Source organism: Burkholderia sp. BC1, assembly GCF_052683555.1.
The window spans coordinates 1-41,975 of the sequence record NZ_JBQYLP010000052.1; the positions used below are offsets into that span (position 1 = coordinate 1).

Annotated in this window: 35 protein-coding genes; 17 read left to right on the top strand and 18 right to left on the bottom strand. The window is 68.5% G+C overall.

What is annotated here, in order from left to right; all coding sequences use genetic code 11:
- Window positions 1–38: 38 nt before the first annotated feature.
- Both ACSHSS_RS22210 and ACSHSS_RS22215 read left to right on the top strand, forming a co-directional pair.
- Complete coding sequence (locus tag ACSHSS_RS22210) at window positions 39–2,615, top strand: [protein-PII] uridylyltransferase (RefSeq protein ID WP_445545550.1); 2,577 nt, start codon at window positions 39–41, stop codon at window positions 2,613–2,615.
- Window positions 2,616–2,631: 16 nt separating this feature from the next.
- Window positions 2,632–4,461, top strand: coding sequence for a pseudouridine synthase (locus ACSHSS_RS22215; RefSeq protein ID WP_445545551.1), 1,830 nt, complete (start codon window positions 2,632–2,634; stop codon window positions 4,459–4,461).
- 132 nt (window positions 4,462–4,593) lie between these two features.
- On the opposite strand, the gene def is transcribed toward ACSHSS_RS22215, so the two are convergent.
- From def to ACSHSS_RS22240, 5 genes are all read right to left on the bottom strand, one after another.
- Complete coding sequence (gene def / locus ACSHSS_RS22220) at window positions 4,594–5,127, bottom strand: peptide deformylase (RefSeq protein ID WP_006402641.1); 534 nt, start codon at window positions 5,125–5,127, stop codon at window positions 4,594–4,596.
- Entirely contained in the window at window positions 5,124–7,199 is a 2,076-nt protein-coding gene (gene ligA / locus ACSHSS_RS22225; protein WP_053297129.1) for an NAD-dependent DNA ligase LigA, read from the bottom strand. Before ligA ends, def begins: the two co-directional genes overlap by 4 nt.
- A gap of 164 nt (window positions 7,200–7,363) precedes the next feature.
- Entirely contained in the window at window positions 7,364–8,671 is a 1,308-nt protein-coding gene (locus ACSHSS_RS22230; protein ID WP_048806005.1) for a cell division protein ZipA C-terminal FtsZ-binding domain-containing protein, read from the bottom strand.
- Window positions 8,672–8,755: 84 nt separating this feature from the next.
- A complete protein-coding gene (gene smc / locus ACSHSS_RS22235; protein ID WP_012467647.1) occupies window positions 8,756–12,268 on the bottom strand; it encodes a chromosome segregation protein SMC in 3,513 nt (1,170 codons plus the stop codon).
- 138 nt (window positions 12,269–12,406) lie between these two features.
- A complete protein-coding gene (locus ACSHSS_RS22240; RefSeq protein WP_006402637.1) occupies window positions 12,407–13,348 on the bottom strand; it encodes a DMT family transporter in 942 nt (313 codons plus the stop codon).
- A 153-nt stretch (window positions 13,349–13,501) separates the two neighbouring features.
- Here ACSHSS_RS22240 and dapC point away from each other — a divergent pair, with 153 nt between their 5' ends.
- The 6 genes from dapC to cls all read left to right on the top strand — a co-directional run bounded on the left by dapC (window position 13,502) and on the right by cls (window position 19,656).
- Entirely contained in the window at window positions 13,502–14,734 is a 1,233-nt protein-coding gene (gene dapC, locus ACSHSS_RS22245; RefSeq protein WP_059783375.1) for a succinyldiaminopimelate transaminase, read from the top strand.
- A gap of 45 nt (window positions 14,735–14,779) precedes the next feature.
- Complete coding sequence (gene dapD, locus ACSHSS_RS22250) at window positions 14,780–15,607, top strand: 2,3,4,5-tetrahydropyridine-2,6-dicarboxylate N-succinyltransferase (RefSeq protein WP_006402635.1); 828 nt, start codon at window positions 14,780–14,782, stop codon at window positions 15,605–15,607.
- Window positions 15,607–15,975: an ArsC family reductase gene (locus ACSHSS_RS22255; RefSeq protein WP_006402634.1), complete on the top strand. Its 369-nt coding sequence runs from the start codon at window positions 15,607–15,609 to the stop codon at window positions 15,973–15,975. The genes dapD and ACSHSS_RS22255 overlap by 1 nt, the downstream gene beginning before the upstream one ends.
- A gap of 77 nt (window positions 15,976–16,052) precedes the next feature.
- A complete protein-coding gene (gene dapE / locus ACSHSS_RS22260) occupies window positions 16,053–17,192 on the top strand; it encodes a succinyl-diaminopimelate desuccinylase (RefSeq protein WP_006412849.1) in 1,140 nt (379 codons plus the stop codon).
- Window positions 17,193–17,203: 11 nt separating this feature from the next.
- Window positions 17,204–18,112, top strand: coding sequence for a 50S ribosomal protein L3 N(5)-glutamine methyltransferase (gene prmB / locus ACSHSS_RS22265; RefSeq protein ID WP_217261754.1), 909 nt, complete (start codon window positions 17,204–17,206; stop codon window positions 18,110–18,112).
- A 104-nt stretch (window positions 18,113–18,216) separates the two neighbouring features.
- Window positions 18,217–19,656 carry a cardiolipin synthase gene (cls, locus tag ACSHSS_RS22270; RefSeq protein WP_445545552.1) on the top strand — a complete coding sequence of 480 codons (1,440 nt, stop codon included), beginning with the start codon at window positions 18,217–18,219 and terminating at the stop codon, window positions 19,654–19,656.
- Window positions 19,657–19,695: 39 nt separating this feature from the next.
- Here the strand turns inward: cls and ACSHSS_RS22275 are convergent, their stop codons facing one another.
- A complete protein-coding gene (locus ACSHSS_RS22275) occupies window positions 19,696–20,175 on the bottom strand; it encodes a glutathione peroxidase (protein WP_006402630.1) in 480 nt (159 codons plus the stop codon).
- A 135-nt stretch (window positions 20,176–20,310) separates the two neighbouring features.
- Here ACSHSS_RS22275 and ACSHSS_RS22280 point away from each other — a divergent pair, with 135 nt between their 5' ends.
- Window positions 20,311–22,242: an ATP-binding cassette domain-containing protein gene (locus ACSHSS_RS22280; RefSeq protein ID WP_217104805.1), complete on the top strand. Its 1,932-nt coding sequence runs from the start codon at window positions 20,311–20,313 to the stop codon at window positions 22,240–22,242.
- 47 nt (window positions 22,243–22,289) lie between these two features.
- On the opposite strand, the gene ACSHSS_RS22285 is transcribed toward ACSHSS_RS22280, so the two are convergent.
- From ACSHSS_RS22285 to alr, 3 genes are all read right to left on the bottom strand, one after another.
- On the bottom strand, window positions 22,290–22,556 hold the full coding sequence (locus ACSHSS_RS22285) for a DUF2866 domain-containing protein (RefSeq protein WP_006402628.1): 267 nt from the start codon (window positions 22,554–22,556) through the stop codon (window positions 22,290–22,292).
- Between the two features lie 137 nt (window positions 22,557–22,693).
- Window positions 22,694–24,070, bottom strand: coding sequence for a DNA repair protein RadA (radA, locus tag ACSHSS_RS22290; protein ID WP_006402627.1), 1,377 nt, complete (start codon window positions 24,068–24,070; stop codon window positions 22,694–22,696).
- 10 nt (window positions 24,071–24,080) lie between these two features.
- Window positions 24,081–25,151 carry an alanine racemase gene (alr, locus tag ACSHSS_RS22295; protein WP_006402626.1) on the bottom strand — a complete coding sequence of 357 codons (1,071 nt, stop codon included), beginning with the start codon at window positions 25,149–25,151 and terminating at the stop codon, window positions 24,081–24,083.
- Between the two features lie 218 nt (window positions 25,152–25,369).
- Here alr and lplT point away from each other — a divergent pair, with 218 nt between their 5' ends.
- Both lplT and thiD read left to right on the top strand, forming a co-directional pair.
- The gene (gene lplT / locus ACSHSS_RS22300; protein WP_445545553.1) at window positions 25,370–26,677 is read left to right on the top strand and encodes a lysophospholipid transporter LplT; all 1,308 of its coding nucleotides are present in this window, start codon (window positions 25,370–25,372) and stop codon (window positions 26,675–26,677) included.
- 58 nt (window positions 26,678–26,735) lie between these two features.
- Entirely contained in the window at window positions 26,736–27,545 is an 810-nt protein-coding gene (gene thiD / locus ACSHSS_RS22305) for a bifunctional hydroxymethylpyrimidine kinase/phosphomethylpyrimidine kinase (protein ID WP_054317089.1), read from the top strand.
- Between the two features lie 18 nt (window positions 27,546–27,563).
- Here the strand turns inward: thiD and ACSHSS_RS22310 are convergent, their stop codons facing one another.
- From ACSHSS_RS22310 to tsaB, 4 genes are read right to left on the bottom strand one after another with little or no spacing between them, the layout of a single operon-like run.
- Complete coding sequence (locus ACSHSS_RS22310) at window positions 27,564–28,547, bottom strand: DUF1853 family protein (RefSeq protein WP_445545554.1); 984 nt, start codon at window positions 28,545–28,547, stop codon at window positions 27,564–27,566.
- On the bottom strand, window positions 28,544–29,620 hold the full coding sequence (locus ACSHSS_RS22315) for a uracil-DNA glycosylase (protein WP_445545555.1): 1,077 nt from the start codon (window positions 29,618–29,620) through the stop codon (window positions 28,544–28,546). Before ACSHSS_RS22315 ends, ACSHSS_RS22310 begins: the two co-directional genes overlap by 4 nt.
- Complete coding sequence (gene rimI, locus ACSHSS_RS22320) at window positions 29,607–30,104, bottom strand: ribosomal protein S18-alanine N-acetyltransferase (RefSeq protein WP_006402620.1); 498 nt, start codon at window positions 30,102–30,104, stop codon at window positions 29,607–29,609. The genes ACSHSS_RS22315 and rimI overlap by 14 nt, the downstream gene beginning before the upstream one ends.
- On the bottom strand, window positions 30,101–30,868 hold the full coding sequence (tsaB, locus tag ACSHSS_RS22325) for a tRNA (adenosine(37)-N6)-threonylcarbamoyltransferase complex dimerization subunit type 1 TsaB (RefSeq protein WP_012213124.1): 768 nt from the start codon (window positions 30,866–30,868) through the stop codon (window positions 30,101–30,103). Before tsaB ends, rimI begins: the two co-directional genes overlap by 4 nt.
- Window positions 30,869–31,015: 147 nt before the next feature.
- On the opposite strand from tsaB, the gene ACSHSS_RS22330 reads away from it, so the two are divergent.
- From ACSHSS_RS22330 to aceA, 3 genes are all read left to right on the top strand, one after another.
- Complete coding sequence (locus tag ACSHSS_RS22330; RefSeq protein WP_006402618.1) at window positions 31,016–31,285, top strand: acyl-CoA-binding protein; 270 nt, start codon at window positions 31,016–31,018, stop codon at window positions 31,283–31,285.
- A gap of 350 nt (window positions 31,286–31,635) precedes the next feature.
- Complete coding sequence (locus ACSHSS_RS22335; RefSeq protein WP_445545556.1) at window positions 31,636–33,153, top strand: DEAD/DEAH box helicase; 1,518 nt, start codon at window positions 31,636–31,638, stop codon at window positions 33,151–33,153.
- A 380-nt stretch (window positions 33,154–33,533) separates the two neighbouring features.
- Window positions 33,534–34,841: an isocitrate lyase gene (gene aceA / locus ACSHSS_RS22340; RefSeq protein WP_006402616.1), complete on the top strand. Its 1,308-nt coding sequence runs from the start codon at window positions 33,534–33,536 to the stop codon at window positions 34,839–34,841.
- A gap of 211 nt (window positions 34,842–35,052) precedes the next feature.
- Here the strand turns inward: aceA and ACSHSS_RS22345 are convergent, their stop codons facing one another.
- Both ACSHSS_RS22345 and ACSHSS_RS22350 read right to left on the bottom strand, forming a co-directional pair.
- A complete protein-coding gene (locus ACSHSS_RS22345; protein ID WP_006402615.1) occupies window positions 35,053–35,487 on the bottom strand; it encodes a universal stress protein in 435 nt (144 codons plus the stop codon).
- A 141-nt stretch (window positions 35,488–35,628) separates the two neighbouring features.
- Entirely contained in the window at window positions 35,629–36,534 is a 906-nt protein-coding gene (locus tag ACSHSS_RS22350; RefSeq protein ID WP_445545557.1) for a LysR family transcriptional regulator, read from the bottom strand.
- A 156-nt stretch (window positions 36,535–36,690) separates the two neighbouring features.
- Here ACSHSS_RS22350 and ACSHSS_RS22355 point away from each other — a divergent pair, with 156 nt between their 5' ends.
- Window positions 36,691–37,452, top strand: coding sequence for a haloacid dehalogenase type II (locus tag ACSHSS_RS22355; protein ID WP_445545558.1), 762 nt, complete (start codon window positions 36,691–36,693; stop codon window positions 37,450–37,452).
- A gap of 67 nt (window positions 37,453–37,519) precedes the next feature.
- Window positions 37,520–39,112 carry a malate synthase A gene (gene aceB, locus ACSHSS_RS22360; protein ID WP_006402612.1) on the top strand — a complete coding sequence of 531 codons (1,593 nt, stop codon included), beginning with the start codon at window positions 37,520–37,522 and terminating at the stop codon, window positions 39,110–39,112.
- Between the two features lie 131 nt (window positions 39,113–39,243).
- Here aceB and ACSHSS_RS22365 read toward each other — a convergent pair whose 3' ends face one another.
- Both ACSHSS_RS22365 and rraA read right to left on the bottom strand, forming a co-directional pair.
- On the bottom strand, window positions 39,244–39,657 hold the full coding sequence (locus ACSHSS_RS22365) for a gamma-glutamylcyclotransferase family protein (protein ID WP_006402611.1): 414 nt from the start codon (window positions 39,655–39,657) through the stop codon (window positions 39,244–39,246).
- 41 nt (window positions 39,658–39,698) lie between these two features.
- Window positions 39,699–40,193 carry a ribonuclease E activity regulator RraA gene (gene rraA / locus ACSHSS_RS22370; protein WP_006402610.1) on the bottom strand — a complete coding sequence of 165 codons (495 nt, stop codon included), beginning with the start codon at window positions 40,191–40,193 and terminating at the stop codon, window positions 39,699–39,701.
- Between the two features lie 172 nt (window positions 40,194–40,365).
- Between rraA and ACSHSS_RS22375 the strand changes: the two genes are divergently transcribed.
- Entirely contained in the window at window positions 40,366–41,244 is an 879-nt protein-coding gene (locus ACSHSS_RS22375; RefSeq protein ID WP_006402609.1) for an AraC family transcriptional regulator, read from the top strand.
- A 9-nt stretch (window positions 41,245–41,253) separates the two neighbouring features.
- Here ACSHSS_RS22375 and ACSHSS_RS22380 read toward each other — a convergent pair whose 3' ends face one another.
- Window positions 41,254–41,718: a GNAT family N-acetyltransferase gene (locus tag ACSHSS_RS22380; RefSeq protein ID WP_006402608.1), complete on the bottom strand. Its 465-nt coding sequence runs from the start codon at window positions 41,716–41,718 to the stop codon at window positions 41,254–41,256.
- Window positions 41,719–41,975 lie beyond the last annotated feature (257 nt).

Below are 41,975 nucleotides of genomic sequence, written 5' to 3' on the forward strand. Positions count from 1 at the left end.
AGATGTGTATAAGAGACAGCTCGTCCGAACGGCCGCTCATGAGCGCTCACGCCGCCCCCGCCCCCAAAGCGCTGTCGCAGCGCGCCGCATTCAAGGCCGCCAAGGCCGAGCTGCTCGAGCGCTTTCGCGGCGCGACCAACGTCGCGTCGCTGATGCACGCGCTGTCGAAGCTCACCGACGACGCGCTCAAGCGCGTCTGGGACGACTGCGGGCTGCCCGCGACGCTCGCGCTCGTGGCCGTCGGCGGCTACGGCCGCGGCGAGCTCGCACCGCATTCGGACGTCGACATCCTCGTGCTGCTGCCCGATACGCACGACGAAGCGCTCGACGCGCGCATCGAGCGCTTCATCGGCATGGCATGGGATCTCGGGCTCGAGATCGGCAGCAGCGTGCGTACGGTCGCGCAGTGCATCGAGGAAGCGTCGCAGGACGTGACCGTGCAGACGTCGCTGCTCGAGGCGCGCCGTATCGTCGGCAGCACCGCGCTGTTCGAGCGCTTCACGGTCCGCTATCACGAGGCGCTCGACGCACGCGCGTTCTTCACCGCGAAGGTGCTCGAAATGCGGCAGCGCCACGCGAAATTCCAGGACACGCCGTACAGCCTCGAGCCGAACGTGAAGGAAAGCCCCGGCGGGCTGCGCGACCTGCAGACGATCCTGTGGATCGCGCGCGCGGCCGGCTTCGGCAGCAGCTGGCGCGAACTCGACACGCGCGGGCTCATCACCGATCGCGAGGCGCGCGAGCTGCGGCGCAACGAAGCGTTCCTGAAGACGCTGCGCGCGCGGCTGCACGTGATCGCCGGCCGCCGCCAGGACATGCTCGTGTTCGACCTGCAGACGCAGGCGGCCGAAAGCTTCGGCTATCGGCCGACGCCCGCCAAGCGCGCGAGCGAGCAGCTGATGCGCCGCTACTACTGGGCCGCGAAAGCGGTCACGCAGCTCGCGACGATCCTGATCCAGAACATCGAGGCGCAGCTGTTCCCCGCGACGAGCGGCATCACGCGCGTGCTGTCGCCCGATCGTTTCGTCGAGAAACAGGGGATGCTCGAAATCGTCGACGACGGCGTGTTCGAGCGCCATCCCGACGCGATCCTCGAAGCGTTCCTGCTGTACGAGACGACGCGCGGCGTGAAGGGGCTGTCCGCACGCACGCTGCGCGCGCTGTACAACTCGCGCGAGATCATGAACAACGCGTGGCGGCGCGACCCGCAGAACCGCCGCACGTTCCTGCAGATCCTGCAGCAGCCCGAAGGCATCACGCACGCGTTCCGGCTGATGAACCAGACGAGCGTGCTCGGCCGCTATCTGCTGAATTTTCGCCGCATCGTCGGCCAGATGCAGCACGACCTCTACCATGTGTACACGGTCGACCAGCACATCCTGATGGTGCTGCGCAACATCCGCCGCTTCGCGGTGGCCGAGCATGCGCACGAATATCCGTTCTGCAGCCAGCTGATCGGCAATTTCGAGCGTCCGTGGGTGCTGTACGTCGCCGCGCTGTTTCACGACATCGCGAAAGGCCGCGGCGGCGACCATTCGACGCTCGGCATGGCCGATGCGCGGCGCTTTTGCCGCGAGCACGGCATCGCCGGCGACGATGCGGCGCTGATCGTCTGGCTCGTCCAGCACCATCTGACGATGAGCCAGGTCGCGCAGAAGCAGGACACGAGCGATCCCGACGTGATCCGGCGCTTCGCCGAACTGGTCGGCAACGAGCGCCGGCTCACGGCGCTGTATCTGCTGACCGTCGCCGACATCCGCGGCACGAGCCCGAAAGTGTGGAATGCGTGGAAGGGCAAGCTGCTCGAGGATCTGTACCGGATCACGCTCGCGGTGCTCGGCGGCGCGAAGCCCGACGCGCACTCGGAACTGAAGTCGCGCCAGGAAGAGGCGCTTGCGCTGCTGCGCCTCGAGACCGTGCCCGACGACGCGCACCGCGCGCTGTGGGATCAGCTCGACGTCGGCTTCTTCCTGCGCCACGACGCCGCCGACATCGCGTGGCAGACGCGCGTGCTGTACCGCCACGTGAACGCCGAGACGGCGATCGTCCGCGCGCGGCCGTCGCCCGTCGGCGATGCGCTGCAGGTGCTCGTCTACGTGAAGGACCGCCCCGACCTGTTCGCCGGCATCTGCGCGTATTTCGACCGCAATGGACTGTCGGTGCTCGACGCGCGCGTCAGCACGACGCGGCACGGCTACGCGCTCGACAACTTCATCGTCACGCGGCCCGAAGGCGACGTCCGCTATCGCGACATCGCGAATCTCGTCGAGCAGCAGCTCGCGTCGCGGCTGACCGAGGCCATGCCGCTGCCCGAACCGTCGAAGGGCCGGCTGTCGCGGCTCTCGCGCACGTTCCCGATCACGCCGCGCGTCGACCTGCGGGCCGACGAGCGCGGCCAGTACTACATCCTGTCCGTGTCCGCCAACGACCGGCCGGGCCTTCTCTATTCGATCGCGCGCGTGCTGGCCGAGCACCGGGTCGGCGTCCATGCGGCGCGGATCAATACGCTCGGCGAACGCGTCGAGGACGTCTTCCTGCTCGACGGTGCCGGCCTGTCCGACAACCGGCTGCAGATCCAGGTGGAAACCGAATTGCTGCGCGCGATCGCAGTCTGAACCAACTCCAGCGTTTATGCGCACCAAATTGACCGTCAAGAATCCGCGGCCGGCATCGCCGAGCCGCGCACCTGTCCGTTCGGGCAGCCTCGTCGCCCGCAAGCCGGTGCGCGCCGCAGCGCCCGCCGCGGCAGCCAAGCCGGCGCGACCGAAACCGGCCGCCGGCACGCCGGCCGCAGGCCCGCGCCCGGCCAAGCCGCGCGCAGCGGCGAGCGCGAATGCGCCGCGGCCCGATCGCGACACGGCTGGCGAAGGCGCGAAGCGCAGCAGCTTCGGCGAGCGTCGTGCGTCGTCGGAACGCCCGGTGCGTCGTAATGACGACGATGCGCGTCCGCGTCGCACGGGCGCTACTGAAGGCGGCAAGCGTGCACCGTATCGCGACACCACCGCCAGTGGCGAAGGCGCGAAGCGTGGCAGTTTCGGCGAGCGTCGTGCGTCGTCCGAGCGTCCGGCGCGTCGTAGTGACGACGAGGCACGTCCGCGTCGTACGGGCGCCGCTGAAGGCGGCAAGCGCGCACCGTATCGCGACGGCGCGGCCGGCGAAGGCGCGAAGCGTGGCAGTTTCGGCGAGCGTCGTGCGTCGTCCGACCGTCCGGCGCGTCGTAATGACGACGATGCGCGTCCGCGTCGCGCGGGCGCTACTGAAGGCGGCAAGCGTGCACCGTATCGCGACGCCGCGGCCGGCGAAGGCGCGAAGCGTGGCAGTTTCGGCGAGCGTCGCACGTCTTCCGACCGCCCGGCGCGCCGCAACGACGACGATGCACGTCCGCGTCGCGCGAGCGCCGCTGAAGGCGGCAAGCGCGCACCGTATCGCGACGCCGCGACCGCCGGCGAAGGCGCGAAGCGCGGCAGTTTCGGCGAGCGTCGTGCGTCGTCCGAGCGTCCGACGCGCCGCAACGACGACGATGCACGTCCGCGTCGCGCGAGCGCTGCGGAAGGCGGCAAGCGCGCACCGTATCGCGACGCCGCTGCCGGCGAAGGCCCGAAGCGCGGCAGCACCGCCGAGCGCCGCCCGTCCGGCAACGCGCGACTGAAAACCGCCGAACCGGTGAAGCGCCGCGCCGCGGACGTCGATCGCGGCGACGAAGCCGGCCTGATGCGCCTGTCGAAGCGGATGTCGGAGCTCGGTCTCTGCTCGCGCCGCGAAGCCGATGAATGGATCGAGAAAGGCTGGGTGCTCGTCGACGGCGAGCGCATCGACACGCTCGGCACGAAGGTTCGCGCCGATCAGCGCATCGAGATCGACGAGCGCGCGCAGGCCGCGCAGGCCGCCCAAGTGACGATCCTGCTGCACAAGCCGGTCGGTTACGTGTCCGGCCAGGCCGAAGACGGCTACGAGCCGGCCAGCGTCCTGATCACGCGTGAAAACCACTGGAGCGGCGACCGTTCGCCGCTGCGCTTCTCGCCGCAGCATCTGCGCGCGCTCGCGCCGGCCGGCCGGCTCGACATCGACTCGACGGGCCTGCTCGTGCTGACGCAGAACGGCCGGATCGCCAAACAGCTGATCGGCGAACAGTCGGACGTCGACAAGGAATACCTGGTGCGCGTGCGCTTCGGCGACCGTCTGACCGACATCGACCAGCACTTCCCGGCCGAACGGCTCGCGCAGCTGCGGCACGGCCTCGAGCTCGACGGCGTCGCACTGAAGCCCGCGATGGTGAGCTGGCAAAACGGCGAGCAGCTGCGCTTCGTGCTGCGCGAAGGGCGCAAGCGTCAGATCCGCCGGATGTGCGAACTCGTCGGTCTCGAGGTGATCGGACTGAAGCGCGTGCGGATGGGCCGCGTGACGCTCGGCGCGCTGCCGCAAGGCCAATGGCGCTACCTCTCCGCCGACGAGCAGTTCTGACCGGCACGCCGCGGCCCGCACCGCGCGTGCACCGCATCAACGAAAAAGCCCGCCATCGACGGCGGGCTTTTTCTTTCTCCGTTCATCACGACGCGCGCGGCGGCATGGTCGCCACGCCTGCGGCATCGGCCGTCAATCGTCCGCGGCCGGATCGAGTCCCGGAAACAGCACTTCGGTGAAGCCGAATCGCGTGAAGTCGGTGATCCGCATCGGATACAGCTTGCCGATCAGGTGGTCGTATTCGTGCTGGACCACGCGCGCATGGAAGCCTTCGGCGACGCGATCGATCTTCGCGCCGAACTGGTCGAAGCCGCTGTAGCGCACCTTCGCATAGCGGCTCACGACACCGCGCATCCCCGGCACCGACAGACAGCCTTCCCAGCCCTCTTCCATGTCCGGCGGCATGTATTCGAGCTTCGGATTGATCAGCACCGTCTCGGGAACGGGCGGCGCGTCCGGATAGCGGTTGTTGCTGCCGAAGCCGAAGATGATGATCTGCAGCCCGATGCCGATCTGCGGCGCCGCGAGCCCGGCGCCGTTCGCGTGATGCATCGTCTCGAACATGTCCGCGACGATCTCGTGCAATTCCGGCGTGTCGAACCGGTCGACCGGCCGCGCGACCTCGAGCAGGCGCGGATCGCCCATCTTCAGGATTTCGCGAATCATCGCGTGTTGCCCTCCAGGAGTTGATGCAGCCCGTCTTCGTCGAGCACCGGAATGCCGAGCGCTTCGGCCTTCGCGAGCTTGCTGCCGGCTTCGGCGCCCGCGATCACGTAATCGGTCTTCTTCGACACCGAGCCGGCCACCTTCGCGCCCGCCGCCTCGAGCATCTCCTTCGCGTCGTCGCGCGTGAGGTTCGGCAGCGTGCCGGTCAGCACGACCGTCTTGCCGGCGAGCACGCCCTGCGGCGCCTTCGGCGCGGGCGGCCCTTCCGGCCAGGTGACCTTGCCCGGCGCGCGCAGCTGCTCGATCACGGTCCGGTTGTGCTCTTCCGCGAAGAACTGGTGGATCGATTCGGCGACGATCGGCCCGACGTCGTTCACTTCGAGCAGCTCGTCGATCGTCGCGTTCATGATCGGGTCGAGCGAGCCGAAATGCTTGGCGAGATCCTTCGCGGTCGATTCGCCGACATGGCGGATGCCGAGCGCGTAAATGAAACGCGCGAGCGTCGTGTGCTTTGCCTTCTCGAGCGAATCGAGCAGATTCTGCGCCGATTTCTCCGCGAAGCGGTCGAGCTCCGCGAGCGTCGCGAAGCCGAGGTTGAACAGGTCGGCCGGCGTGCGTACGAGGTTCAGCTCGACGAGCTGGTCGATGATCTTCTCGCCGAGCCCGTCGATGTCGAGCGCGCGCCGCTGCGCGAAATGCCACAGCGCCTGCTTGCGCTGCGCGGGGCAGAACAGCCCGCCCGTGCAGCGCGCGATCGCCTCGTCGGGCAGCCGCTCGATCTTCGAGCCGCATACCGGGCATTCGGTCGGCATCACGAATTCGGCCGCATCGGCCGGACGCCGGTCGAGCACGGCGCCCACCACCTCCGGAATCACGTCGCCGGCGCGCCGCACGATCACCGTATCGCCGATCCGGATGTCCTTGCGGCGCACCTCGTCCTCGTTGTGCAGCGTCGCGTTCGTGACGGTCGCACCGCCGACGAACACGGGCTCGAGCCGCGCGACCGGCGTGATCGCGCCGGTGCGGCCGACCTGCACGCCGATGGCGACCAGCTTCGTCAGCGCCTCCTGCGCGGGGAATTTGTGCGCGAGCGCGAAGCGCGGCGCACGCGACACGAAACCGAGGCGATCCTGCTCGTCGCGGCGGTTCACCTTGTACACGACGCCGTCGATGTCGTACGGCAGCGACTCGCGCTTCTCGCCGACCTTGCGGAAGAAGTCGAGCAGCCCCTGCGCGCCGTACACGACCGCGCGCTCGCGGTTCACCGGCAGCCCGAGCGCCTCGTACCAGTCGAGCAGCGCGCTGTGCGTATCGGGCATCGGCATCCCGTCGAGCACGCCGATGCCGTACGCGAAGAACGAGAGCGGACGCTGCGCGGTGATCTTCGGATCGAGCTGGCGCAGGCTGCCGGCCGCCGCGTTGCGCGGGTTCGCGAACTCGCGCTGCTCGGCCGCGCGCTGGCGTTCGTTCAGACGCGCAAAATCGCGCTTGAACATCAGCACCTCGCCGCGCACGTCGAGCACGGCCGGCACGCGGTCGCCCTTCAGCTTCAGCGGAATCGAGCGGATCGTGCGGACGTTTTCGGTCACGTCCTCGCCGGTCGTGCCGTCGCCGCGCGTCGACGCCTGCACGAACACGCCGTGCTCGTAGCGCAGCGAGATCGCGAGCCCGTCGAACTTCAGCTCGCACGCGTATTCGACGGGATCCGTCACCGAGCCGGCGAGATCGGTCGTCTTGCCCAGCGCGTCGGCGACGCGCTTGTCGAACGCGACGATGTCGTCATCGGCGAACCCGTTGTTCAGCGACAGCATCGGCGCATCGTGAACGACCGGCGTGAAGCCGCTCGCGACGGCGCCGCCGACGCGCTGCGTCGGCGAATCGGGTGTGACGAGATCGGGATGATCGGATTCGAGCTGCTGCAGCTCGCGGAACAGCCGATCGTATTCCGCATCGGGCAGATCGGGCTGGTCGAGCACGTAGTACGCGTGGTTCGCGCGTTCGAGCTGGTCGCGCAGCCAGGCGGCGCGCGCATCGGGTTGACTGGCTGGCGGTTCGGCTTGGGTTCGGGCCATGCTGGCGGCAGATTCTTGCGAAAAAAATCGAATGCCGAATTATCTCAGTTTGGCGCCGTGCCGGGGGCGCGGCCTGCGTGCAGGCGCGATGCTGCGTCGCCGCATCGCGATCGCGCGCGGCGACCGGCCGGCATACGCCGCGCGCGGTCGCCCGAATGCCTGCGTTACTGGCTGAACAGGCGTCGCGTGACCGGCGAGCCGGCCGGAATGCCCGCTTCCTCGAGCTTCGCGTAGAGCTTCATCAGCTGCTGCTCGATCGCGAGCAGCGTCGATTCCGGCAACGGCCGGCGCGAGTCGTCGACGACGCGCGCGCCGATCCGCTCGGACAGCGACTTCGCGTAATCGCACATCAGCCGGAACGGCAGGATGTCTTCCTCGGCGACCGGCACGTCGAGCACGAGCGTGATCATGTCGCCGCCCTTGTAGGTGAGGTCGTCGCGCAGGAAGTTGGTGTCGCCGAACTGCAGCATGAATACCGGATTCTGCTTCGCGTCGAGCTTCACGAAGCGCGTGCCGTCGCGCGACAGCAGCAGCCCGTCCTGCGACGCGACAGCCTGCACGTAGTTCGCCGACCACGGCGCCCCGTCGGACAGCACGTTGATCGACAGCTGCGCGTCGCACTGCGCGGCAAAGCCGTCGAGCTCGCGCGCCATCGCGACGGTTTCCATCATGTCCGGGAATTCGGGTGCGCCGTCGATCGCGTCCGCGAACTGCTGGACGCCCGTCACGAACTCGGAGAACTCGAGCTCGTTGAGCGCGCCGCTGCGGTTCGCGAGCTGCGCGGCCGCACGCAGTTCCTCGTAGCGCACGCCGTTTTGCAGCAGCTCCCAGTGGCCGCCTTCCGGCTTGCCCTCGATATGCACGGGCTTGCTGCCCGCGCGGCGCAGCCGCTGCGCGGCCGGCAGGATCTTGTCGCCCGGCAGCGGCGCGCCGAGCCGGATCGGCACGATGCAGTCGATGCGGCGATCGACGACGGCCGGCGGCGCGGACGAAATGGTCGTCGCGGCCGGCAGCACCGGTTCCGCGCGCTCGGCGGACTCTGCCGTCGCGGCAGGCGCCTCATGCGCATCGGCGCTCGCGTCGGCCGGCTCGCTCGCTTCGTCGCGCGCAGCGGTATCGACGCGCGTCTCGGCACCGGTCGCTTCGGCCTGCAGATCGGCCGGCGTGTCCGCGGGCGCCGCGCCGGCCGATACGCCGCCGAACGTCGGCTCGACGCGCGCGGCTTCGGCCGACGCGCCGCCGGCGGCGACCGGTGCGGCCGCGGCCGGCTCGCGCCGCACGGGCTGCCGGACCGGCTCGATGAACGGCAACTCGTCGTCGCGCTCGGGGCGGCTGATCGCCTCGGCCGTCTCTTCAGGCATCGGACGCGGCATCCTGCGCCGCACCTTTGCCCCCTGCCACGCGTTGTAGACCACGACGCCGCCCACCACGACGGCGCCCGCGCCGATCAAACCGAGTGTCAACTCGTCCATGCACGCTCCATCAGCAATTCTTTTACGTCGAACCGCGAGCGGGCGCCCATGCGCCGCGCGCCCGCGGTCCGGTTTGGTCAAACGTCAATTCTGGGCAAAACCGGCGGCGGTTTCCATGTCCACCGCGACGATCCGCGACACGCCCTGCTCCTGCATCGTCACGCCGATCAGCTGCTGCGCCATTTCCATCGCGATCTTGTTGTGCGAGATGAACAGGAACTGCGTCTTGTCCGACATCGCGCGCACCAGATTCGCGAAACGCTCGGTGTTCGCGTCGTCGAGCGGCGCGTCGACCTCGTCGAGCAGACAGAACGGCGCCGGATTCAGCTGGAACATCGCGAACACGAGCGCGGTGGCCGTCAGCGCCTTCTCGCCGCCCGACAGCAGGTGAATCGTCGCGTTCTTCTTGCCGGGCGGCTGCGCCATCACCTGCACGCCCGCATCGAGAATCTCGTCGCCCGTCATGATCAGCTTCGCCTGGCCGCCGCCGAACAGGCGCGGGAACAGATCGCTGAAGTGACGGTTGACCTCGTCGAAGGTTCCCTGCAGCAAGGTGCGCGTTTCCTGGTCGATCTTGTGGATCGCGTCCTCGAGCGTCGTGATCGCGTCGGTCAGGTCCGCCGATTGCGCATCGAGGAACACCTTGCGCTCGCTCGCCGCCTTCAGCTCGTCGAGCGCCGCCATGTTGACGGGGCCGAGCGCATTGATCGCGTTGTTCAGCCGCGTGACTTCGCCCTGCAGATACGACGGCTTCAGATCCGGCGTCAGCTTGTCGCGCAGCGCTTCCTCGTCGACCTCGGCCGCCGCCAGCTGCTCCGCGAACTGCTCGACGGACAGGCGCGCGGCCTGCTCCTTCAGCTGCAGCTCGGTGATGCGGTCGCGCAGCGGCTGCAGCGAACGCTCGGCGACGAGACGCTGCTCGTCCATCGCGCGCAGCTTCGCGGTCAGATCGTCGAGCTCGATGCGCGCCGCCTGCAGCGCGGCTTCCTTCACCGCACGGATTTCGAGCGCGTCCTGCAGCCCGGTGTGCGCGGTCTGTTCGTTGATCGTCTCGAGTTCGGCGCGCGCGTCCTCCAGCGAGGCGGCGACGCGCTCGCTCTGTTCGTGCGCGACCTGGATGCTGCGCTTGAGCTCGTCGATCCGCGTCACCGCGTTGCGCGCCGCGAAGCGCGCGTCGTTCGCGCCGCGCTCGAGATCGCGCGCTTCCTGACGCGCGTGCGTCAGCGATTCGTCGAGCGCCTCGAACGCGAGCTGGTTGTCCTCGAAGCGCGCCTGCAGCTCCGCGAGCTCGCCATCGAAGCGCTCGAAATTCGCTTCCGACTCCGCGCGCAACGCGCGCTGCTCGTCGATCTGGGCGCCGATCTCCTCGAGTTCCTCGCGGATCTGCGTGCTGCGTTGCGTATAACGCTCGTGCGCCTGCGCGAGCTTCAGCACGTCCAGTTGCAGCGCATGCACGCGCTGCGTCGCGCGCTCGGCCTGCGCGCGCACGTCGCCGAGCGCCTGCGTCGCCTGCGTATGCGCGGCTTCCGCACGCACGGCCGCGGTGCGCGCCTCGTCGGCGAGCAGCGCCTGTGCGCGCACCTGGCGCGTCAGATTCTCGATTTCCTGCTGGCGCGCGAGCATCCCGGCCTGCTCGGAGTCGGCCGCATACAACTGCACGCCGACGCGCGTGACGATGTGCCCGGCCTTCACGACGAACGCGCCGCCGGCAGGCAGCTGCGCTCGCGCCGCGAGCGCCTGGGCGACGTCGTCGGCGACGTACACGTTGCCGAGCCAGTCGTTGAGCACCGCGCGGATGCCGGCGTCGTCGATGCGCACGAGCGACAGCACGGGCTTCAGCCCCGCTGCCGGCGCCGGCGGCTCGCCGGCGGGCGGCGGCGCGTAGAACGCGAGCTTGGCGGGCGGCGCGTCGGTCGCGAACGCCTTCACCCAGTCGAGATTCGACACTTCGAGTGCCGCGAGCCGCTCGCGCAGCACCGCTTCGAGCGCAGCTTCCCAGCCGGGTTCGACATGCAGCTTTTTCCAGAGCCGCGGCAGCGCGCCGAGCTCGTGCTTGTCGAGCCACGGCTGCACCTTGCCTTCGGTCTGCACGTTTTCCTGCAGCTGCTTCAGCGCGGCAAGCCGCGCCTCGAGCTGGTGGATCTGCGCGCTTTCGGCCTGTACGCGCTCCTGCGCGGCGCGGCGCTCGGCGTCCAGACGCGGCACCGTTTCCTGCGCATCGGCAAGCCGCGCCTGCGCTTCGGCCAGAATTTCCTCCTGCTCGGCGAGCTGCATGCGCAGTTCCTCGAGCTGCGCCTCGTCAGGCGCATCGAGCCCGCTAGCCTCGGCCTTCAGCCGCTCGTGGCGCTGCTGCAGCTGCTGCAGCTGCTGATCGGCGTTGCGCTGGTGCGCGGCTTCGAGTTTCAGCGACTGTTCGGTCTGGGCGATCCGCGCGCGCTCGTCGTTGAGCTGCGCCTGCGCGTCGCGCCACTTCGCTTCGAGCGCCGGCAGCGCATCGTGCTTCGCGGCGGCTTCGTCCTCGGCGAGCGCGGCCTTCTCGTCGGCGATCGCGCGCGCTTCTTCGGCTTCCTCGAGCTCGTCCTGCGCCTTCTCGGCCTGCGCGCGCCATTGCTCGCGCTGCGCGTTCAGCGCGGCGATCTGCGCCTGCACGCGGTTGCGCGATTCGACGATGAACTTGATCTCGGCCTCGAGGCGGCTCACTTCGGCGTTTGCCTCGTAGAGCGCGCCCTGCGCGCCCTGCATCGCGTCGCTCGCGGCATAGTGCGCGACGCGCAGCGTCTCGAGCTGCGATTCGACTTCGCGCAGCTTGGCGGTCTGCGCTTCGAGGTCGATCTGCGCCTGCTCGATCGCGCGCTGCTGCTTCTGCTGCTCGGCCGCGGCCTCGTTCTTGCGCAGCAGCCACAGCAGGCGCTGCTTCTCCTCGCCTTCGGCGACGAGCTCCTTGTACTTCGTCGCGACGACGGCCTGCGCCTCGAGCTTCTCGAGGTTCGCCGCGAGTTCGCGGATGATGTCCTCGACGCGCGTCAGGTTCTCGCGCGTGTCGTGCAGCCGGTTCTCGGTCTCGCGGCGGCGCTCCTTGTACTTCGACACGCCCGCGGCTTCCTCGAGGAACACGCGCAGCTCTTCGGGCTTCGCCTCGATGATCCGCGCGATCATCCCCTGCCCGATGATCGCGTACGCGCGCGGGCCGAGGCCGGTGCCGAGGAAGATGTCCTGGATGTCGCGGCGGCGCGCGGGCAGGTTGTTGATGTAGTAGCTCGACGTGCCGTCGCGCGTGAGCACGCGCTTCACGGCGATCTCGCCGTACTGGCCCCACTGGCCGGCCGCGCGGCCGTCGGAGTTGTCGAAGATCAGCTCGACGCTCGCCCGGCTGCCGGGCTTGCGGGTCGTCGAGCCGTTGAAGATCACGTCCTGCATCGACTCGCCGCGCAGCTCGGAGGCGCGCGACTCGCCGAGCACCCAGCGCACGGCGTCGATGATGTTGGATTTGCCGCATCCGTTCGGGCCCACCACGCCGACGAGCTGGCCCGGAACCTGAAAATGCGTGGGATCGACGAAGGATTTGAAGCCAGCGAGTTTGATCGAGCTCAGACGCACGGCGGTATCGGATGTGAAGAAGAGGTGAAACGAACAGCGGCGCGCGGCGCGGGGGCTGTCAGCCCTGGCGCGCACGCACCCCCGGAATTCAAAAACGGGGCCGCGCACTCAAGCGCCAGGCCCCGCAAACGGCTTCAATCATACCATCGCGCGTGCGCCGTTCTGCCCGTCGCCGGGTTTGTCCTGCGCGGGTGCCGCGCGGTGGACGCGGCTCGACAGCAGCGTCGCGAGCACGATGCACGCGCCGCCGGCCCACTCGCGCGCGGTCGGCAGCTCGTTCGCGAACACCCATGCGGACAGCGCGGTGATCACGATCTCGAACAGCATGATGATCGATGCGCGGTTGGCCGGCACGCGCGCGAGGCCGTACTGCACGAGCAGATTGTTCGCGGCCATCGTCACGCCGATCGCGACGACGATCAGCGCCGCGACGCCGAGCGCGCCGCTCGCCGGCACCGGCGGCAGCCCCTCGATCAGCGACGCGATCGCGCCGAACGCGGCCGCGCCGCCGAACAGCGTCGCGGTACGCATCTCCGCGCGCATCGACGGCAGCTCGCGGCTCGCCTTGATGACGAGCACGTTGCTCATCGCGAAGCTCAGGCCGGCCGCGAGGCCCGCCCATTCGGCCGGATTGGACGGCAGCGGCAGGCCGAGCCGCGGCGACCACAGCATCAGCATCGCGCCGCCGATCGACAGCGCGGCAAGCCCCGCGCCGGCCCAGGTCAGCCGTTCGCGCAGCAGGAAGTGCGCGTAGATCGCGGTCCAGGCGGGCGTCAGGTAGAACAGCAGCATCACGCGCAGCACCTCGCCGTGGATCGTGCCCCACACGAAGCCGAGATTGGTCACGCCGGCCGTCAGCGCGATGCCGGGCAGCACCCAGTGCCAGCGCAGCGTCGCGATCGCGCTGCGCCGCGCGACGATCACGAACAGGAACGCGACGACGCTCGTCAGCGCGCTCGCGAGCGTGCCCGTCACGCCGAGCGACGCGAGGATGCGCAGCGGATACCAGATCACGCCCCACACCGATGCGCCGATCAGGATCGCGAGTGTCGGCAGGCTGCCGCGTACCGCGTTGTTCATTGTTTCGATACCCTTCGTTCGTACCGCCGGGCCGCCCCGCGGGCCGCCCGTGACCGGATTTCGTCACGCTATAATCGTCCGTTGCGACGCGCGCCGCCGGCGCCCGTTCGCCGCCGCGGCGCGCCGCCGCTCCTTTCGCTCCAACCGGCCGCGATGGCCGCTTCGCCCGTGAACCCTCGACTCGACTCGCTCCAGCCCTATCCCTTCGAAAAGCTGCGCGCCCTGTTCAAGGACGTGACGCCCCCTGCCGGCCTCAAACCGATCAGCTTCGGCATCGGCGAGCCCAAGCACCCGACGCCCGCGCTGATCCGCGACGCGGCCGTGGCCGCGCTCGACGGCCTCGCCGCCTATCCGGCGACGGCCGGCTCGGACGCGCTGCGCACGTCGATCGCGCGCTGGCTCGAGCGCCGCTACGGGCTGCCGGCCGTCGACGCGGCGACGCAGGTGCTGCCGGTCTCGGGCTCGCGCGAGGCGCTGTTCTCGCTCGCGCAGACGGTGATCGACAGCCGCCCGGCCGAAAGCGGGCAGAAAGCGATCGTACTCTGTCCGAATCCGTTCTATCAAATTTACGAAGGTGCGGCGCTGCTGGCCGGCGCCGAGCCCTATTTCGCGAACAGCGATCCGGCACGCAACTTCGCCTGCGACTACGCGGCCGTGCCGGACGACGTCTGGGCGCGCACGCAGCTGCTCTACGTCTGCTCGCCGGGCAACCCGACCGGCGCCGTGCTGACGCTCGACGACTGGCGCGAGCTGTTCGCGCTGTCCGATCGCCACGGCTTCGTGATCGCGTCCGACGAGTGCTATTCGGAAATCTATTTCGACGAAGCGACGCCGCCGCTCGGCGGCCTCGAGGCCGCGCACCGCCTCGGCCGCGGCTTCGAGCGGCTCGTGATGCTGTCGAGCCTGTCGAAGCGCTCGAACGTGCCCGGCATGCGCTCGGGCTTCGTCGCGGGCGATGCCGCGCTGCTGAAGAAATTCCTGCTGTACCGCACGTACCACGGCGCCGCGCTGTCGCCCGTGTGGCAGCACGCGAGCATCGCCGCGTGGAACGACGAGGCGCACGTGCGCGAGAACCGCGCGCTGTACCTGCAGAAGTTCAGCACCGTGACGCCGATGCTCGCCGACGTGCTCGACGTGAAGCTGCCGGACGCCGCGTTCTATCTGTGGGCGAACGTCGCGCGCACCGGCCTGTCGGACACCGAGTTCGCCCGCCGCCTGTACGCCGACTATAATGTGACGGTTCTGCCCGGCTCGTACCTCGCGCGCGACGCGCACGGCACGAACCCGGGCCGCGATTTCATCCGGATCGCGCTCGTCGCGGGCACCCCCGAATGCGTCGAGGGCGCGCAACGCATCGTCGATTTCTGCCGCGGCATCGCGCAGTAAGACGTCCATCCCGATCAATTCCATCCATCTCCTGCGAAAACGAACATGTCGCAACAACTTCAGCAAATCATCGATAACGCCTGGGAAAACCGTGCGGAGCTGTCGCCGAAGGCCGCGCCCGCCGAAGTCCGCGAGGCCGTCGCTCATGCGATCGAGCAACTCGACAAAGGTGCGCTGCGCGTCGCCGAGAAAATCGACGGCAACTGGACCGTGCACCAGTGGCTGAAGAAAGCCGTGCTGCTGTCGTTCCGCCTGGAGGACAACGCGCCGATGCCGGCCGGCGGCTATTCGCAGTTCTACGACAAGGTGCCGTCGAAGTTCGCGAACTACACGGCCGAGGATTTCGCCGCGGGCGGCTTCCGCGTCGTACCGCCGGCCATCGCGCGCCGCGGCTCGTTCATCGCGAAGAACGTCGTGCTGATGCCGTCGTACACGAACATCGGCGCATACGTCGACGAAGGCACGATGGTCGATACGTGGGCGACCGTCGGCTCGTGCGCGCAGATCGGCAAGAACGTGCACCTGTCGGGCGGCGTCGGCATCGGGGGCGTGCTCGAGCCGCTGCAGGCGAACCCGGTCATCATCGAGGACAACTGTTTCATCGGCGCACGCTCGGAAGTCGTCGAAGGCGTGATCGTCGAGGAGAACTCGGTGATCTCGATGGGCGTGTATCTCGGCCAGAGCACGAAGATCTACGATCGCGAGACGGGCGAAATCAGCTACGGCCGCATTCCGGCCGGCTCGGTCGTCGTCGCGGGCAACCTGCCGTCGAAGGACGGCTCGCACAGCCTCTACTGCGCCGTGATCGTGAAGAAGGTCGACGCGAAGACGCGCGCGAAGGTCGGCCTGAACGAGCTGCTGCGAGGCGACTGATGGCCAGGCCGCGCACCGTGGTCGTCTACGGCATTCCGAACTGCGACACCGTGAAGAAAGCCCGCGTGTGGCTCGACGAACACGGCGTCGCGTTCGAATTCCACGACTTCAAGAAAGCCGGCGTCAGCGCGCCGCTGATCGAGGACTGGCTGAAGGACGTGCCGCTCGACACGCTCGTCAACAAGCGCGGCACGACCTGGCGCGCGCTCGACGACGCCATGAAGGCCGCCGCCGACACGCAGGCCGGCGCCGTCGCGCTGATGATCCACAAGCCGTCGGTCATCAAGCGGCCGGTGCTGGTCGTCGACGGCCGCGTGAAATCGGTCGGCTTCGCGGCCGACCAATACGCGGCGCTGTTCGCCGCCTAGCGCCGCCGGCGCAGCGCGCGACGTCTCATCGCTGCCGGCCACCGCGCCGGCATTTTTTATCGAAAGTGGTCCGAACCATGTCCGCCACCCTAGCCCTTACCGAACAACTGATCGCGCGCGCCTCCGTCACGCCCGACGACCAGCATTGCCAGCAGATCATGACCGAGCGCCTCGCCGCGCTCGGTTTCGATTGCGAGACCGTCGCGTCGCACGGCGTGACCAACCTGTGGGCCGTCAAGCGCGGCACCGACGGCCGCGACGGCAAGCTGCTCGCGTTCGCGGGCCACACCGACGTCGTGCCGACCGGTCCGCTCGAGCAATGGACGTCGCCGCCGTTCGTCCCCGCCCATCGCGACGGCAAGCTGTACGGCCGCGGCGCCGCCGACATGAAGACCTCGCTCGCGGCGTTCGTCGTCGCCGCCGAGGAATTCGTCGCCGCGCACCCCGACCACCGCGGCGCGATCGCGTTCCTGATCACGAGCGACGAAGAAGGCCCGGCCACCGACGGCACCGTGAAGGTCGTCGAACTGCTCGAATCGCGCGGCGAGCGTCTCGACTACTGCATCGTCGGCGAGCCGACGTCGACCGCCGAGCTCGGCGACGTCGTGAAGAACGGGCGCCGCGGCTCGATGTCCGGCGAGCTGATCGTCAAGGGCGTGCAAGGCCACATCGCGTATCCGCATCTCGCGAAGAACCCGATCCACCTGCTCGCGCCGGCGCTCGCCGAACTCGCCGCCGAGCAGTGGGACGAAGGCAACGAGTACTTCCCGCCGACCACCTGGCAGGTGTCGAACCTGCGTGCCGGCACAGGCGCGACGAACGTGATCCCCGGCCACGCGGATCTGCTGTTCAACTTCCGCTTCTCGACCGCGAGCACCGTCGAAGGCCTGCAGGCACGCGTGCACGCGATCCTCGACAAGCACCAGCTCGACTACACGCTGAAGTGGACGGTGAGCGGCCTGCCGTTTCTCACGCCGCGCGGCGAGCTGTCGAATGCGCTCGAGCACGCGATCCGCGCGGAGACGGGCCTCACGACCGAGCTGTCGACGACGGGCGGCACGTCCGACGGCCGCTTCATCGCGCGCATCTGCCCGCAGGTGATCGAGTTCGGTCCGCCGAACGGCAGCATCCACAAGATCGACGAGCATATCGAGGTGCGCTTCGTCGAGCCGCTGAAGAACGTGTACCGCCGCGTGCTTGAACAACTGATCGCCTGACGGAGCCTCGCATGACGACCCCTTTTGCCACCGTTCGCGACCTGCTGCGCTACGCCGTGACGCGCTTCTCGAAGGCGAAGCTCGCATTCGGTCACGGCTCGGACAACGCCTATGACGAAGCCGCGTATCTCGTGCTGCATACGCTCGACCTGCCGCTCGACACGCTCGAACCGTTCCTCGACGCGCGGCTGCTGCCCGACGAAATCGCGGCCGTGCTCGCGGTGATCGAGCGACGCGCGGCCGAGCGCGTGCCGGCCGCCTATTTGACGCGCGAAGCGTGGATGCACGGCCACCGCTTCTACGTCGACGAGCGCGTGATCGTGCCGCGTTCGTTCATCGGCGAGCTGCTCGACGACGGGCTGCAGCCATACGTCGCCGATCCCGAGCAGGTCGGCGCGGTGCTCGAGCTCTGCACGGGCTCGGGCTGCCTCGCGATCCTCGCGGCGAGCGCGTTCCCGAACGCCGAAATCGACGCGGTCGATCTGTCGGCCGATGCGCTCGAAGTCGCGCAGATCAACGTGCGCGACTACGGCCTCGAAGACCGGATCACGCTGCACCGTGGCGATCTGTATGCGCCGCTGCCGGCATTCCGCGCGCAGCCCGACGCGCGCTACGACGTGATCCTGACGAACCCGCCGTATGTCAACGCGGCCTCGATGGCGAAGCTGCCGCCCGAATACCGCCATGAGCCCGAGATGGCGCTCGCGGGCGGCGACGACGGCATGGACATCGTGCGGCGTATCGTCGCCGAGGCGCACAACTGGCTGCACGACGACGGCGTGCTGGTCGTCGAGATCGGCAACGAACGCGAGCATGTCGAAGCGGCGTTCGGCGGGCTAGAGCTCACGTGGCTGCCGACCAGCGCGGGCGACGACAACGTGTTCCTGATCCAGGCGGCGGACCTCCCCCGCAAGGGCTGAACCGGCGATGCAGGCGGCGCGGCAACCCGCTGCGCCGCCCCCTTGGGTAAGATGCGCGTACGCGGCCGCCGCGCCGCACGACTTCAGGAGTCCGTCACGCGCCCATGACCCTCGACTGGCTACACCTCGGCACACTGATCCTGGCCATCCACGTGCTCGGGATCGTCGCGGCCTTCCACGCGATCCTGAACACGCGGACGTCACAAGGCGCCATCGCATGGGCGGTCTCGCTCGCCGCGATGCCGTACCTCACGCTGATCCCCTATCTGTTTCTCGGCCGCAGCAAGTTCTCCGGCTACGTCGACGCGCGCCGCCACGAAACCGAAGCGTTGCGCACGCACACACCGCGCGCGCCGTGGCTCGACGCGAACGCGGGCGACCGGCCGGCGGCCGATGCGCTCGGCCAGGCCGCAGTGCTCGCGCTCAGGCGGCTCGGCGGCATGCCGTTCGTCGGCGGCAATTCGGTGCGCACGCTCGTGAACGGCGACGCAACCTTCGCGGCGATTCTCTCGGCGATCGACGCCGCGCGCGATTACGTGATCGTCCAGTTCTTCATCGTGCGCGACGATGCGCTCGGCCAGATGCTGCGCGACGCCCTGCTCGCGCGCGCGGCGGCCGGCGTGCGCTGCTATCTGCTGTACGACAGCATCGGCAGCTTCGACCTGCCGCGCAGCTACGTCGACGCGCTGCGGCGCGGCGGCGTCGAAGTCCATCCGTTTGCGACACATCGCAAGTTCGTCAACCGCTTCCAGCTCAACTTCCGCAATCACCGCAAGATCGTCGTCGTCGACGGCACTCGCGCGTTCGTCGGCGGACACAACGTCGGCGTCGAATATCTCGGCGGCAACCCGCGCCTGTCGCCGTGGCGCGACACGCACATCGAGATACGCGGGCCGGCCGTCGCGAGCATCCAGTACGTGTTCGCCGAAGACTGGCACTGGGCGACACAGACGCTGCCGTCGCTCGCCGCGCCGCCGGCCGCGATGCCGGACGACGACATGCACTGTCTCGCGGTGCCGATGGGGCCGGCCGACAAGCAGGAAACCGGCTCGCTGTTCTTCGTCGAGGCGATCAACGCGGCGCGCGAGCGCGTCTGGATCACCACGCCGTACCTCGTACCCGACGAGGCCGTCGTCGCGGCGCTGAAGCTCGCGGTGATGCGCGGCGTCGACGTGCGCATCCTGATCCCCAGCCGCCGCGATCACTACGTCGTGTTCGAGGCGTCGAAGCTGTACGCGCGCGACCTCGTCGATGCAGGCGTCAAGGTGTTCCGCTACCGGCCGGGATTCCTGCATCAGAAGGTCGTGCTGATCGACCGCGTCGCCGCGGCGATCGGCAGCGCGAATCTCGACAACCGCTCGTTCCGGCTGAACTTCGAGATCATGGTGCTGACGATCGATCGCGCGTTCGCCGATGAAGTGGCCGCGATGCTCGCCGCGGACTTCGCGCAGTCCTACGAGGTCGATACGAACGAGTACCGGCAGTCGCCCGCATGGCGGCGCATCGCGATGCACGTCGCGCGGCTGTTCGCGCCGATCCTGTAGCCGCCGGCCCGCGTGCCCGATGCGGGCCCGCGCCGCGCGTCAGAGCAGCTTTTCGATATCCGCGGCGATGTCCTCGGGCTTCGTCGACGGCGCGTAGCGCTTCACGATGCGCCCGTCGCGGTCGATCAGGAATTTCGTGAAGTTCCACTTGATCGCCTTCAGGCCGAAGATGCCGGGCGACTCGTCGGTCAGGTAGCGATACAGCGGATGCGCGTTCGGACCCTTCACGTCGATCTTCGCGAATATCGGAAACGTGACGCCGTAATTGCGCTCGCAGAAGGCGCCGATCTGCTCGGCGTCGCCCGGCTCCTGCTTGCCGAACTGGTTGCATGGAAAGCCGAGCACGAAAAAGCCGCGCGCCGCGTAGCGTTCGTACAGCTTCTGCAGCCCCGCGTACTGCGGCGTGAAACCGCACTCGCTCGCGGTATTGACGATCAGGAGCACCTTGCCGCGATAGACATCGAGCGTGCTCGGCACGCCGGCCAGCGTGTCGGCGCTGAATGTATACAGGGAAGACATCGGGCACTCCTTTGACGAAACCGGATCGACGTGAATGCTACGGCAAATCGGGCCGTCGCGACATTGGCCGGACGGCCGATGCGTGCGCGAACGGTGCGCAGTCTAGAATAGCGGTTTTGGCCAGTCATTTCCGCCGTGATCCGTTTCAATCAGTTCAGCCTTGCGCGCGGCACCAAGCCGCTGTTCGACTCGGCCTCGTTCGTGCTCAATCCCGGCGAGAAAGCCGGCCTGATCGGCGCGAACGGCGCCGGCAAGTCGACGCTGTTCGCGGTCCTGCGCGGCGAGCTGCACGCCGACGCCGGCGATTTCTCGATGCCGCCGTCGTGGCGGATCGCGCACGTGTCGCAGGAAACGCCCGCCGTCGATCGCTCCGCGCTCGACTACACGCTCGACGGCGACGCCGCGCTGCGCGAGATCGAGGCGCGCATCGCCGCTGCCTCGGCCGCCCATGACGGCGCGGCCGAAGCCGAAGCGCACGCCGCGTTCGCGGACGCCGACGGCTACACCGCGCCCGCGCGCGCGGAAGCGCTGCTGCTCGGCCTCGGCTTCACGCTCGCGCAAACGCGCGAGCCGGTCGCGAGCTTCTCGGGCGGCTGGCGGATGCGGCTGAATCTCGCGCAGGCGCTGATGTGCCGGTCCGATCTGCTGCTGCTCGACGAGCCGACCAACCACCTCGATCTCGACGCGATCGTCTGGCTCGAAGACTGGCTGCACCGCTACCCCGGCACGCTGATCGTGATCTCGCACGATCGCGAATTCCTCGACTCGATCTGCAACGTCACGCTGCATCTCGAGAACCGGCAGATCAAGCGCTACGGCGGCAACTACTCGCAATTCGAAGTGTTGCGCGCTCAGCAGCTCGCGCTGCAGCAGAGCGCGTACGAGAAGCAGCAGAAGACGGTCGCGCACCTGCAGAGCTTCATCGACCGCTTCAAGGCGAAGGCGACCAAGGCGCGCCAGGCGCAAAGCCGGATGAAGGCGCTCGAGAAGATGGAGCTGATCGCGCCCGCGCACGTCGCGTCGCCGTTCGCGTTCGAGTTCCGCACGCCGGATGCGGCGCCGAACCCGATGATGGTGATGGAAGACGTGCGCTGCGGCTACCGTGCGGACGACGGCACCGAGACTCCGATCGTCGAGCGCGTGACGCTGTCGATCCAGAACGGGCAGCGCATCGGCCTGCTCGGCGCGAACGGCCAGGGCAAGTCGACGCTGATCAAGACGCTGGCCGGCACGCTCGCGCCGCTGTCCGGGCACGTGCGCGAAGGCAAGGGGCTGACGATCGGCTATTTCGCGCAGCACCAGCTCGAGACGCTGCGCGAGGACGATTCGCCGCTCGCGCATCTGGCGCGGCTCGCGCCCGACACGCGCGAGCAGGAACTGCGCGACTTCCTCGGCGGCTTCAACTTCTCGGGCGACATGGCGACGAGCGCGGTCGGCCCGTTCTCGGGCGGCGAGAAGGCGCGTCTCGCGCTCGCGCTGATCATCTGGCAGAAGCCGAACCTGCTGCTGCTCGACGAACCGACGAACCACCTCGATCTCGAGACGCGTCATGCGCTGACGATGGCGCTCGCGCAGTTCGAAGGCACGCTGATTCTCGTCTCGCACGATCGGCACCTGCTGCGCGCGACGACCGACCAGTTCATGCTCGTCGCGAAGCACCGGCTGCAGCCGTTCGACGGCGATCTCGACGATTACCGCGACTGGCTGCTCCAGCATGCGGCCGAGCAGCGCGCGGCCGCGAAGGCGGAAGGTGCCGCCGCATCGGGCGCGGCGCCGGCCGTGAACCGCAAGGACCAGAAGCGCCAGGCGGCCGAGGAGCGGCAGCGTCTGTCGCAACTGAAGAAGCCGCTGCAGACGCGCATCACGAAGCTCGAGAAGGAAATGGAGACGCTGCACGCGGAGAAGGCGCGCCTCGATGCGTTCGTCGCCGATCCGGCGAGCTACGAGGCCGCGCGCAAGGCCGAACTGACCGATGCGATCCGCAAGCTCGGCGACGTCAACGCGCGGCTCGAAGCGATCGAGGCGGACTGGCTCGCCGCGCAGGAAGAACTCGAGCAGATCGGCTGAGGGCGGCACGCCGGCCGGCGGCCACGCAGCGCCGATTCAGCGCCGGTTCAGCGCCGCGGCAGCGTATCGCGCGGCAGCTGCTCGTCGTCGTCCATCAGATGCCGGCGCCCTTCGGTCGGCCGGCGGATCGCCGCGACGACCTCCGCTTCGGTCACATCCTCCGACACGACGCGGCGCGCGAGACGCCCTTCGTCGTCGATCCATTCGACGATCCGGCATCCGCCGCCCCAGGGCTGGCGAATCGGTTCGGATACGCGGCAGCCGCGCAGGTTGTAAAGACGTCCGCCGGGCGCATCCCCATACCGTTTCAACATAGGTTCCCTTCGCATTGCACGGTTCGACAATCCGGCAAAGGATAGGAAAAAGTCGTGTCCGGCAGGTTACCGCGGCCTACATATTCTTTACAGTGAATTACGCGACAGATCGCGCGCCCTGCCGCTCGGCTGCGCGCTCATTCGAGGCCGCGCACGCGGTCGATCGCCTGCTCGAGCCGCTCGACCGCCATCACGTTCAGCCCTTCGATCGCCTGCTTGGGCGCATTCGCCTTCGGAATCAGCGCGGTCGTGAAGCCGAGCTTCGCGGCCTCGCGCAAGCGCTCCTGCCCGCGCGGCGACGGGCGGATCTCACCGGCCAGGCCGACTTCGCCGAAGACGATCAGCCCCTTCGGCAACGCCTTGTTGCGCATCGACGAGTGAATCGCGAGCAGCACCGCGAGATCGGCCGCGGGCTCGGCGATCTTCACGCCGCCCACCGCGTTCAGGAACACGTCCTGATCGAAACACGCGATGCCCGCATGCCGGTGCAGCACGGCGAGCAGCATCGCGAGCCGGTTCTGCTCGAGGCCGACCGCGAGCCGGCGCGGATTCGGCACGTGCGCGGTATCGACGAGCGCCTGGATTTCGACGAGCAGCGGGCGCGTGCCCTCCTGCGTGACGAGCACGCACGAGCCGGGCACGACTTGCTCGTGCTGCGACAGGAACAGCGCGGACGGGTTCGCGACGCCGCGCAGCCCGCGCTCGGTCATCGCGAACACGCCGAGTTCGTTGACGGCGCCGAAGCGGTTCTTGAATGCGCGCACGAGCCGGAACGACGAGTGCGTATCGCCTTCGAAGTACAGCACCGTGTCGACGATGTGCTCGAGCACGCGCGGGCCCGCGAGGTTGCCCTCCTTCGTCACGTGGCCGACCATGATGATCGCGGTGCCCGACTGTTTCGCGATGCGCGTGAGCTGCGCCGCGCACTCGCGCACCTGCGCGACCGAGCCCGGCGCGGAGGTCAGCGCCTCCGAGTAGACGGTCTGGATCGAGTCGATCACCGCGACGTCGGGCCGCTCCGCGTCGATCGCGGCCTGGATCTTCTCGAGCTGGATCTCGGCCAGCAGCTTCAGCTCGGCGGCCGGCGCGGCGCCCTCGAGCAGCGCGAGCCGTTGCGCGCGCAACGCGATCTGCGCGGCCGATTCCTCGCCGCTGATATAGAGCGCGCGCCGCTCGCTCGCGATGTCCGCGAGCGACTGCAGCAGCAGCGTCGACTTGCCGATGCCCGGATCGCCGCCGATCAGCACGACGCCGCCCGCGACGAGGCCGCCGCCGAGCACGCGATCGAATTCGCCGATCCCGGTCGAGAAGCGCGGCACGTCGGCCGCCTCGATGTCGACGAGGCGCTGGACGGGCGCGCGTTTCGCGAGCGACTGGAAGCGATGGGCGGTCGGCGATTCGGCGACCGATTCGACGAGCGTATTCCAGGCCTGGCACGACGGGCACTGCCCCTGCCACTTCGGGGTTTGTCCGCCGCACTCGCTGCAGACATAGACGGTTTTCTGTTTTGCCACGCGCGCGCCCTTATTCCGCCCGCACCGGCACGCGGGCCGCGACCGCGCACATGAGCTCGTAGCCGATCGTCCCGCAATGGCGCGCGACGTCGTCGATCGACAGCGCATTGCCCCACAGCTCGACGCGCGCGCCGACGCCGGCCTGCGGACACGGGGTCAGGTCGACCGTGATCATGTCCATCGAAACGCGCCCGACAATGCGCGTGCGGATGCCGTCGACGATCACCGGCGTGCCTTCGGGCGCGACGCGCGGATAGCCGTCCGCGTACCCGCATGCGACGACGCCGATCCGCATCGGCGCCGGCGCGGAGAACGTCGAGCCGTAGCCGATCGCCTGCCCCTTGCCGATCGACTGCACCGCGATCAGCTCGGACGACAGCGTCATCGCCGGCTTCAGCCCGGTGTCCGCGATATCGGACGACAGCCCCGACGGCGACGCGCCATACAGCACGATCCCGGGCCGCACCCAGTCGAAATGCGTATCCGGATGCCATAGCACGGCCGCGGAATTCGCGAGGCAGCGGGCACCGGCGATGTTCGCCGCGCCGCGCTCGAAAGTCGCGAGCTGCTCGGCGACGCCCCGCTCGTTGTCGGCATCCGAAAAATGGGTCATCAACGTGATCTGCCCGATGCTCGGACACGCGCGGGCGCGCTCCCATGCGGCGCGGTATTTCTCCGGCGCGTAGCCGAGCCGGTTCATGCCGCTGTTCATCTTCAGCTGCACGTTGACGGGCTTCGACAGCCGCGCGGTTTCCAGCATCCGCATCTGCTCGTCGTTGTGCACGGTGGTCGTCAGGCTATAGCGGTCGATGACGTCGATGTCGGTCGAGCGGAAGAAGCCCTCGAGCAGCAGGATCGGGCCCGCCCAGCCGAGCTCACGCAGCTTCACGGCTTCGTCGAGATCGAGCAGGCCGAAGCCGTCGGTGCCGCGCAGGCCCGGGAACACGCGCGCGAGCCCGTGGCCGTACGCATTGGCCTTGACGACCGCCCAGACTTTGGACGGGCCGGCATAGCGGCGGACGACGGAGAGATTGTTCGCGAGAGCGGCGGTGTGGATGGTGGCGGAGATCGGGCGCGGCATGGGAAATTTACGTAAAGACGCTTGCGAATCATCAGCTTACCGCGCCTTTTGAGCACCGAAGCCGACAATTTGCGGAACGATCGGGGAATCTTGCTAGTCCGAACTGCCGTATTTTCGTGTTATAAAGCCGTGCGCACAACCCATTTCGAACGGAATAAGCCGATCGCATACCTGGCGGCCTACGCGGCCAAGCCGCAGCGACGAAAGCATCGCATCAGATGAAAAAAGGTTTTTACACCATCATGGCCGCGCAGTTTTTCTCGTCGTTGGCCGACAATGCGCTTCTCATCGCCGCCATCGCCCTGCTGAAAGACCTCCACGCCCCGAACTGGATGACACCGCTGCTCAAGCTGTTCTTCGTGTTGTCCTATGTGGTGCTCGCGGCGTACGTCGGCGCGTTCGCCGATTCCCGTCCGAAGGGCCGCGTGATGTTCATCACCAATTCGATCAAGGTGGTCGGCTGCCTCATCATGCTGTTCGGCGCGCATCCGCTGCTCGCGTACGGCATCGTCGGCTTCGGCGCGGCCGCCTACTCGCCCGCCAAATACGGCATTCTGACCGAGCTGCTGCCGGCCGACCGGCTCGTCGCCGCGAACGGCTGGATCGAAGGCACGACGGTCAGCTCGATCATTCTCGGTACCGTGCTCGGCGGCGCGCTGATCAGCCCGCATATCGCATCGCACGTGATCGCGCACACGCCGTCGTGGATCGGTACGCCGGCCGAAGCGGCGATGGCCATCATCATGGCGCTGTACGTGATCGCCGCGCTGTTCAACCTGCGCATTCCCGATACCGGCGCGCGCTATCCGAAACAGGAGCGCGGGCCCGTCAAGCTCGTCACCGATTTCGCCGACTGCTTCATGGTGCTCTGGCGCGACAAGCTCGGCCAGATCTCGCTCGCGGTCACGACACTGTTCTGGGGCGCCGGCGCGACGCTGCAGTTCATCGTGCTGAAATGGGCCGAGGTCTCGCTCGGCATGACGCTGTCCGAAGGCGCGATCCTGCAGGCCGTGGTCGCGGTCGGCGTCGCGGGCGGCGCGATCGCCGCCGCGGGGCGGATTCCGCTAAAGAAGTCGCTGACGGTGCTGCCCGTCGGCATCATGATGGGCATCGCGGTGATGCTGATGGCGTTCTACACGCGCGACCTGTTTCCGTCGCACTGGGCGCTGCACATCGGCCGTCTGCGCCTGCCCGTGTATCTGATCGTCGCCTACGTCTTCCTGATCGGCGTCGGCGCGCTGTCGGGCTACTTCGTCGTTCCGATGAATGCGCTGCTGCAGCATCGCGGCCACGTGCTGCTGTCGGCCGGCCATTCGATCGCGGTGCAGAACTTCAACGAGAACCTGTCGGTGCTCGTGATGCTCTGCCTCTATGCGGTGCTCGTCTGGCTCGACGTGCCGGTCGGCGTCGTAATCGTGCTGTTCGGCACGTTCGTGTGCCTGACGATGTGGCTCGTGATGCGCCGCCATCAGGCGAACCAGCGCCAGTTCGATTCGGTCGCGCTGATCGGCGAATCGCGGCACTGACGCTACACTTCCCGTTTCCGTCCGTTCGCGCCGGCCGTCGAGCCGGCGCGTTGCCATCATGACGCATCCGATACCCAACGTGCTGACGATCGCCGGCTCCGACTCCGGCGGCGGCGCCGGCATCCAGGCCGACCTGAAGACGTTCTCCGCACTCGGCGCATACGGCGCGAGCGCGATCACCGCGCTGACCGCGCAGAACACGCGCGGCGTCACGGGCGTGCACGCGCCCGATCCCGCGTTCGTGACCGCGCAGCTCGACGCGGTGTTCGGCGACATCCGCATCGACGCCGTGAAGATCGGCATGCTCGCGAACGCGCCGATCGTGCACGCCGTCGCCGACGCGCTGCGGCGTTACGCGCCGCGCTTCGTCGTGCTCGACACGGTGATGATCTCGAAGAGCGCGCATGCGCTGCTCGCGCCCGACGCGGTCGACGCACTGCGCGACGCGCTGCTGCCGCTTGCGACGGTCGTCACGCCGAACCTACCGGAAGCGGCCGCGCTGCTCGGCGACGCGCCCGCGACGACCGAAGACGACATGGTGCGCCAAGGCCGCGCGCTGCTGCAAACCGGCGCACGCGCGGTGCTGATGAAAGGCGGCCACCTGCCCGATGCGGCCGCGAGCCCCGACTGGCTCGTCGCGCAGGCGGGCGCCGTGCGGCTCGACGGTGCGCGCGTGCCGGTCAGCAATACGCACGGTACGGGCTGCACGCTGTCGTCCGCGATCGCCGCACTGCTGCCGCAGCAGCCCGACCTCGAAAGCGCGGTGCGCGAAGCGAAGGCCTATCTGACCGGCGCAATCGCCGCGAGCGGGCAGCTCGACGTCGGCCACGGCGTCGGCCCCGTCCACCATTTCCATCGCTGGTGGTGAGCCCGCGCCGGGGCTCGCTCAGCCGGCCAGCGCGGCAAAGGCCTGCGCGCGCGCCGGCCAGTCGTCCGGCACGATGAAGCCGCGCGCCGTCTCGTACCACGTGCCGTCCGATTCCGCTTTGTAAACACCGATCAGCGCGGGCGCCGGGCGCTCGGACAGCGCCGCCGGCAACGCGCGCGTGTCGGCGAACGGCACGGGCGGCGTGCCGGCGCTTGCCGCGCTTGCCTCGTTTGCCGCGATCCGCCGCGGCGCGAGCCAGGCGAGCCGCGGCAGGACGCTCCAGGCAGCGTCCGCCGGCTGCGCGGCGGCCCATTCCGCCCACTGCGCATGCGCGAGCCAGAAGCCGCGCGGATGATCCGGCGCGATGTCGGCCGAGACGGGCGGCACCGGTGCGCGATGCGGATAGAACAGCCAGCCCTTCACGAACATCTGCGCCTCGGACAAGGGACCGTAGCCGAGCCGCGCGAAGCCGTCGCGGCGACTCAGCGTCAGCTGATGCTCGACGAGCCGGCTGCGTTTGCGATCGAACCGGTCGACGAGGTTCGGTCCGACGAAATCGGCCAGCGTCGCACGCTCCTGCACCGGTGCGCATAGATAACACTTCACCGCGAGTTCCCAATGCAAGCGGCGGCCGTCCCGTGCATCGACGAGAAAGTCGACTTCGCCGAGCGTGTGGCCATGCGTGCGCAGCGGCAGATTGGCCGCGACGAGCGACAGCGACGGGCCGTGTGCGAGGAAATATTCGAGCAGGCATTCCGCATAGCGGCCGAGCCGCACCGGGCGCAGCCCCTCGAGCGCACGATGCAGCGGCGCGGGCGACGCGTCGAGCGCCGCGAGCCATGCTTCGGCGGCGCTCTGCTCGGCCGCGGTCGACCATGGCTGCGCCAGCGGCGCGCCGGGCGCGGCGCTCAGCAGGCTCGGACTGGCGAGCAGCCACCCGAGGTCGCGGACCGCGACGTCGCGCAGCGTATCGACGAAGGCGAACGCCGCGCGCCCGCTCATGGCGCGGCCGGCGGCGGCGCGTCGGGAGCGGGCGACGCCGCGAACGTGTCGCGCGCCAGGCACAGGTCCGCCCATGCCTTCGCCTTGTCCGGCAGGCTGCGCAGCAGATACGCGGGGTGGTACGTGACGATCACCGGCACGCCTTCGTAAGCGTGCACGCGGCCGCGCAACGATGCGATGCTCGCGTCCGTCTTCAGCAGCGTCTGCGCGGCGAAGCGGCCGAGCGCGACGATCAGCTTCGGCTTGACCAGCGCGACCTGCCGCTGCAGATACGGCTCGCAGCGCGCGACCTCGTCCGGCTCCGGATTGCGGTTGCCCGGCGGCCGGCACTTGATCACGTTCGCGATGTACACGTTCTCGCCGCGCTGCAGCGACAGCGAGCGCAGCATGTTGTCGAGCAGCTTGCCGGCCTGACCGACGAACGGCTCGCCCTGCTTGTCCTCGTTTTCGCCCGGCGCCTCGCCGATCAGCATCCAGTCCGCTTCGCGGTCGCCGACGCCGAATACCGTGTTCGTCCGCTTCTCGCACAGGCGGCAGCGCGTGCAGTCGGCGACGCGCGCGGCGAGTGCGTCCCACTCGAGCATGGCGACCGGCGCTTCGGCCGCGCGCGGCTCGGCAGCCGTTGCCGAATCGCCGGGCGGCGCGGCGTCGAACCACGCGAAATCGTCGTCGGCGACGGGCGGCATGTCGGCGGACGGCGAGGCGGCCTGGGCCGACGCGATCGCAGTGAGCACGCCGGGCACGTCATCGGCCGGCTGCGGCGCACGCGGCGTGTCGACAGGATCGCCATCGGCGACGGGCGCAGCAGCGCGCATCGGCGCGCCTGTCGACGCATCGTCGTCCGCCCGACGCGCGACCGGTTGGGCCGCCTTCTCGTGTGCTTCGCGCGCCGCCGCGGGCCGCGACGGCACCGCGTCCGATGCGGCCGCAACGGTCGCCGCGCCGGCGCCGGCGGCTTCCGACTGCGCCGCGACGGCCGCATCGTCGGCCGCCCCGCCGCTCGCGCGCTGGCCGCGCCGTACCCAGATCTGCGCGAGGCCCATCTCCTCGAGCGCCGCTTCAGCCCACGCCATGCGCGCCTCCGTCCTTGTTCAGCGTCAGACGCATCACGATCGCGTCCTCTCGGCTGCGATGCCGCGCCGGATAGTAGTTCTTGCGCCGGCCGATCGTCACGAAGCCGAAACGCTCGTACAGCTGGATCGCGCGCGGATTCGACGGCCGCACTTCGAGCAGCACGCCGTCGAGCCGCTCCGCGCGCGCGATGCGCACGGCTTCGCGCAGCAGCGCGAGACCGGCGCCCGAGCGCTGCGCGGCGGGCGCGACGCAGAGATTCAGCAGATGCATCTCGTCGATGACGGGCATCAGCACGCAATAGCCGACGAGCGTGCCCGTCACGTGACGCAGGCACACGCCGAAGTAGCCGTTGCGCAGCGAATCCTCGAAGTTGCCGCGGCTCCACGGGAATTCGTAGGCGGCCTGCTCGATCGCGACGACTTCGTCGAGATCGGCATCCGTCATCGGCGACAGATAACGGTCGCTCAGCAGGACGCCCGTCATCCCTGCGCCCCGTCCGTGCGCGCTGCGCGCGCCGCGATCCGCTCGGCTGTCGTCTGCGCGACCTTGTCGCGCACGTATTCCGGCGCAGCCTGATCGGCCGGCACGACACGCCCTGCGCGGAACGCGCGCAGCGCCGCATGCGCGACCGCGAGCGCATGCGGCAGCGCTGCGCCGTCGATCGTCGTCGCGCGCGCGGCCGCGGGCAATTGCGCGCCGAACGCGGCAGCCGCGTTGCCGGCGAGCGTAAACGGCGCATCGGGCACGCCGACCGCCGCCGGCGCGTCGAGCGACGCCGGATGCAGCGTGCGCCAGTCGTGCGCCTCGTCGTCCCAGGCGAAGTCGGCCCAGTACGCTTCGTCCATCCGCGCGTCGAGCGCCGCCAGCACGCGCGTCGTGCCGGGCGCGCGCAACCGCGCGTGCTCGGCGCATGCGAGCAGCGTGCCGATCGGCACGACCGGCAGCCCGCGCCCGAACGCGAGGCCCTGCGCGATGCCGGTGGCCGTACGCAGGCCCGTAAACGAGCCGGGGCCGGCGCCGAACGCGATCGCGTCGCAGTCGGCGAGCGTGAGGCCGGATTCGGCGAAGAGCTCCTGGATCGCCGGCAGCACGCGCGTGCTCGACACGGCACCCGTCATCTCGTGACGGAACCAGGTTTGCGGGGAAGAAACGGCGGCATCGGCCGGGGCCGAGCGCAGCAGCGCGACCGAGCAGTATTCGGTCGACGTATCGATGGCGAGGAGCACTGTTTGCGTCATGGCCGACATTGTAATGCGGCGCCCCGCCCTGACGGGCGATCGCGGCCGATCTTCGCGTGCAGGCGCGGCCGTCGGCGGTTTGGAAGGATCGCTCGACCCTGCGCGACGGCCCGCTTGTTAAGATCGGCCGACTCGAAACCCTTACGGAGACACCCGATGAGCGACCTCACCGCCCGATTCGATCAGGCCCAGATCGACGTGAAGCAACTGACCGAGCGGCCCGGCAATCTGACGCTGCTGCGGCTGTACGCGCTGTTCAAGCAGGCGACCGACGGCGACGTCCACGGCGACAAGCCCGGCTTCACCGACATCGTCGGCAAATACAAGTACGACGCGTGGGAAGCGTTGAAGGGCACGCCGCAGGACACCGCGAAGCAGCAGTACATCGAACTCGTCGAATCGCTGAAGAACGGCACCGCTTCCTGACCGCCGGCCCTCGGCCTTCAAACCGGTGGCGCAGCGCAGCAAAATTCGTTACAATGCTGGCTGCGTCACTTCCGCGCTCGGCCTGTAGGCCGCTCCGGCCGGACGCCACGTAGCGTTAAGCTCCAATCCGGTTTAGAACCTGTCCCCTCCTGCTTCGGCCCTTGCGGTCGTCACTTATCAGGCTGGCGGTCCCGCTCCTGCAGCGCGCCGCACCCAAAACAGCTTCTAATGCCTCCGTCCGCCGTCCGTTCGGCGGATTGCACCCGTTTCCCGATTTGCTCGCTGAATCCGACGACTTGGGTATGCGCGATTGGCGCCGACGTTTCACCCACTGTGTTTCAAGGATTGTTATGACTTCGAGCATCAACTCCAGCCCGCTCAACGCGATCGCCGACCAGGCGCTCGGTCTCGACGCCGCCGCACCGGCCGCCGACGAACCGAGCTTCGCGTCGCTCGGGCTGTCGCCGGAGATCGTCTCCGCGCTGCAGGCCGCCGGCTACGTGAAGCCGACGCCGGTTCAGCAGCGCGCGATTCCGGCCGGCATCGCCGGCCGCGACCTGCTGGTGTCGAGCCCGACCGGTTCGGGCAAGACGGCCGCCTTCATGCTGCCCGCGATCGAGCGTTTCGCGCAGCTCCAGAAAGCGCAGGCGCAGCAACCGCGCGCGCCGCGCGAAGCGAACCAGGGCGAGCGCCGTGCGCGCCGTCCGCAACCCGTCGCGCGCCCGGGCCTGCTCGTGCTGACGCCGACCCGCGAACTCGCGATGCAGGTAACGACCGCCGCATCGACGTACGGCAAGCATCTGAAGCGCCTGCGCACGGTCAGCATCCTCGGCGGCGTCGCCTACGGCCAGCAGCTGATGCTGCTCGCGAAGAACCCGGAAATCCTGGTCGCGACGCCGGGCCGCCTGCTCGATCACCTCGAGCGCGGCCGCATCGACCTGTCCGAGCTGAAGATGCTCGTGCTCGACGAAGCCGACCGCATGCTCGACATGGGCTTCATCGAAGACATCGAAACGATCGTCGAGGCAACGCCCGAGTCGCGCCAGACGATGCTGTTCTCGGCCACGCTCGACGGCAAGATCGGCTCGCTGACGAGCCGCCTGCTGAAGGATCCGGAGCGCATCGAGATCCAGCAGCGCCTCGAATCGCGCGCGAACATCGCGCAGACGGTCCACTACGTCGACGACCGCGACCACAAGGATCGCCTGCTCGATCACCTGCTGCGCGACGCCGCGCTCGACCAGGCGATCATCTTCACGGCGACCAAGATCGACGCCGATCAGCTGGCCGGCCGCCTCGCCGACGCCGGCTTCCAGTCGGCCGCGCTGCACGGCGACCTGCCGCAGGGCGCGCGTAACCGCACGATCCGTGCGCTGCGCGAGCGCCGCGTGCGCGTGCTGGTCGCGACCGACGTCGCGGCGCGCGGCATCGACATTCCGGGCATCACGCACGTGTTCAACTACGATCTGCCGAAGTTCGCGGAAGACTACGTGCACCGGATCGGCCGTACGGGCCGCGCGGGCCGTTCGGGAATCGCGGTGAGCCTCGTGCATCACGCGGAGCAAGGCGCGCTCAAGCGCATCGAGCGCTTCGTGCGTTCGCCGCTGCCGGTCAACGTGATCGAAGGCTTCGAGCCGCGCAAGACGCCGCCGCGCAACGATCGCGGCAACGGCCGCGGCCGCCCGGGCGGCGGTAACGGCGGTCGACGTCTCGGCGGCAAGCCGGGCGGCGGCCACGGCGGTCACGGCCGCAGCTATGGCGGCGGCAACGGCGGCGGCTGGAGCGGCAAGCCGGGCGCGAGCCGCGACGGCGGCCGTCGTGACGGTCAGCGCAGCAGCGGCCCGCGACGCAGCAATTCCGCGTCGTAAGTGCACACGGGCGGCTTGCGAGCCGCCCCGCGCATCCGATCGACCGGCGCATCCGCGCCGGTTTTTTTTCGTCTCGCCCCGCTTTTCACGATACGAAAAAATCTTTTGTCTCGTAAAAAATCATGCTGCGTGGCACAACCGTGCCGATTGCAGGATAAAAAAAGGCGTTTCTCATCGCGAAACGTCGATCATAAATACATGATTTTCAAAGAATAAAAATTTCAAACCATCCCGACATAGCCCCTGTTTCGCGCGACGCGATTTGCCTAGACTCTTATACAAGACTTCACGAAACGGAACGCAGCACAGCCGGCTTCGCGAACAGCATCACCACCGTCCGATTCAACCGATAGGCAACACACCACTTCAAGGAGCTCATCATGTCGCGTCAGCAACAGGCACAGGAACTGCAAAAGCAATGGGAAACCGATCCGCGCTGGAAGGGCATCAAGCGCAGCTACACGGCTGAAGACGTGGTGCGCCTGCGCGGCTCGATCCAGGTCGAGCACACGCTCGCGAAGCGCGGCGCCGAAAAGCTGTGGGAGCTGATCAACAACGAGCCGTTCGTCAACGCGCTCGGCGCGCTGACCGGCAACCAGGCGATGCAGCAGGTCAAGGCCGGCCTGAAGGCGATCTACCTGTCCGGCTGGCAGGTCGCGGGCGATGCGAACGTCGCCGGCGAGATGTATCCGGACCAGTCGCTGTATCCGGCGAACTCGGTGCCGCTCGTCGTGAAGCGCATCAACAACACGCTGACGCGCGCGGACCAGATCCAGTGGTCGGAAGGCAAGAACCCGGGCGACGAAGGCTATGTCGACTTCTTCGCGCCGATCGTCGCCGACGCGGAAGCCGGTTTCGGCGGCGTGCTGAACGCATTCGAGCTGATGAAGGCGATGATCGAGGCAGGCGCATCGGGCGTGCACTTCGAAGACCAGCTCGCATCGGTCAAGAAGTGCGGCCACATGGGCGGCAAGGTGCTCGTGCCGACGCGCGAAGCGGTCGCGAAGCTCTCGGCCGCGCGTCTCGCGGCCGACGTGATGGGCACGCCGACCGTGCTCGTCGCACGTACCGACGCGGAAGCCGCTGACCTCATCACGTCCGACATCGACGACAACGACAAGCCGTTCCTGACCGGCGAGCGCACGGTCGAAGGCTTCTTCCGCACGAAACCGGGCCTCGAGCAGGCCGTGTCGCGCGGCCTCGCGTATGCGCCGTACGCCGATCTGATCTGGTGCGAAACCGGCAAGCCGGATCTCGAATACGCGAAGAAGTTCGCGGAAGCGATCCACAAGCAGTTCCCGGGCAAGCTGCTGTCGTACAACTGCTCGCCGTCGTTCAACTGGAAGAAGAACCTCGACGACGCGACGATCGCGAAGTTCCAGAAGGAGCTCGGCGCGATGGGCTACAAGTTCCAGTTCATCACGCTCGCCGGCTTCCACGCGCTGAACTACTCGATGTTCAACCTCGCGCACGGCTATGCACGCACGCAGATGAGCGCGTTCGTCGAGCTGCAGCAGGCCGAGTTCGCGGCGGCCGACAAGGGCTTCACGGCGGTCAAGCACCAGCGCGAAGTCGGTACCGGCTACTTCGACGCGGTCACGCAGACGGTCGAGCGCGAAGCGTCGACGACTGCCCTGCACGGCTCGACCGAAGACGAGCAGTTCTTCGACGGCAAGAAGGTCGCGTAAGCGTCGCGCGCCACGCGCCGCCGCTGTCGCGCCCGGGACCGGGCCGCCAGCGGCGGCGACGACAGAACGAGAACCAGGGAGGAGACGGCCGGCGCGCTCCACGCGACCGGCCGCGCGGCCTGCGGGCCGCTTGCTACGACGCGCGCCGGCACCGTCCGGCGCGCCTTTTTTCGGCGCCGGCCATGCGCCACGCGCAGCGCCGGCACCGCGATCACCGATAGACGATCACCGGAATCTTCGTATGAGTCAGCACGCGCTGCGTCTCGCTGCCGATCAGCAGGCTGCCGAGCCCGCGACGTCCGTGCGACGCCATGAAAATCACGTCGCAGCCGCCGCGCTCGGCCGCCTCGATGATCCCGAGGTACGGCGACGGATGCACGCTCGTCCACGTATCGCAGACGACACCCGCCGCCTTCGCGGCCGTTTCGACTTCGTCGAGATGCGCGCGTGCCTCGCGCTCGCTGCGCGCCCGGAAATCGGCGGGCGGCTCGATGATCACTTCGGAAAACGGCGAATACGGATACTGCGGCAGGCACGCATACGCGGTCACGCGTGCATTGACCGCGCGGGCCAGATCGATCGCGCCGTCGATCGCCTTCTTCGACAGTTCGGAACCGTCGGTTGGAACGAGGATGTGCCGGAACATCGCGCCCTCCTGCGTCAATGGCATGCCGCGCGCCGCCGCGCCGTCCCTGCTCGTCGCGACGCCGCGCGCCTGCCTGTTTCGATTGTAGTGCGCGACGCGGCAGCGGCGGCAGCGGATTGGCCCGCATGTTGCCGCGCGACGCTATTCGCTCCAATAACCGGGCCGCTCGTACGTGTGCTTCAGGTAATCGAGAAACAGCCGCACGCGCAGCGGCAGGTGCCGGCGCTGCGGAAACACGGCGTGAATGCCGATCGGCGGCGCCGCGAACGCGTCGAGCACGCTGACGAGGCGGCCGGCCGCGATGTCGTCGCCGACTTCCCACCACGATCGCCATGCCAGACCGTGGCCGGCCAGGCACCACTCGTGCAGCACCGCGCCGTCGGAGCACTCCATCGTGCCGCTCACGCGGATCGACACGACCTTGTCGTCTTCCTGGAATGTCCAGCCGCGCTGCTGGTTCGCGTTCGCGGCGAGCGCGAGGCAGTTGTGGCGCGCGAGTTCCGCGAGCGTCGTCGGCGTGCCCCGCCGCGCGAGATACGCGGGCGACGCGACGCACACGCGCCGGTTCTCGCCGAGCTTCAGCGACACGAGCGACGAATCGGGCAGCTCGCCGAGCCGCACCGCGCAATCGAAACCTTCGTTGACGAGGTCGACCATCCGGTCCGACAGATCGAGCGTGACCGACACGTCCGGATGCGCGCCGCTGAAGTCGGGCACGAGCGGCGCGACGTGGCGGCGGCCGAAGCCGGCCGGCGCCGTGATGCGCAAATGGCCGCTCGCCTTCACGCCGCCGGCGGACACGCTCGCTTCCGCGTTCTGCATGTCGTTGATGATGCGCTGGCAATCCTCGAGGAATGCGGAGCCCTCGAAGGTCAGCGTGAGCTTGCGCGTCGTGCGCACGAGCAGCTTGACGCCGAGCCGCTCCTCGAGCGCGTCGAGACGGCGGCCGATGATCGCCGGCGCGACGCCCTCCGCGTGCGCGGCCGCCGACAGGCTGCCTTTCGCCGCGACCGCGACGAACGTTTCGATCTGTTTGAACCGGTCCATGAATCGAAAGGGACGGCACGCCGTCCCGCTCTGATGACTGAAGCGGCTCAAGATTAGGTATATGAAAGTAAAAGATCAAGTGATGATTAGCGTCTTTTTTGACACCAGCGATCACGAATAGAATCGACTCGACCTCTGAAATTGGAGCGCAAGGCTATGTCGGCCACAACGACACTCTCCTCTCCCGACGCCATCCTGTTCGACGCATTCGGCACGTTGTTCGACGTGCATGCCGTCGTGGCTGCGGCTGAGCAGATGTTCCCCGGTCGCGGGGAACGGTTGTCGCAGCTGTGGCGACGCAAACAAATCGAATACTCGCAGCTGCGCACGCTCGCCGATCCGGCCGGTGCGCACTATCGCCCGTTTCGCGACATCACGCTCGACGCGCTGCGCTTTGCTGCGCGCTCGCTCGGCGTCGCGCTGAACAGCGCGGCCGAAAAGCGGCTGATGGACGAATACGCGTGTCTGTCCACCTATCCCGATACGGTGCCCGCGCTGCGCAAGCTGCGCGCGCTGGAGCCGCGTCCGCCGCTCGCGATCCTGTCGAACGGCAATCCGCAGATGCTCGACATCGCGATCAAGAGCGCCGGCATGACCGGCCTGTTCGATCGCGTGCTGTCGGCCGACGCCGTGCGCGCGTACAAGCCGAGTCCGGCCGCCTATGCGCTCGGCACCGCCGCGTTCGGCGCGAACCCGCGCGACATCGTGTTCGTGTCGTCGAACGCGTGGGACGTCGCGGGCGCCGGCTGGTTCGGCTACACGACGTTCTGGCTCAACCGCACGGGCGCACCGGCCGAAGAACTCGGCGTGCCGCCCGACGGCACCGGCACCGGCATGGCCGATCTGCACGCATTCCTCGCCACCCCGGCTCCGTCCGGCAGAGCGGCGAACCGCACGCGTCCCGGCCCGGGCGCATGACGTTCGCATCGCTGCCGCCTTCCCCCTTCACCGAAACCGCAACTGACCGACCAAGGAGATGAGACCCATGAGCACCCCGATCACGCTGCCGCAAGGCATGGCGATCACCGGCGAGATCAAGCCGGGTTACGAAGCGATCCTGACGCCCGACGCGCTCGAGCTCGTCGCTTCGCTGCATCGCGCGTTCGAACCGCGCCGCCAGGCGCTGCTGCAGGCGCGCGTCGAGCGCACGAAGCGTCTCGACGCCGGCGAGCGCCCCGATTTTCTGCCCGAGACGAAGGCCATCCGCGAAGGCGACTGGAAGGTCGCACCGCTGCCGGCCGACCTGCAGTGCCGCCGCGTCGAGATCACCGGCCCCGTCGAGCGCAAGATGATCATCAATGCGCTGAACTCGGGCGCCGATTCCTACATGACGGACTTCGAGGATTCGAACGCGCCGAGCTGGACGAACCAGATCGACGGCCAGATCAACCTGAAGGACGCGGTGCGCCGCACGATCTCGCTCGAGCAGAACGGCAAGTCGTACAAGCTGAACGACAAGATCGCGACGCTGATCGTGCGTCCGCGCGGCTGGCACCTCGACGAGAAGCACGTGACGGTCGACGGCCAGCGCGTGTCCGGCGGCATCTTCGATTTCGCGCTGTTCCTGTTCCATAACGCGAAGGAGCTGATCGCGCGCGGTTCGGGCCCGTACTTCTACCTGCCGAAGATGGAAAGCCATCTCGAGGCGCGCCTGTGGAACGACATCTTCGTCGCCGCGCAGGAAGCGATCGGCATTCCGCGCGGCACGATCCGCGCGACGGTGCTGATCGAGACGATCCTCGCCGCGTTCGAAATGGACGAGATCCTCTACGAGCTGCGCGAACACAGCTCGGGCCTGAACGCGGGCCGCTGGGACTACATCTTCTCGGCGATCAAGAAGTTCAAGAACGATCGCGACTTCTGCCTCGCCGATCGTTCGAAGATCACGATGACGGTGCCGTTCATGCGCGCCTACGCGCTGCTGCTGCTGAAGACCTGCCACAAGCGCAACGCGCCGGCGATCGGCGGGATGAGCGCGCTGATTCCGATCAAGAACGATCCGGAAGCGAACGAGAAGGCGATGGCCGGCGTGCGTTCGGACAAGCAGCGCGATGCGACGGACGGCTACGACGGCGGCTGGGTGGCGCATCCGGGCCTCGTGCCGATCGCGATGGAGGAATTCGTCAAGGTGCTCGGCGACAAGCCGAACCAGATCGGCAAGCAGCGCGACGACGTGCAGGTCGAGGGCAAGAACCTGCTCGACTTCCAGCCCGAGGCGCCGATCACCGAAGCGGGCCTGCGCAACAACATCAACGTCGGGATCCATTATCTCGGCGCGTGGCTCGACGGCAACGGCTGCGTGCCGATTCACAACCTGATGGAAGATGCGGCCACCGCCGAGATCTCGCGCTCGCAGGTGTGGCAGTGGATCCGCTCGCCGAAGGGCGTGCTCGACGACGGCCGCAAGGTCACCGCGGAACTCGTGCGCGAGTTCGCGAAGGCCGAGCTCGAGAACGTGAAGCGCTCCGTCGGCGGCAACACGCAGCCTTACGAGCGTGCGGCGGCGATCTTCGAACAGATGTCGACGTCGGAAGGCTTCACAGAATTCCTGACGCTGCCGCTGTACGAGGAAATCTGATACGGCCGGCCGCCGCGGCGCACAGCCGCGTGCCGGCCGGTTCGTTCGTCAAAAGTCAAAAAGCGCCCTGCGGGGCGCTTTCTTTTTTGCGACGGCCGGCTCGTCGGCGCGGACGCCGACGCTCACGTCGCTCACGCCGCTTCGCGCTCGCGCCGATGCCGAACCCAGTCGCCCGATGCGATCCGCGGACGGTCGGCCGTGGCATGTGCGGCGACCGGGTAGTACAGGCACGCATACTGGCGGCCGCCGAGTTCGACGGTCACGCTTTCCTGACGGAACAGCGTGTCGACGCCCGGATACACGCGCTCGATCTCGTCGAGCACGGGCACCAGCCGCTCGTCGATCTCGTACACGTCGCCCCAGACGATCGACGTGCCGGCGCGCGCGGCCGTCATGCCCGGATACGTGCCGAAATCGTACAGTTCGCCTGGCAGCGCCGCCGCGCCGATCAGCGTCGGCGCGGGAATGCCGTGCCGCGCGGCCGCAAGGCCGATGTCGTTGATCTCGCCGGCCCTCAGCGTGCCGTAGACGAATACGTAGCGCATCGATCTCTCCTTCAGCGATTCGCGTGCAGTCGCACGTCGGGTCAGGTCAACGACGTCGCGCTCACGAGCACGCCGTCGTCATCCGCGTAGATCCATTCGCCCGGCGCGATCCGCGTGCCGAGCACCGTGACCGGCACATCGCGCTCGCCCGCGCCGCGCTTGTCGCTCTTGCGCGGATGCGTCGCGAGTGCCAGCACGCCGACCTTGCATTCGCGCAGTTCGGCCGCATCGCGCACGCATCCGTGCACGACGATGCCGGCCCATCCGTTCTTCTCGGCCAGCGCGCCGAGATTGCCGCCGACGAGCGCACAGCGCAGGCTCGCGCCGCCGTCGACGACGAGCACGCGGCCGCCGCCGTCCTGCTCGAGCGCCGCACGCACGAGCGTGTTGTCCTCGAACACCTTCAGCGTCGCCGCCGGTCCGGCGAAGCGCGCCGCGCCGCCGTACGGCCGCAAGGCCGGCTGCAGCACGCGCAGCGTGCCGGCGGCCAGTTTGTCCTCGTGGGCGTCGCAAAGATCGGTTGTTGCAAACGTCATCGGTTCGTCTCCTTCGATCGAGGGGCGCGCTGCGGCACGGTGAACGCGAAGGCCGTCCCGCCCATACAAAGTTCATTGAAACGCTGCATTATCGACCCAAAAGCCGCCGCCTGCGCTTGCACGGCCCCTTCTACAATAACGGCATCGCCCGCCGCTCCAGTCCGAACCGCTCATGCATCCGATCGTCCCGGCCGACGCGTCGAATCCGTACGACGTCATCGACATCCCGCCCGAGTTCGCGCCGACGCGCGCGCACCCGATGCGCGTGCGCGCGCGCCACGTCGCCGCGGGCAGCCGCATTCCGCTGCACACGCATGCGTGGGCGCAGCTCGCGTACGCGTCGCGCGGCGTGCTGCGCGTCGCGACGACCGGCACGACCTGGATGGTGCCGCCGTCCCGCGCGATCTGGGTGCCGCCGCACGTCACGCACGAAGTCGCGATCGTCGAAGAGGCGTACCTGCGCACGCTCTATATCGACGAGTCGATCGTGCCGGACGGGCTCGCCGCGTGCCGCGTGGTCGAAGTGACGGGATTGCTGCGCGAGCTGATCGTCGCACTGGACGCACGCGACCTCAGCGACGGACGCGAGCGCCTGCTGTGCGGGCTCGTGCTCGACGAACTGAGCCGCGCGGAGCCGTTGCCGCTCGCGGTGCCGATGCCCGACGAAAAGCGGCTGCGGACGCTCTGCGAATCGGTGCTCGCGCAACCGGCAAACGCCGAATCGCTCGAACACTGGGCGAGCGAGGTCGGGGCGAGCACGCGCACGATCTCGCGGCTCTTCAAGCAGGAACTCGGCGTGAGCTTCTCGCAATGGCGGCAACAGGCGCTGCTGGCGCGCGCGATTCCGTTGCTGAATCAGGGGCGCCCGCTGTCGCATATCGCGCGCGAGCTCGGCTACCAGAGTCAGAGCGCGTTCTCGGCGATGTTCCGGCGCGCGTTCGGCGAAAGCCCGCGTGCCTTCATGCTGCGCGGATACGAGCACCGCGGCACCGAGCGCGTCGCACCGAGCGACGACATGCGCGACGACGACGCGCACGATACGGCGCGCTGAGCCTGCGCGTCAGACCGGCCGCACCATGTGACGGATCGAGCCGAGCTGCGCGAGGCGCGGCCCCGTCACCTGATAACCCATGCGGCGGTATAGACGCGCGGCCGGATTGTCGACGAACACGCGCAGTTGCAGCTCGTGCAACCCGCGCGCACGGGCCCAGCGATGCGACATGTCGAGCAGATAGGTGCCCGCGCCGCGGCCGCGATGGCCGGCCGCGATCTGCACGTCGCGGATATGCAGCGAGTCGCCCTCTTCCGTCACGCGCAGCACGCCGATGCGCTGACCGTCGGCTTCGAGAATGAAATTCTCCGATTCGCGCCAGCTTGCGTAGAACAGGTCGCTGCGCCATACGAGCCCGTGCCGCTTGTAATAGCCGCCCATGTTGCCGTGCGTGAGCGCCTCGGCGAACGGGAAATCGCCGGGCTCCGCAGGCCGGAGCTGATACAGGAGTCGCAGGTCGGTCGGATCGAGCATCGCGCGGGGATCAGGAAGGCATGCCGTCACGATAGCGCAGTCGCGTGCGGATGCAATCGCGAATTTCTCGTAGCGCGGCGCATCCCTTCGAGCCCCGCCGGAAGCCGCGCAGGCGGCTTCCTCCGCTCCGCAGTCACGCGCCCGCAAGCGGGCGCAACCGGAAACGCAAATGAAAAAGCCCGCACAAGGCGGGCTTCTTCATTTTCTGGCGGAGCGGACGGGACTCGAACCCGCGACCCCCGGCGTGACAGGCCGGT

What these genes read in the sequence shown, in the direction of transcription:
- prmB (WP_217261754.1), top strand. Translation starts at nt 17,204, where the DNA reads ATGACGACCCCTTTTGCCACCGTTCGCGACCTGCTGCGCTACGCCGTG.
- alr (WP_006402626.1), bottom strand. Translation starts at nt 25,151, where the DNA reads ATGCCGCGCCCGATCTCCGCCACCATCCACACCGCCGCTCTCGCGAAC.
- ACSHSS_RS22275 (WP_006402630.1), bottom strand. Translation starts at nt 20,175, where the DNA reads ATGTCTTCCCTGTATACATTCAGCGCCGACACGCTGGCCGGCGTGCCG.
- cls (WP_445545552.1), top strand. Translation starts at nt 18,217, where the DNA reads ATGACCCTCGACTGGCTACACCTCGGCACACTGATCCTGGCCATCCAC.
- ACSHSS_RS22380 (WP_006402608.1), bottom strand. Translation starts at nt 41,718, where the DNA reads ATGCTCGATCCGACCGACCTGCGACTCCTGTATCAGCTCCGGCCTGCG.
- rraA (WP_006402610.1), bottom strand. Translation starts at nt 40,193, where the DNA reads ATGACGTTTGCAACAACCGATCTTTGCGACGCCCACGAGGACAAACTG.
- dapC (WP_059783375.1), top strand. Translation starts at nt 13,502, where the DNA reads ATGGCCGCTTCGCCCGTGAACCCTCGACTCGACTCGCTCCAGCCCTAT.
- ACSHSS_RS22330 (WP_006402618.1), top strand. Translation starts at nt 31,016, where the DNA reads ATGAGCGACCTCACCGCCCGATTCGATCAGGCCCAGATCGACGTGAAG.
- ACSHSS_RS22350 (WP_445545557.1), bottom strand. Translation starts at nt 36,534, where the DNA reads ATGGACCGGTTCAAACAGATCGAAACGTTCGTCGCGGTCGCGGCGAAA.
- ACSHSS_RS22315 (WP_445545555.1), bottom strand. Translation starts at nt 29,620, where the DNA reads ATGGCGTGGGCTGAAGCGGCGCTCGAGGAGATGGGCCTCGCGCAGATC.
- ACSHSS_RS22335 (WP_445545556.1), top strand. Translation starts at nt 31,636, where the DNA reads ATGACTTCGAGCATCAACTCCAGCCCGCTCAACGCGATCGCCGACCAG.
- ACSHSS_RS22255 (WP_006402634.1), top strand. Translation starts at nt 15,607, where the DNA reads ATGGCCAGGCCGCGCACCGTGGTCGTCTACGGCATTCCGAACTGCGAC.
- ACSHSS_RS22285 (WP_006402628.1), bottom strand. Translation starts at nt 22,556, where the DNA reads ATGTTGAAACGGTATGGGGATGCGCCCGGCGGACGTCTTTACAACCTG.
- tsaB (WP_012213124.1), bottom strand. Translation starts at nt 30,868, where the DNA reads ATGTCGGCCATGACGCAAACAGTGCTCCTCGCCATCGATACGTCGACC.
- ACSHSS_RS22375 (WP_006402609.1), top strand. Translation starts at nt 40,366, where the DNA reads ATGCATCCGATCGTCCCGGCCGACGCGTCGAATCCGTACGACGTCATC.
- ACSHSS_RS22345 (WP_006402615.1), bottom strand. Translation starts at nt 35,487, where the DNA reads ATGTTCCGGCACATCCTCGTTCCAACCGACGGTTCCGAACTGTCGAAG.
- ACSHSS_RS22240 (WP_006402637.1), bottom strand. Translation starts at nt 13,348, where the DNA reads ATGAACAACGCGGTACGCGGCAGCCTGCCGACACTCGCGATCCTGATC.
- ACSHSS_RS22215 (WP_445545551.1), top strand. Translation starts at nt 2,632, where the DNA reads ATGCGCACCAAATTGACCGTCAAGAATCCGCGGCCGGCATCGCCGAGC.
- def (WP_006402641.1), bottom strand. Translation starts at nt 5,127, where the DNA reads ATGATTCGCGAAATCCTGAAGATGGGCGATCCGCGCCTGCTCGAGGTC.
- aceA (WP_006402616.1), top strand. Translation starts at nt 33,534, where the DNA reads ATGTCGCGTCAGCAACAGGCACAGGAACTGCAAAAGCAATGGGAAACC.
- ACSHSS_RS22230 (WP_048806005.1), bottom strand. Translation starts at nt 8,671, where the DNA reads ATGGACGAGTTGACACTCGGTTTGATCGGCGCGGGCGCCGTCGTGGTG.
- rimI (WP_006402620.1), bottom strand. Translation starts at nt 30,104, where the DNA reads ATGACGGGCGTCCTGCTGAGCGACCGTTATCTGTCGCCGATGACGGAT.
- ACSHSS_RS22355 (WP_445545558.1), top strand. Translation starts at nt 36,691, where the DNA reads ATGTCGGCCACAACGACACTCTCCTCTCCCGACGCCATCCTGTTCGAC.
- ACSHSS_RS22310 (WP_445545554.1), bottom strand. Translation starts at nt 28,547, where the DNA reads ATGAGCGGGCGCGCGGCGTTCGCCTTCGTCGATACGCTGCGCGACGTC.
- ligA (WP_053297129.1), bottom strand. Translation starts at nt 7,199, where the DNA reads ATGGCCCGAACCCAAGCCGAACCGCCAGCCAGTCAACCCGATGCGCGC.
- lplT (WP_445545553.1), top strand. Translation starts at nt 25,370, where the DNA reads ATGAAAAAAGGTTTTTACACCATCATGGCCGCGCAGTTTTTCTCGTCG.
- thiD (WP_054317089.1), top strand. Translation starts at nt 26,736, where the DNA reads ATGACGCATCCGATACCCAACGTGCTGACGATCGCCGGCTCCGACTCC.
- dapE (WP_006412849.1), top strand. Translation starts at nt 16,053, where the DNA reads ATGTCCGCCACCCTAGCCCTTACCGAACAACTGATCGCGCGCGCCTCC.
- dapD (WP_006402635.1), top strand. Translation starts at nt 14,780, where the DNA reads ATGTCGCAACAACTTCAGCAAATCATCGATAACGCCTGGGAAAACCGT.
- ACSHSS_RS22365 (WP_006402611.1), bottom strand. Translation starts at nt 39,657, where the DNA reads ATGCGCTACGTATTCGTCTACGGCACGCTGAGGGCCGGCGAGATCAAC.
- aceB (WP_006402612.1), top strand. Translation starts at nt 37,520, where the DNA reads ATGAGCACCCCGATCACGCTGCCGCAAGGCATGGCGATCACCGGCGAG.
- ACSHSS_RS22210 (WP_445545550.1), top strand. Translation starts at nt 39, where the DNA reads ATGAGCGCTCACGCCGCCCCCGCCCCCAAAGCGCTGTCGCAGCGCGCC.